We start from the raw sequence: 57005 nt of genomic DNA, 5'->3' as shown, positions 1-57005 counted from the left end.
AAGCGTCTAAACACGGCAGAGGGACAAGCACACACCCCACCCGGTGCATACAAACTGGCATCAGTACACTAGGAGAGCCACAGTACGCGCGGGTCATGGCCTACCGCGCACAAGAGAACCGGCTTGCACACGCTTTGCACGCACGCTGCGCCATTTATGAAAGGTACGAGGATAGACCCGAGATGAAATCTCCGATCCACTGGTTCCGGATCCGCCGCCTGGCATCCGCCTTCACCATCCTGACCACGCTTTCCGCCGGCATTCTGATCGGCTCCGTGGTAGCCCACGGCGTTCATGGCCAGGACAAGACCGTCGACACGCGCGACGCTACCCCGCTCCGCGTGCCCGATCCAAAGATTCTTTCGACCACCTTCACGCAGATCGCCAAGGAAGTGGGTCCCGCCGTGGTCAACATCAACACGGAAACCCTGCCCAAGGAAGCAGCAACCGCCCGTCGCGGAGGCCGCGGACACGCCATGCCCCAGCCCCAGGCACCTGAAGACGGTCAGGGCGGCGACGATGATGACAATGGTGGCGGCGACGACAGCCAGGGCGGCCCCAGCGGCGGCATGCAGGACTTCCTCAACCGCTTCTTCGGCGGCGTCCCCGGCCAGGGCGGCGCGCAGCAGGACCAGGAACGCCGGGCTCTCGGCTCGGGCTTCATCGTGGACGGGCGCGGCTACATCGTGACCAACAACCACGTCGTCGACAAGGCTGACCGTATCTACGTCAAGCTCACCACCGATCCTGAAAACGACCAGGGCCACCGCGCCACAGTCATTGGCGTCGACAAGGATACCGACCTCGCCGTGATCAAGATCGACGTCCCCGGCAAGACGCTGCCCACGGTCAAGCTCGGCAACTCCGACTCCGCCCAGGTAGGCGACTGGGTCGAGGCCATTGGCTCGCCCTTTGACCTGTCCCAGACCGTCACGGCCGGCATCATCTCCGCCAAGAACCGCACCATCGACCAGGGCGTCGCTGGCCAGTTCCAGCACTTCATCCAGACCGACGCCGCCATCAACCCCGGCAACTCCGGCGGCCCGCTGCTCAACATGGCCGGCGAGGTCGTCGGCGTCAACACCGCGATCTTCACCCAGTCCAACGGCTACATGGGCATCGGTTTCGCCATGCCGTCCAGCACCGTGGTGAGCGTCTACAACCAGCTCATCGGGCCTGATCACAAGGTGATCCGCGGTTCCATCGGCATCTCCTTCCAGCCCACCCTGCCCGCCGCCGTGGCCAAGATGTACGGCGCCAGCAATGGCGTCCTGATCAGCGCGGTGACCCCGGGCGGCCCGGCAGACAAGGCTGGCCTCAAGCCCAACGACGTCATCGTGTCGGTCGACGGAGCAGCCGTCAAGGGTGGCAATGACCTGGTCGAAAACATCTCGCCCCGTCACCCCGGCTCTACCGTCAGCGTCGGCTACATGCGCAACGGTCAGAAGATGACCGCCACCGTCGGCATCGCGGATCGCCTCACCACGGCGGCTGCCCTGCAGGGCACCCCTGAGACCGAGAACGGTCCCAACGCGCCCGCCCCGAGCGCTTCGCAGAGCAAGCTTGGCCTCACCGTGGCCGACCTGCCCTCCAACGCCCCGTCCGGGTTCCATGGCGTGGTGGTGCAGGCCGTCAAGGCCGGTTCCTTCGCGGATGAACTCAACCCGGCCATCGGGCCAGGCCTCATCATCGAGTCCATCAACCGCAAACCGATCCACAACAAGGCCGAGTTCGACGCCATCGCCGCCACCCTCAAGTCGGGCGACGACGTGGTCTTCGAGGTCGCCTACCCCCGCGGTGGACGCGGTACCAGCCTCACCGGCGGTACCCTGCCATAACCGCCAAGCACCAGTAGGGCGTCCTGGCAGTTTCATCCGGGCGCCCTGCCGGTGCATATACCACTTTGGTTCCGGTTACCGGAATGCCGAACGCAAAAGTTGATTCGGGTTGCGCTATGGCGGCCATCCACGTAGCCTTACCTAACAACAAGCACGCACCCTTCGTTCTGAGGTTCATGCATGGTTCTTCGCTCCACACAGTGTCTTGGTCTGGCTTTCCTGCTGGCTGTTACGCCGGCGCTTGCTTCGCGTTCGCACCGTCTCGTGAGCTTCGCTCACAAAAAGTCGGCGCATGGTCGCCATCAAGCCGCTGCAGCGCCGCACTGGACCCCCGGGCAACGCGAGATTGATCCCGACCGTACCCGTGCTATCCAGACCGCGCTGATCAGCAAGAGCTATCTGGCCGGCGAGCCTTCCGGCAGCTGGGACTCCGAGACCGAAGCCGCCATGCAGAAGTTTCAGGGCGACAACGGCTGGCAGACCAAGCTCATGCCTGACTCCCGCGCCCTGATCAAGCTGGGTCTTGGCCCCAACGGCGCCGGCGGTTCAGCCGTGGCGCTTGGCGGCAATAACAATGGCGCTTCCGTGCAACAGGCCACCGGCTCTGACACGCTGGCTGCCGCGCACTCAATCCTGAACTAACCCCTTTTTCGCAGAAACGGGCCGCCCCTGGGGCGGCCCGTTTCTGTTTCTGCGAGTACCTGTGCAGCGCTCCGCGCTGAACGCCGGACCCCGCCCGGCACGCCAATCCCTCGTGCAGCGCCCCGAAGGCCGGGCCAACCGATGCGGAAGAACCTGCCTCACTTCCCACCCTGCATGCCTTGAGGTTGCCGTCTACCGAGCCAGCCCGAGAGCGCCTTCTAAACCCGCTCCATCTTCAGCAGATCAGCTATGCTTTCCCGCTTGCGCACCAGCCTTGCTTTCTTCCCCTCGATCATGACCTCCGCAGGCCGCGGCCGGGTGTTGTAGTTCGAAGCCAGCGACATCCCGTACGCCCCGGCATCCAGGATCGCCAGCAAATCCCCTGCTTCCACCGCGGCAAGCTCCCGGTCCCGCGCGAAGAAGTCCCCGCTCTCGCACACCGGTCCGACCACGTCCACCACTGCCGTCTTCTGCTCCCGGCGCGGCGCGGCCACCGGTTCGATCGCATGGTGCGCACCGTACAGCGACGGGCGGATCAGGTCGTTCATCCCTGCATCCGTGATCACAAACCGCTTCGCACCGTTCTGCTTGGTGTACAGCACCTCCGTCAGCAGTGCCCCGGCCTGTGCCACCAGGAACCGACCCGGCTCAAGCAGCAGCTCCAGCCGCCCACCCAGGCTGCCCAGCGAACCGCGCAGCGTCGTCGCATACTCCAGCACGCGCGCCTCCGGGTCCCAGCTCGTGCCCTCGTCATACTCAATCCCCAGCCCGCCGCCGAGGTCCAGCGAGCGCAAATGGTCGCCGTCCTGCTCCAATTCGGCAGCCAGCGCCGCAACCCTCTCCGCGGCTGCGCCAAATGGTCCTGCCTCGCGAATCTGCGAGCCGATATGTACGCTCACGCCGCTGGCCTCGAGCCAGCGCATCCCGCGCGCCCTGGCATACAGTGCGCGCGCCTCGGAGATGGCGATGCCGAACTTGTGCGCGCTCAGCCCTGTCGAAATATAGGGGTGCGTCTCCGCAAACACGTCCGGGTTCACCCGCAATGCAAACCGGGCCTTGCGCCGCTGCTTCGCCGCACGTTCCGCCAGCAGCTCCAGCTCGCCCTCGCTCTCCACGTTGAAGATGCGAATGCCGCTGCGCAGCGCAAGGTCCAGCTCCGGCGCTGTTTTCCCGACACCCGAAAACACCACCCGCGCTGCCGCCGCCTTCTTGACCGCAAGCACCCGCTCTAGCTCGCCGCCCGAGACGATGTCGAATCCCGCTCCCTGATCCGCAAGCAGCTTCAGGATCGCCAGTGACGAGTTTGCCTTGACCGAGTAGCAGACCAGGTGTGGCTGGTCTGCAAAAGCGCGTGCGAACATGCGAAAGCGCGCCAGGATGGCGTCGGCCGAGTACACGTACAGCGGCGTGCCCCACTTGGCCGCCAACTCTGGCAGCTTCACGGGACCACAGTGCAGGGAATCTTTCGATCGGGGGCGCACAAAGGGACGAACAGGCGTAAGAGCAGCAGACCGGGAAACACTCACTCCCTGAGCCTAGCTGCCCTCCGCCCGATGCACAAGCTGCACGGCGCCTAGGAGCCGGCTGGTGGTGGAACCACCGTGGTCGTGCTGGCCGGCAGCGCCCATGGCTCCTCCGGCATCACCAGCCAGAACACCACGTACGCCACCACGCCTGCGCCGCTCGAGAACAGCGCGATCAGCACCGTCAGCACCCGCACCCAGGTCAGCTCCCAGTGGTAGTGCTGCGCCAGCCCGGCGCACACCCCGGCTACCATGCGCTGCGCACGCGGACGCTGCAAGCGCGTCAAGGGATCCCCGATGGGCGGCGCGTACTGCCCCGTGGCTGGCCCGTACTGGGCGCTCCAGTTTGCCCCCTGCGGCGGCGCATAACCGCTCGCATAGCCGCTCCCCGCGCCCTCTGCTACCGCCACCGGCGCCCCACACGCTGAGCAGAACCGCGCTCCATCTGCCAGTACTGATCCGCATCGTCCACAAAACATCGCAGCAGCTCCTTCCAAACCTCACGGCCCGTTCCTGCCAGGTCACGTACCAGCAGATACGCAGAATACCCCCGCGCGGTTCCCGCCGATGTCAGGAGTCGCTGTACGGTTTCCGCATCAGCTTGCGCGCCTCGGTTCCCTGCACGGTGTCGCCGCCCAGCTCGGCAGCTTCCTGGTAACTCTGCGTGGCGCGCGCATGGTCGTGCATTAGGTCGTACGATTTGCCTGCAGCCACCAGGCATCGCTGCCGCAGCTCCGTACTCGACGTGGGCGAAGCCGCCGCACTCCGGTACGCCTCCGCTGCCTGCCCGTACATGCGCTGCCCCCGCAGCGTGTCGCCCAGCCCGAAGTAGCAAAGCTCCAGGTGCACCCCGTGAAAGTGCTGCGGCTGCCGCGCCTCCGCCAGCACACGCTGGTAGTCGGCAACGGCCGCGGGCGCGTCGCCAGCATCCTTGTGCAGGTTGGCAAGCTCCAGCTGGAACAGGTAGTTCCGGGATACTGCGTAGCCAGTGCCTGCGCCACGGCTTCCGCCTCCACATACCGGGCTTCGCGGCGCAGAAACAGCATCATGCAGGTGCGCGCATCTACCGACGTCAGCACCCCGTCACTCGCTGCGATCTTGAGCATCTGCATGCCCTTGTCCTTCGATCCCGAGATCCCCGCGATGCCGATCAGCAGCCGAAACGTAAACGGCAGCGCCCCCACCACGTACTCGTAATTGCCCACCACCAGGTTGGCGTCCGCATATTGCGGGTCTAGTTTGAGCACCTGCTCCTCGTCACCCTTGGCACTGATCGCCAGCTTCAACGCCGACGGAAACGCCCGCTGTGCCAGCCCGGTGTAGGCAGCCAGCAGCGCATGCGCCCAACCGCGCGCGTACAGCGCGTCCACGTTCTTGGCGTCCTTCGCCAGCACAGCATCGGCCTCGTCGCTGGCCTGCTGCGCAAGCGTGCGGATCTGGTCCCGCACCGCCGGGTTCTCACTCACCACGTGCTTGCCTGTCAAAAAGCCGTCATTCGCATAAAACGTGGTGTCCAGCAGGTCAAGCCGGTTCAGCTCGCGAAACACCACCACGTACAGCACGTAGTCCGTGGCGAGCGGCACACCCGCGTGGGCCGCCCGCACCCGCTCAAACTCCACCAGCGCCTGGTCGTAATCCATCGCGTAAAACGTTGCGAGCCCTGCCTGCACCGGCGCGCTCCGGTTCAGGGCGGCCGTGCTGACCTGCTGTACCGGCAGCACCGTGGCCGCGTGCGCCAGCATCCCGGCGGAGCAGAGCGCCAACGCGCACAACCCGCCCCACTTCGCCTTGCTCCCCAAATCCAGCCCCCAGCTCGGCGCCTGTTCCTGGGCCGAAGCATCGCTCTGCTCTACTCTGACGAAACGTTCGCCGGGTAAGTCGCCAGCCCCGGGCCTCTTCCGAACAAATGATGCAGCGGTCCGCGCCCGCGCCCGATCGGATACGCCGCGAGCATCGCTTCCCGCACATACTGCTTCGCTTCGCTGCTTGCCGCCTCCAGCGTATCGCCCCGGACCAGCCCGCACAGCAACGCCGAAGACAAAGCACAGCCCGTCCCATGCGTCGCGCGCGTGTGCACCCTGTCTGCGCGAAGCCACCGGCCGGTCTGCTCCCCCTGGCACAGCAGGTAGTCTTCCGACACCGCGTTGTTCTCAAGGTCCCCGCCCGTCACCAGCACCCCACTCCACCTGCCTGGCCGTACCCGCCGCAGCACGGCGTCGGCTGCCTCCTCCACGCCCGTGCGCCCACGGAAAACCTGCCCGCATAGCTCCGCGGCCTCCTGCGCATTCGGCGTCGCCACCGTGCACAGCGGCAGCAGGCGTTCGCGCAACTGCTCCACGCCTGCCTCGTCCAGCAGCGCCGCACCCGAGCTCGACCGGAGAACAGGATCCAGCACCACCGGCAACTCCGGGCGGCTGCCGGAGTATCGCGCAAGCCACTCGGTCACGGCGGCAACCACCGCGGCGCTGCCCAGCATGCCGATCTTGACCCCGGCAATCTCCACGTCCGCGGCCAGGCATTCCAGCATATCGGCAAGCAGGCCCGGCCGAACCATCTCCGCCCCGCGCACCCCTTGTGTCGACTGCACCGTCAACGCGGTCGGCGCCGCCACCCCGAACAGCCCAAAGGCTGCGAAAACTTTCAGATCCGCGGTAACCCCCGCCCCGGACGAAGGATCGAAGCCCGCGATCGAAAGCACCACGGGCGGTGCCTCGTTGGAACCGCCGCCCGGACTGGGAAGAACTTGCATACCACTAACCCTACAAGGGCCCTCTGCCACTGCGCAGATTGCCGATAAGGAATAACTACACCGTCGGGAAGGAAGTGCCCAATTGACAAACAACTGCTGTTTCGGTCCAAATACACCCTTGAAAGCGTCTTCTAAGTAGCCGCTGTCCTTTGACTTACGCGAATTCATCTGGTTGAATTGAGTGCGGAGAGATATGACAACAAAGACAACACAGCAGAACCAGCGCCGGCGTCGCATTTCCACCTATGCAGCGATCAGCTTCGTTGGTCTACTCGGGCTTTCCAGCGCCAATGTTGCCAAGTCTGCCAAGGCACCCACCGCGCCGGGCACCGGGCAGTCAGAAACTCCCAAAAAGCATTGGTACCAGGTAGGACGAGCTTCGTGGTACGGGGGTGGCTTTCAGGGTCAACCTACCGCCAGCGGCGAAAACTACAACATGACCGACCTGACCTGCGCGCACCGCAGTCTTCCCCTGGGAACACTGATCCGTGTGACCAACCTGGTTAATCACAAATCGGTTGTAGTGCGCGTCAATGACCGCGGGCCATTCCTGGCCAGCCGGGTCGTCGACCTTTCCTATGCGGCAGCACACTTCCTCGGGTTCAGCGGCACCACCGCCGTCCGCCTGGACGTGTTGAATCACGGTGCCGAGGTCGCAGACGCCCGCAGCCCCCAGCCGCTTCCCGGCCACTGATTCTGCAGCAGCCTCCAAACCAGTTCCATCCCGAGCGCGAGCGACTGATCCTCGCGCTTGACTTCCCCTCCGCTACCGCCTGTTTTGGCTTCCTGGACCATCTCCAGCAGGATCTCCCCGTCGACGTCCGCCTGCGCTGGGTCAAGGTCGGCCTGGAGCTCTTTCTGGCCGAAGGCGCACCCCTGCTTTCCCGCCTGCGCGCCCAGGGTTACCAGGTCTTTCTTGACCTCAAACTCCACGACATCCCCAACACCGTCGCCGGTGCCATCCGTTCCGTGCTGCCCTCCGGGCCGGCATTGCTCACCGTGCATGCCTGCGGCGGTCCGGCTATGCTGGCCGCCGCGGCCCGCGCAGCCGCAGGCAGCGCCACCCGGCTGCTGGCCGTTACGGTGCTCACCAGCATGGACGCCGCGCAGCTCGCAGCCACCGGCGTCGCCGCCAGCCCGTCTGACCAGGTGAGCCTGCTGGCCGGCATGGCCGCCGCCCAGGGCATCTCCGGGTTCGTCTGCTCGCCGCGAGAGTCGGAACAGCTGCGACAGCTGCTCCCCACAGCACACCTGGTTACCCCCGGCATTCGCCCGACAGGCGCCGCCCTGGACGACCAGCAACGCCACAGCACCCCGGCACAGGCACTGCGCAGTGGAGCCACTCAGTTGGTCATCGGCCGGCCCATTACGGAAGCCGCCAACCCCGCAGCCGCGTACCTCGCCATCCTCGACGAGATGGCCGGCACCCAGCCCGCCCCGTAGGCTCTCCGATCGCGCGCAACAGCAAAGAGGCCCGGCTTTCGCCGGGCCTTTTGTTCTCTCAAGCCCACAGGGCCGATTGAAGTTGGCTGGATATCTCTGTAGCGAACTACAGCTTCTCGTGAAACTCACATGCGGAGCAGGAGATATACACTCCGCCCGGCGTCCCGCGCTCGCGATCCTTCACGCGCTTTACGATGCGGGTCGGCTTGCTGCACTTCGGGCAATCGGTGCTCTTCGTCGTATCCATGACCTTCTTACGGTCAGCAGTCTTTGCAATCTTCGCCATGCTGTGTTGCTCCTCGGAAATGTGAACGGTGGGCGCTGCCTGCCGCCAAGCGCTCAACCAATAGGGAGCCCTGCCGCCATTCGAAACAAGCGCTTCTCCAACAGTTTACACGAGCGCTACTGCGATGGAGTGGTGTTCGGCTTCTGTGTCGGGAACTGTACCGGCTGCATGCTCGGCTGCTGAGAACTCTTGTCCGCCGGCAGGCTTTCCCCGGGCTTCCGCAGCGTGGGCGGGGCCGGCGCGGCGTTCTGTGCCGCGCGGTCCTCTTCCGTCTGATCGCCCAGCTTGATCACCCGCTCATTCCGTGCCGAGGCAGTCTCCATGCCACCCTGCGTGTGCCAGAAATCCCCCACCTCGTTGCTCGCGCGAATCACCGGGCTCTCCCCACGCGTGCCTCTTCCACCTGCGTCACCCGGTTCTGCTGCAATCGCACAAACTGTGTCGGCTCCGGTGGCGTGCCAAAAATCCATTCCTCAAACGGCATGCCCGCTGCCCGCTCCCGCACCTTCTGCAGGGGCGCCCCCAGCGCGTGCAACACCATGTCCGGGTCCATGCCAACCAGCACGTGATGCTCCAGGATCGCCTGCTTCAAAAATGGAGGCAGTGTCTCCACGTACGCCTCCAGTGGCGACTTCTCGCCGAATCCGATCACCGGCGCAATCAGCTCCTTCACCTCGTCGCCCGTCACGTTGGGCACGCCACCCGGAAACACCAGGGTGAGCCGCGATCCCGTCGGCTGCTCCCCGTTGTCACGCGCCACCGGACCCATCGCGCCGCCCGCGCCCACCTCTACATGACGCAGAAACTTGTGCGGAAGGTCGGGTCCACCATTGGTTTCCAGAATCAACCGGTCGTTCTTGAACAGGACCTTGGTGATCGTCACCCGCTCGCCCGGCCGCGCCGAGATCCCCTTGCTGTTCAGCTCCGCGACGTAATCCGATCCATTAGGCGTCAGCGGGCCATTCGCCACCAGCATCAGGCCCTTGCTCGCCAGCGGCAGCGGACGCATGGCGAATCCCTGCTCCGAGGCAAGGGTGCGCATCAGCCGCTCCTGAGTAACCGGGCCGGCATGCATCTTCGGCAGCTCCACGTGGGTGGGTTCAAACTTGAGAAAACGGCCTTCCACGGTCTCGGTCTTGACCGTAAATACCTGCGCCTCCGCCAGGCGCGGGAGCAACGAGGCAAGGCTGGCAACAAGGACCATGGCGGCCAGACGGCAGTATGTGAGCTTTTGCATGGGGCGCTCCACATCGAACGCAACCAGCATGCACCCCTTCTTGCCCGCGCGCAAGGTACCCGCGAGCCAGTGCACACAGTCCCATCAAAGTGGCCGGCTCGCCATATCTACAGCGCAGGCCGCTTAGAAACTGGAGTGGTCGTGATCTTCCCGGTCCGGATCCACAACCGGCGTGCCCGGCAGCAGCGAACTGCCCACCGCGGGTCCGATCTGCACCAGGTGAGTCCCCGCCAGGGGCTGGGCTGCCGTCGGTCCCATCGCCGCCGTGTGCTGGCGCTCCGCGGCGGCATCCACGTCCATCGGGATCCCGGCGCCCACGATCTCTTTCAATCCCCAGCGATGGCGCAGCTCGCGCGTCGCAATCGCCGCAACCACCAGCATTCCCAGCAGCACCAGGATCGCGACCGCTGAACCCTCCGGTCCGAAGCCCCCGCCCGTCAGCCACGCCGGTCCGCTCGTGTACGTCGTCCACAATGGCGAAAACCCGGTCAGCCCGCTCACCGGCAGGCCAAACAGCAGGGCCATGCTGCCGATCCAGGCAAAATGGAAGCCCCACCCAACCCACAGCGCGCGCGTCCTCAGGTACACCATCGCCAGCAGGAAGCCCAGCAACAGGGCCACCAGCAGGCTGCCCGGGCTCGCACCTACATTGGTGGAGCGGCTCAGCGCGAACAGCAGCGAAAGCAGGATGGTCGCTGCCGTGGTGCCGGCGCCTTCCATCGCGCGCTCAAACGGGTACCCGCGAAACAGCAGCTCGTCAGAAAGCGCAGCCAGCAGCAGTGTTGCGAGGTCCACCAGCAGAGCACCCAGCGCGCCCGGGTTCACCCGTCCGCCTGTCACCAGCAACCCGCCATACAGCGCAATCGGCAGCACGCAGCACACGATCGCAGCCCAGCCCAGCACCGCGCCCAGGCTCCACTCGCGAAGCAGCCCCGGCCGGACCGGCAGGCCAAGCCCGGTGAGCGGCGCGACGCTCCGTTGGCTCAGCGCACTCATCCCAAGGAACCCCGCCACCAGCAGGCACACAAAGAAAAGCCGCTGCACCAGCGGCAGAAATGGGCCCACCGCGATTGCGAACGCGAACTGCGCAGCCAGGTGCCTGGCGAAGATCGCGTACAAACCCGCCAGCGCAAACCATGCCAGCGCTCGGAACCGGTGTCCATTCGCAGACACTCCACCCGCGATCCCCGGCCTCCCGTTATGACCACGCACATGCGGATCAACCATGGGCATCCATGTCGATTTCAGCAGTGCGCGACCGGTCAGCCCTCATAGAACTGCGCCATGTTGCGGAACTTGGTATACCGCGCGGCGAGCAGCGCATCCGTCCCGAGGGCTTCCAGCGCCTGGAGGTTCTCGGCGATTTTGTCGGCCAGCAGCGCCGCGGCTTCTTCCGGCTGCTCGTGCGCCCCGCCCTGCGGTTCGGCCACGATCTCGTCAATGCAGCCCAGCGCCAGCGCATCCGGCGCCGTGGCCCGCAACGCTTCCGCCGCCTGCGCCCGCTTGCTCGCGTCGCGCCACATGATCGAAGCGCACGCCTCAGGCGAAATCACCGAGTAGATCGACTTTTCCAGCATCAGCACGCGATCCGTCACCGCCAGGGCCAGCGCTCCGCCCGAGCCGCCTTCACCCGTGATCACGGCAATCGTCGGCACGCGCAGACGCGACATCTCGCGAAGGTTCCGCGCAATCGCCTCGGCCTGTCCGCGCTCTTCCGCGCCCAGTCCAGGGTTCGCCCCCATCAGGTCGATCAGCGTAATCACCGGGCGGTGAAACTTCTCCGCCAGCTTCATCGCGCGCAGCGCTTTGCGGTAGCCTTCCGGGTCCGGCATGCCAAAGCGATGCGCCACCTTTTCCTTGGTGGTGCGCCCCTTCACATTGGCAATCACCATCACCTCCGCGCCACGAAAGCGCGCAAAGCCGCAGCGGATCGCGGGGTCGTCGCCGAACGACCGGTCGCCGTGGATCTCGGCAAAGTCGGCAAACATCTGTTCCAGGAAGAACACCGGGTCCGGCCGCTGCGGGTGTCGCGCCAGCTCCGTCTTGGCCCAGCGCTCAAGCACCACACCGCCGGTCGCAGAAGCTCCCTCGGCTGCGGAGGCCGTGGAGTGGGCGCCAGCCAAAGCTGCCGACGGAGTGCTCTTGGGTGCGTTCTTTTTGGTTTCCACCATTGCTGCGGTCATTCTCTCCCGCACTGCCACGGTCCCCGCGCAGTGCCGCTCGGCATATCCGGTGATTGTAGGCTGCGTACCGGCGCCAGTCCACGCCTGCGGCAAGCGCATTCCAAGCAGCCACGGCAGCGACAGCGCCTGCTAGTCCATCACCTGCACCGCTCCACGCCCCAGCAGTGTCTCGGCGCGATCGATAAACGCGCGGTCCGCCGTGACCTGGAAGCCGGCAGGCTCCAGCACCACGCAGTACTCGCCCCTTTGTTCCAGCGAAAGCAGCACGCGGCCCGGCCCCGGCGCCGCGTCCATCATGGTATGCAGCGCACGCAGAAGCCCATCGCTCGCCATCTCCAGTTGCACCTTGATGCGCAGGTTCTTGGGCAGTCGCACCTTGAGCTCTTCAATCGGCTGGATCGACGAAAGACACAGCTTGTTGGCCGCGTCCTCTTCCGCGCGCAGCGACCCGCGCACCACCACCGGCACCTCGATCTTGAGGCTCTCGGCAAGTTGCGCATAATCCTTCGGGAAACAGATCAGGTCGATCTTGCCGACCGTGTCTTCCAGCTGGGCCTGCGCATACAACTCGCCCGACCGCTTGGACTTGGCCACCTTGAGCCCCACGATGACGCCCGCAATCTGCACCTCGCCCTCCGACCGCTCCCCACGACGCGTCGGCGGTGGCGAAGGCTTCATCTCGAGCGCGGTCGAGGTGTCCACGATCCCGGGCAGGTTGCTGAGCTTGTCCGCGTACTTATCCAGCGGGTGACCCGACACAAAAAAGCCCAGCACTTCCTTTTCCGACTGCAACCGCTCATTTTCATCCCAGTCCGGGATGTTCGGCAGCTGGTCGGCAGCAGCACTATGCACCGGATGGTCGTCAAAGATCCCGAACAGCCCATGCTGTCCGCTGGCAAGGTCGCGCTGCGCTTTCTGCGCGCGCTCAATCGCCTTGTCGGCGGCAGCCATCAACTGCGAGCGGCGGCCAAACGAATCCAGAGCGCCCGCCTTGATCAGCGACTCCAGCACCCGCTTGTTCATCAGGCGCAGATCGACCTTCTCGCAGAACTCCCAGTACGACTGGAAGGCCTTGCCCCCTGCCGTCAGTTCATCGCGCACCAACAGGATCGAGTCAATAGCATTGCGGCCAACGTTCTTGATCGCGGTCAGCCCGAAGCGGATCGCGGCGCCCGCCTCGGTCGTGTTCGGTGTAAAGTTGGCGCCACTCAAACGCACATCCGGCGGTTCCACCGCGATGCCCAGCTCACGGCACTCCTTGATGTACTTCACCACGTTCTCAGGCTTGGAGATTTCCGACGTCAGCAGCGCCGCCATGAACTCCACCGGGTGATGCGTCTTGAGATACGCCGTGTGGTACGCCAGCAACGCGTACGCCGCGGAGTGCGACTTGTTGAAGCCGTACCCGGCAAACTGCTCCATCAGGTCGAAGACCCTGGTGACCACATCCTTGGGAAACTTCTTTTCCGCCGCGCCCGACACAAAGCGCGCCCGCTGCTTGGTCATCTCCTCGAGATTCTTCTTACCCATCGCGCGGCGCAGCAAATCCGCCTCGCCCAGCGAGTAGCCCGCGACCGCATTCGCGATCTGCATCACCTGCTCCTGGTACACGATGACGCCCAGCGTCTCCTTCAGAATCGACTCCATCGGCGGCAGGTCATACTCCACCTTGCGACGGCCCCACTTGCGTTCAATAAAGTCGTCGATCATGCCGCCCTGGATCGGGCCCGGCCGGTACAGCGCGTTCAACGCTGTCAGATCCTCCACCGAGGTCGGCTTGTAGCGGCGCAGCACATCGCGCATGCCGCCTGATTCGAACTGAAACACACCCGACGTCAGCGCCCGGTGAAACACCTTCTCGTACGTCTCCTGATCGTCGAGCGGGATCGTCTCGAGATCCACAACCACGCCGCTCTTCTTCAACAGTTTCAGGCAGTCGTCGATCACCGTGAGCGTGGTCAGCCCCAGGAAGTCCATCTTGAGCAGCCCGAGCTTCTCAATGGCCTTCATGTCATACGCAGTCACGATTTCTTCGTTCTTCGATCGCGAAAGCGGCACCAGGTCCGTCAACGGTCGCGGCGCAATCACCACGCCCGCCGCATGCACACCCGCCCCGCGCACCAGCCCCTCGAGCCGCAGCGCGGTGTCGATCACCTCGCGCATCTGCGGATCTTTGTCGTACGCCTCCTGCAACTGCGCCGAGTCCTTCAACGCCTGCGAAAGCGTAATGCCGATCGTCGGCGGAATCATCTTGGCAATGCGATCCACGTCACCATACGGCAGGTCCAGCGCACGGCCCACGTCCTTGATCGCCGCCTTCGCCGCCATGGTGTTGAACGTGATGATCTGCGCGACCTGCTCGCGGCCATACTTGCGCGTCACGTAGTCAATGACTTCGCCGCGCCGGTTCATGTCGAAGTCAATATCGATATCGGGCATGGACACGCGTTCGGGATTCAGAAAACGCTCAAACAGCAACGCATTCTGCAGCGGATCAATATTGGTGATCTCCATCACGTACGCCACCAGCGAACCGGCAGCAGACCCACGGCCCGGGCCGACCGGAATATCCTGCTCACGCGCGTAGCGAATGAAATCCCACACGATCAGGAAGTAGCCGGGGAACTTCATCGCCTTGATGCACTCGATCTCGCGCTCAAGCCGGGCGTGATAATCCGAGATCGGCTGGCGCAGCAGCCCCTTGTCCTGCAAATGCCGTACCGCCGTATCCATGCGCTTGCGAAAGCCTTCGCGGCACACCTGCTCGAAGTACGAATCGATAGTGTGGCCAGCGGGAACAGCAAACTCCGGGAACGGGTTCTCGACCTTGTTCAGCTTGAGCGAGCAGCGCTCGGCGAACTGCATCGTGCGGCTCACCACCTGCGGCGCATGCGAGAACACCTGCTCCATCTCCGCTGCGGTCTTTACATAGAACTGGTCCGAGTCGAACTTGAAGCGTTTCGGGTCGTGGATCGAGCCCGCGGTCTGCACGCACAGCAGCACCTCGTGCGCATGGTGATCGTCCTCGCACAGATAGTGGCTGTCATTGGTCGCAACCAGCGGAATGTCCATTTCCTTCTCGAGCCGGAACAGGTCCGCATGAATCTTCTTCTCGAGCTCGAGCCCCTGGTCCTGGATCTCCAGGAAGAAGTTGCCGCGCCCGAAAATATCCTGGTACTGCGAGGCGGTACGCTTCGCACCCTCGTAGTTGTCCTTCATCAGGTGCTGCGACAACTCGCCCGCAAGGCAGCCTGAAAAACCCACCAGCCCTGAAGCATGCTCCGCCAGGTACTTCTTGGAAATACGCGGCTTGCGATAAAAGCCGTGCAGCGAAGCCTCGGACGTGATGCGCACGAGGTTGCGGTAGCCTTCCTCGTTCTCGGCCAGCACCAGCAGGTGGTTGTAGTCATCCCCCTGCGGATCCGCGCGATGATCTTCCTTCTGGCACACGTACAGCTCGCAGCCCAGGATCGGCTTGATCCCCTGCTTCTTCGCGGCCTCGAAAAAGTGCACCGCGCCGTAAATGTTGCCGTGATCCGTGATCGCGACCGAGGTCTGCCCGATGTCCTGCACGCGCTTGACGAGCTTGTCGACGTCGCACGCGCCATCAAGAAGGGAGAAGTCGGTATGGAGGTGCAGGTGAGTGAATTCAGCCATGGGACTTCCCTATTTTAGCTCTGCCGGCATGGGCAGCCCCGACCCGCAATCCCCACGCACCACCCGCCCCATAAAGGCGCGGAGGCCTGAGGAAAACCAGTCCCCAAGCAGGAAAACGTGGTACCGAATATAGCGCCTCGCACTCCTCAAACGAGTCACACAGCCGCAGGAGCTTGTCACAAAACGAGAACAAGTCACGAAGTGACCGCCTCCCGCGCAGGGGAACTTGCCCCGCTCATCGCCGCCGCAGACACTCCGCCAGGGCATCGGCAACCCCCTGCAGTTCCTCGCCCGTCGTCAAGCAGTCAGGGCACGCGCGCACATACCCCACGCGATGGTCCACCACGATGCCCCGCGCACCCAGCGCCGCGACCACTCCCGCCGGGTCCTCGCACCGAATGCACAGAAACGCACCATGCCCTGCATCGCCACCCACCGACGGGATACCCCGGTCCTCAAGCAGATCACGCAGCAGCGCGAGCTGTGCCAGCGAGTACGCACGCAGCCGCTCCACGCCTAGCCCCCGTGTCAGCGCGAGCCCGCTGCGGGCCTGGTAATACGTGAGCACCGGCGGTGTCGCTTCCAGCCACGCATTGCCGCCCGCGCGCAGCACGGGTCCGCCCGCGTCCCACACGCTGTCCTCAGCCCCCGGCTCCTGCGCAAACCACCCTGTATCGAGCGGGCGACGCCCCCGTTCCAGCACCTGTGGCGACAACGCCAGGAACGCAGCCCCCGGTCCGCCGCGCAGGTATTTGTAACAACCGCCGATCACATAATCGCAGCCCAGCGCATCCATCGAAAACGGCACCGCCCCAAGCGCGTGGTACGCATCCACCAGCAGCTCCGCGCCATGCGCGTGGCACGCCGCTGCCAGCTCAGGCACACCCGCAAGCACGCGTCCATCCACATAGAACACCTGCGACACCACCATGAGCCGCACCGGCTGCCGCAGCAGTTCCGCTGCGAGCGCGTCACCGGTTGCCTCCGCAAACACCACCTGGATCCGCCCCAGCGCACGGTACTGCGCCATCACCACCGCGACTGACGCAAACTCCTCGCGCGTCGTCAGCACAATCGCTCCATCCGGCAGCGTGTTCAGCACCGCACGCAGCGCATGCCCCGCCGAAACCCTTGGCACCACGCAGTCCGCACGCGCCAACCCCAGCAGCGCGGCGATCGCCTCGCGGTAGCTCGCTTCTTCCGCAAGCCACGGCGACCACGCATCCCGCAACTGCACGGCCCACAGCTGCGTCGCTTCCGCCACGTCCTGCTCTGCCTGGTCCAGCGGACGACCCAGCGTGTGGTTCGCCAGATAGCTCCCGCCTGGCGAGAGCGTGCGTGCAAACAGCGGCCGGATCGTCCTCGCGATCCGCTCCTCGGTGAGCGCCGCGTCGCCCAGCGCCCGCAGTGCCTCGGCGATCAGCATGCCAGGTCCTCCGCGGCTGGCGCGCCGCTGCCGCCGACTCGTTGCGCCAGCTTTCCGATCGTCAGCCCCTGCACCACGATGGCGAACACCACCACCACGTACGTGATGGTCAGCAGCAGCGCCCGCTCCGGCGAGGCCGGCAGCGACAGCGCCAGAGCCACGCTCAGCGCTCCCCGCATGCCGCCCCACGTCATCACCGCCAGCGACGACCCAAGCTTCCGGCAAAAGCCCAGCCACGGCACCATCACTACCGCGACACTGACCACCCGCGCCAGCAGCACCAGCGGAATCACCAGAGCACCCGCAAGCAGGAACGGCAGGTGCAGCTCCACCACCACCAGCTCCAGCCCCAGCAAAAGAAACAGCAGCGCGTTCAAAATGCCGTCCACTAAATCCCAGAATTTATCGACATAATCCTGTGCCTGCTTTGAAAACACCTGGTCATGCAGCGTGCCGCCCAGCACCAGGCCGCACACCACCGCCTCCAGCGGAGCCGAGGCATGCAGCGCATCCGCCAGCGCATAGCCGCCCATGCACAGCGCCAGCGTCAGCAGAATCTCCGTCCGGTACGCATCCGTCAGCTTGATCAGCAACGCCCCCACAAGCCCCACCAGCAAACCCAGCACGATACCCAGCCCCGCCTCGCGCAGCAGCAAACCAGCGAATACCCCGGGCGGCGGCAGCTGCCCCGTATGCGCGGTCTCGAGCAGCACAATGAACAACACCGCGCCCACCGCGTCGTTAAACAACGCCTCGCCCGAAAGCTGCGTCTCCAGCGCCTCCGCAACGCCGGCCTTGCGCAAAATCGCGAGCGCCGCCACCGGGTCCGTCGGCGACAACACCGCGCCCAGCAGCAGCGCGCTGCTCATCGGGATCGGCAGGCCAAGCAGCGGCAGCACCGCCCGGCACAGCAACGCCACCACCACCGTCGAGACCGCGGTGCTCACGATCGACAGCGCCAGCACCGGCCACTTCTGCCGGAGCAGCCGCGCCGCATCGATCTGCAGCGCACCGGCAAACAGCAGAAACGCAAGCATCCCGTGCAGCACCAGCCGGTTGAAGTCAATCCCCGCGACGACAGAAATCATCTGGTTTGAATGCACCGCCGCGGCAAACCCGGCGATCTTGCCCGCGGACAGCAGCAGCGTTGCCAGCAGCAGCGACAACATCGTCATGCCCGTGGGAAAGGGCACGCGCGCGATCCGGTGATTCGCGAACGAGAGCAGCGCGGCCACGGAGATGAAAATGCTCGCAAGCGCAAAGGCGGTCATACCGTCCCATTCCTACCAGAGATACGCGCCACCGCGCGGCCAACCGCGCACCTCCCGGGTAGCGTCGCTGCCCGGCGTGGTGGTAGCGTACGCGCATGCCAGCTCTGCGCGCTTTGTTGACACTCGCCCTCTCCGCCGGTTGTGCCGGTGTTCCCTGTGCCACCAGCCAGCAGGCGCCTCCGCAGCCGGTCGACCCCGCGCACATGTCCAGCGATGCCGTCGTAGCGCAGCAGCAGGAGCTCGACCGCTACCGTCGCCTCGCCAATGACTACGGCCAGCTCAGCCGCTATGCCGCCGCCAACGCCGCGCTCGCCCCGGCCCTGCCCGGCGAAAGACGCGTCGTCTTCTTCGGCGACTCCATCACCGACGGCTGGCACCTCGACCAGTACTTCCCCGGCAAAAACTACGTCAACCGCGGCATCGGCGGACAGACCACCCCGCAGATGCTGGTGCGTTTCCGCCAGGACGTCCTCGCCCTCCGCCCGGCGCTGGTCGTGATCCTCGCCGGCACCAACGACCTCGCCGGCAACACCGGCCCTGAGACCCTCACGCAGATCGAAAGTGACTACGCCTCGCTCGCGGAACTCGCACGCGCCAACGGCGTGCGCGTCGTGTTTTCTTCCGTCATGCCCGTCAGCAACTATGTGTTTCCAAATATGACCACCGGCCGCCCACCCGCACAGATCCTCACGCTCAACGCCTGGCTCGAACATTACTGTGCCGCCAACAGTCTCGTTTATCTCGACTACTTCAAGGCCATGGTGGACCCCGCGGGCATGCTGCGGCGCGAGCTCTCCGGCGACGGCCTGCACCCCAACCCCGCGGGCTTCGCCGCGATGACCCCGCTTGCCGCCGCCGCCATCGACAAGGCACTCGCCCAACCACCAGCGCCTGTGCCCGGCACACCCGCGCAGTAGCCGCGCCGCGCCCGCACTTGCCCGCACGGCGGCTTTTGCTATACTCAGTTTCGGAGCGACGCTCGCGGCGCAGGTTGCCGCATGTGCTCGGTTTTGCGGAAGTGGTGAAATGGCAGACACACCATCTTGAGGGGGTGGCGCCGAGAGGCGTGGGGGTTCAAGTCCCCCCTTCCGCACCAAGGCTTTTCTGTACCGGGCGCAGCATGCGCCTTCTGAATCGCGGGCTTCCTCATCCTGCGTCGACCTCGCTTTAAAGACTCGAAACAGTCTCAGCTCCAGCACTTCTCACCCCGAAAGATCCCATCACCCATGGTTATCCTGCTCACGATCATCCACGTTCTGCTCTGTCTCTTCCTGATCGGTGTGATCCTGCTGCAGCAGGGCAAGAGCGCTGATCTCGCCAGCGCCTTCGGCGGCCAGGGTTCGCAGACAGCGTTTGGTCCGCGCGGTGCCTCCAATGTTCTTTCCAAGTCCACCACCTGGTGCGCCATCGCCTTCATGTTTACCAGCATCGGCCTGTTCGCGCTGATGCAGCGCAACTCCGGTGTCGGGCACTCGGTCCTGTCGGGCACCAAGACGACCCAGACCACCCCCGCGACCCCCGCCAGGAAGTAGTCGCGTCACACCTGCCGCATAGCGCCCATCGAGCGCAAACCATCAGCAGAAAAGGAGACCGCGCGGTCTCCTTTTCTGCGTCTGCACCTCGCCTACAACATGCGAGGGCTGGCTCCATGCTGTTGCAGCAGCGCGTCGATATCCGTTGCTGTCTTGGAGCGCCAGGTCTCCTCCGACGTGATCGAAGCCTCCGGCGACGCACTGGTTGAGACTTCCTTGTACACAAAGGAAAGCACGCGATCGCCGGGTTCATCCGCCCACGTGTTGCCCTTGCCCTGCACCCGCGTCGAACCACGCTCCCAGCCGCCCGGCGTCAGGTGCCACTCTGTCCATTCATTCCGTATTGCCATCCCTCTATTATGCAAGCCGCAGCTTGCAGAGCCGGTTTGCGAACTCGGTTCCCGCCAGCGCGCATCCCGGCACCGGCCGGGTTTTCCTCTGTGCCTCCAGCTACCATTGCTTTGAAACCATGGCTGAATCCAAACCACTTGCCCCAGAATTGCTCGGCCACATCGCGAGCCTGCTCCAGGTACCACTTCGCTCGCTCATGGCAGTTGTTGCACTGCTCGATGAAGGCGGCACCGTCCCCTTCATCGCGCGCTATCGCAAAGAAGCTACCGGCGCACTCGACGAAGTCATGATCCGCGACATCCAGGAGAAGCTCGGCTACTTCCGCGACCTGGTCGCACGCCGCGAAACCATCCTCGCGTCCATCGCCGAGCAGGGCAAACTCACCGACGAGCTGCGCACCCGGCTCGAGGCGACCCGCGACAAGGGCGAACTCGAAGACCTCTACCTGCCCTTCCGCCCCAAGCGCCGCACCAAGGCCACCATCGCACGCGAGCGCGGCCTCGAGCCTCTCGCCGACTACCTGTGGGCCCAGCAGCCCGCACCGCAACCCCTGCTCGAGCTGGCCGCCCAGTTTGTCGACCCTTCTAGAGAAGTCGCCTCCATCAACGAAGCGCTCGAGGGCGCGCGTCACATCGTGGCCGAGCGCATCGCTGACACCGCCGAGATCCGCAAGGCCTTGCGCCTGCTGCTCCACGACGAAGGCGTAGTCGTCAGTCGCAAGTCCACCGAGGCCAGCGACCCGCAGGAAAAGTTCAAGATGTACTACGACTACCGCGAGCCCGCAAAAGCGATCCCATCGCACCGCATGCTGGCGATCCGTCGCGGTGAAGCAGAATCGGTGTTGTACTTCCTGATCGAGCTCGAGCCCACCCGAGCCACCGGCATCATTCGCAGCCTGCTGCTGCGTGCCGAGGGCGACTGGACCCCGCAACTGCAACTCGCCATCGACGACTGCTGGAGCCGCCTGCTCTCCTCCAGCGTCCAGGGCGAGCTGCGCCTCGAACTCAAAAAGCGTTCCGACCTCGACGCCATCCAGGTCTTTCGCGACAACCTCGGAAACCTGCTGCTCGCCGCTCCCGCCGGCCCCATCTCCGTGCTCGGTCTCGACCCTGGCCTGCGCACCGGCTGCAAGCTCGCCATCGTCGATGAAACAGGCAAGTTCCTGGCGCACGACGTGATCTACCCGCACACCGGGCAGACCGCAAAAGCGAACCAGACCATGAAGCAGCTGGTGCAGCAGCACAACGTACGCGCCATCGCCATCGGCAACGGCACCGCCTCGCGCGAGACCGACGCCTTCGTGCGCGACTTCCTCGCCGACAACAACCTCACGGACATTTTCAAAGTCATGGTCTCCGAGTCCGGCGCCAGCGTGTACTCCGCCTCCGACGTTGCCCGGCAGGAGTTTCCCGAGCTCGACCTCACCGTGCGCGGGGCCATCTCCATCGCGCGCCGCCTGCAGGACCCACTCTCCGAGCTCGTCAAGGTCGACCCCAAGGCCATCGGCGTCGGCCAGTACCAGCACGATGTGGACCAGCGCCAGCTGCAACAGTCGCTTGAAGCCACCATCGAAAGCTGCGTCAACAAGGTCGGCGTCGATCTCAACACTTCCTCGTGGACGCTGCTGCGCTACGTTGCCGGCATCACCGAGCGCGTGGCCCTCAACATCGTCGAGTACCGCAACCAGAACGGCCGCTTTCGCGCCCGCACGCAGCTCAAAGAGGTGTCCGGCATCGGTGCCAAGACCTTCGAGCAGGCGGCAGGCTTCCTGCGCATCCGTGGCGGCTCCGAACCGCTTGACGCTACCGCGGTCCATCCCGAAAGCTACGCAGTGGTGGGGCAGATTGCCGCGGCCACCGGCACCTCGATCCCCGAGATCATCAGCAAGCCGCACTTACTCGATGGCGTCGATCGTGCACGGTTCTCCTCCGCCGGCACCTTCACGCTCAACGACATCCTCGAAGAGTTGCGCAAGCCCGGCCGCGATCCGCGCGATAAGTTCATCGCGCCCACCTTTCACGAGGGCGTCCGCGAACTCGCCGACGTGCAGCCCGACATGGTGCTCGAAGGCGTCGTCACCAATGTCACCAAGTTCGGCGCATTCGTTGACATCGGCGTCCACCAGGACGGCCTCGTGCACATCTCGGAACTCGCCTCGCACTACATCAAGGACCCACACGACGCGGTCAAGGTCGGCCAGATTGTCAAGGTCAAGGTGCTCTCCGCCGACGCCAACTCCAAGCGCATCGCGCTGTCGATGAAAGCGCTTTCCACCGCCAAGGTCGTCCCGGCGAAGCCCGCGGACAAGCTCCCCGCAAAGCCCGGAGCCGGACGCCCCGCGCCACCCGCAAACTCCCGGCAGCCTCGCCCACCCGCACCACCCGCCACGCTGGACGACAAGCTCGCCGCACTTTCCACACGCTGGAAGGTGCGATAACCAGCGCAATCTCAGGTTTCAAGTAGCTGCAATCGCAGGTTCGATCGCAGCAGCCAAAGAGCCGCAACTACCACTACACTCACAAGCCGCCAGTTCGGGAGGGGCCAGCAGCCCGGCCACCTTCCCGGCCTGCGACCAGGGTCCGGCAAGTCCAACCGGCTCAGGCCCCTCTCGCTTCCGCAACCACGGCTTCCACCGCACCCACCAGGAAGCCGGCGCCCCGCGCAAACTCCGCGCACTCCGGCAGCAGGCTCACCACTACCCATCCGGCAGTAGCGAACCCGAACGCCTCCCCTGGGTACACCAGCACGCTACGCTGCTCCAGCAGGCCAAGCGCCAGCGCTTCGTTCAACACCACCGCCGGATACCGCAGCACCGCGTACCATCCACCTTCCGCTTCGAGCCGTGACACGTGCGTATCCTTGATCAGTCCATCCAGCAGGCGAATATTCTCGGCAACCCGCGCGCGGATCTGCGCCTGCATTGCGCCGCACTCCGCGAGCCACGCCGGCAACGCGTGCTGCACCGGCGCACTCACCGAAAGAAACGTGTCCGCAATGATCTCCAGCCGCTCCCGCGCCTCGTGCCGCAATCCCTCCGGCCCGCACACGGCAATCCATGAGAGCTTCATCTGTGGCAGCGCCGCGACCTTGCTCATGCCACTCAGCACAAACACGAGCGGCCTCTCGGCATCGCCCGGCAAAGCGGAAGCGAAGCTCTGCCGGGGCTGCGCATCCACCGCATAATCCAGGAACACCTCGTCGACCAGCAACGCCAGCCCATGTCGCACACACAGCGCCTCGATTGCGGCGCGCTCCTGCGCGCCGACAAAATGCCCGGTCGGGTTATTCGGGTGCACCAGCACGATCGCGCGGGTTCGCTCCGTGATCCGCGCGTCCAGCGCACCCGGCTCCAGCTGCCAGCCATGCTCGTACAGCAACGGGTACTCCACGAGCCGCACATCGTGGAGCGCCGCCAGGTATGGAAACAGCGGGTACGAGGGCGTGGCGATCAGCACTTCGTCCCCCGCATTGCACAGCAGCCGAAACAGGAAGCTGTACGCCTCGCTGGTGCTGGTGCACAGGCACAGGTCTTCCACCTCGACCGCCGCGCCCCGCTCCGCGTAATACCCGGCCACCGCTGCCCGCGCTTGCTCGCGCCCAAACGGCAGCGGTTCGTACTCCAGCGCACCCGGCGCCGCAAGCGGGGCAAGCAGCCTCTCCGCCTCGAAGCGAAAGCCGCACCGCGTCGGGTTGGACGCCGTAAGATCCAGCACCGCGCCCCCGTCCGCGCGCACAGCCGCCACGCGCTCCGACAGCAGAGCCTCTTCCCTGTCCCAGTTGGTCCTGTCAGCAAACAGCGTGCGTACCCTCCCCGGCCTGGCCGTTCCCATGCATCCACCCGCCCCGGCCGCTCGGCTACCTAAGCCGTTTCCCATTCTTGCACCGTACCCGCACCGTCTCCTGCCACGCACCACGCCGGGCCCACAGTTTCACCCTTGCCACCCTGCGCTGCTCCCGCATAATGGAGACGGGAACTCCAGGCGCGAGGGCGGCAATGGCTTTGAAGGCAGTGATCTTTGACTACGGCATGGTGCTCAGCACCGCCCAGGAACCACAAGCGTTGGCAGCGCTCAAGCAGATCACCCGGCTCAACGACCAGGCCTTCGACGATCATTACTGGCGGCATCGCCACCGCTACGACCTTGGCGACCTCAACGGCACGACCTTCTGGCAACAGATCGCGACCGACGCCGCCCTCGAACTCACCCCCGCCCAGATCGAGCAGCTCATTGAAAACGACGTGCTCATGTGGAGCACGCTCAACGAAGCCATGCTCCTCTGGGTGCAGGCCGTGCAGGACGCCGGCTTCAAGACCGCCATCCTGTCCAACATGGGCGAAGAGCTGCTCGGCTACATGCGCCAGGAGTTCGGCTGGCTCGGCCGCTTCGATCACCACACCTGGTCCTGCGAGCTGCGCATTGCCAAGCCCGACCCCGCCATCTATCGCTACACCTGCGAAAAGCTTGGCGTCATCCCCGAAGATGCACTCTTCCTCGACGACAAGCCGGAAAACATCGCCGCCGCTGAATCCATCGGCCTCCAGGCCATCCTGTTCACCAACGTGGAAGCCCTGCAGGCCGAACTGCTAAACCGCGGACTGCTGGGCACCCTGCCCTCGCCAATCATCCCCGTCCTCCGCTAACAACTCGCCTCACCGGCGCGCACGCCTGCCTGCACATCGTGCAGGCAGCACGATCCAGCCAGACTCACGCGTCACCGCGATGAGCCGCGCGCCCGACCACCCACGCCCACTACCGGCAAGTGGTTGACCATACGATCCCCGCCAGATACAGTCGTTTCGAACCGCCACCCTCTGCGCGTTCACGACGTACCTGCCGACTCCATCCTCGTACCACTCCCCCACCGCGCCGCGCGCGCCAAGCCTTGTCCCGTGGGAGCTGACCCGTGAAGCGTCTCGTCTCTGCACTCGTTCTCGCCGCCGCCTCCACCACCGCTGCTTCCGCCCAGATCGCCGCCGACCTCACCGGGCGCGTCCTCGACGGCTCCGGCGCGTCCATCGCCAATGCCCAGCTCACGCTCACCGAAGTCGCCACCGGCATCCGGCAGGACACCACCAGCTCCAGCACCGGCGACTACGCCTTCAGCCACCTCAAGCCCGGCGGCTACCGGCTCGACGTCACCGCGCCCGGCTTCGAGCACCTTGCCCGCACCGGCCTCACCGTCATCCTCGGGCAGACCGTCAACGCCGACCTCGCACTCCACCCCGGCGGCGAACAGCAGACCGTCACCGTCAACGCCGACGCCCCACCCCTGCAAAGCAGCACCAGCGACATCCAGACGAATATCCCCGGCGGCACCGTGATCGCCATGCCCCTCAATTCCCGCAACTTCATCCAGCTCACCACGCTCGCGCCCGGCGTCGAGCTGCCCCCGGCACCCTGCTGCCCCGCATCAACGGTGGCCGCCCCCGCACCAACGAGTACCTGTACGACGGCATCTCCGCCCTGCAGCCCGAGCCCGGCCAGGTCGCCTTCTTCCCCATCGTCGACGACATCCAGGAGTTCACTGTCCAGGCCAACAACGTCCCGGCCGAGTTCGGCCGCTTCAACGGCGGTGTCGTCAACGTCGCCACCCGTTCCGGCACCAACGCCTTCCACGGCAGCCTCTTCGAGTTCTTCCGCAACGAAGACCTCAATGCCCGCAACTACTTCGCCTCACCCACTGCGGCCAAACCTGAGTACCGCCGCAACCTCTACGGCGCCACTCTGGGCGGTCCCGTGCTGCGCGACCGCCTCTTCTTCTTCGGCGACTACCAGGGCGTCAAGCAGCTCATCGGCGTCACCCGCATCTCCACCATCCCCACGGTGGCCGAGCGCCAGGGCATCTTCACCGGCGTCTCCAAAATCTACGATCCCACCACGACCACCACGGTGAACGGCAAGTTCGTCCGCGCCGAGTTCCCCAACGACACCATCAACAAGCCGCTCGACCCCGTCGCCCTCGCGTTGCTCAGCCGTTTCCCCACGCCCACCAACCTGCGCGCGGCCGCAAACAACTACACCCGCACCGCCAACGACGCCGACCACCAGAACCAGTTCGACTTCCGCGTCGATGGCGCTTACCACGATCACGACCGAGCTTTCGGCCGCTACTCCTACTACTCGGAGGTCGAGAACCCCGTCGCACCACTCCCCGACGGCAGCGGCGCCATCACCGGAGCCGTCATCGGCACTGGCGGCGTCGTTGGTCTCTCCTCCATCCTCGGGCAGCAGGCGGTCTTCGACGAAACCCACACCTTCACCGACCGCCTGCTCAACGACGTGCACGTCGGCTACACCCGGCGCGGCAACTCCACCGGCGGCCCCACGCTCGCCTCCACTACCTCGAGCGCGCTCGGCATCCCGGGCATCCCTACCAACGCCGCGTTCAACAACGCCCTGCCGCTGTTCACCTTTACGGGCTTTCAGCAGCTTGGCCCCTCGGCCAGCACCTTCGCTCAATACCAGACCGCCGTCTGGCAGGTGGAGGAAACGCTCAACTACACCCGCGGCCGCCACGCCTTCAAGGCCGGGCTCGATTACCGCTGGTACCAGCTCAACACCGTGTCCCCGCCCAACCCGACCGGCTCCTTCGCCTTCACCACCACCGGCACAGACCAGCAGGGCGCCACGGGCTCCGGCAATGCACTCGCCAGTTTCCTGCTCGGCCAGGTCGACACCTTCTCCATCGACCTGCAGGAAAGCAAGCTCCGCCCCCGCGACCACATCCAGGAGTACTTTGCGCAGGACGACTGGCGAGCCACCGACCGGCTCACCCTCAACATTGGCGCGCGCTACACCCTGCACTTCCCGTCCACTGAAAAGAACAATCAGGGTGCCGTCTTCAACCTCGCCACCCAGCAGCTCGACTACCTCGGCGTCGACGGCTACTCCGAAAGCGCCCGCGAGCTCCACTATGACAACATCGCCCCACGCCTCGGCTTTACGTACCTGCTCACCCCGCGCACCGTGGTGCGCTCTGGCGTCGGCATCGTCTTCATTGACCAGTCCGGCATTACCACGCCCTTCACAGCGCCCCAGTTCCCCTTCATCCAGAACGTGCAGCAGAAGACGCAGGATAATGTTAACGCTGCGTTTACGCTCAACACAGGCCCCAGCGTTGCGCCCATTCCGTTCACCCCCGATGCGGGCCTAGGCCAGAGCGTCTACACGGTGAACCATCAGGCCGGCTCCGGCTATGTCGAGCAGTGGAACCTCGCCTTCCAGCGCCAACTCACCCGCGATCTCTCGTTTGACATCGCCTATGTTGGCTCCCACGTCGTGCACGTCGGCATCCCCGATGCCAACCTCAACCAGCTCACTGTCGCGCAGCTCGCCCAGGGCGCGTCCCTGCTCACCCAGGTCGCCAACCCCTTCTACGGGCAACTGCCGGCTTCCAGCCCCATCGGCGGCAAAACCATCAGCACGGCGCAGCTCCTCAAGCCCTACCCGCGCTTCCAGAACGTCGCCACCTATCGCAACAACTCCGGCACCAGCAACTACAACGCCATCGAGGCCAAGGTTGAGCAGCGTCTCACCCGCGGCATCTACCTGCTCTTCGCCTACACCCACTCCAAGCTCATTGACGACGCCTCGTCCGTCTTCTCCTCGACCGTGCTTTCGTCGCCAAATTCGTCGAGCCTCATCGCCGCCGACACCTTCCGCCCGTACCTCGAGCGCGACTCCTCCAGCGGCGACATGCCCAACGTGCTCTCCTTCAGCGGCATCTACGACCTGCCCGCCGGGCGCGGCCATCGCTTCGCGGCGTCCGGCATCGGCGACGCCCTCCTCGGCGGCTGGGCACTCAATACCATCCTGTCCCTGCAGTCCGGCATGCCCGTCACTGTCACCCAGGCCACCAACAACAACGCCTTCGCCGGCGTGGCCCTGCAGCGCCCCAACATCATCGGCAGGCCCTCGCTCTCACCCGCGCTGCGCACCCCCGCGCGCTACTTCAACACCGCTGCCTTTGCGACTGCTCCCCAGTTCACCTTTGGCTCGGCTTCGCGTAACCCGGTGCGTGGCCCCGCCTACCGGGACCTCGACATCGCCCTCGTCAAGAACACAAAGCTGCCGCTCGAGGGCAACCTCGAGTTCCGCGCCGAGCTCTTCAACCTCACCAACACGCCCGAGTTCGCCCAGCCCAATGGCAGCTTCGGCGCAGCCGCCTTCGGCAGTATCACCAGCACCACCACCGACCCGCGCGTCGTCCAACTGGCCCTGCGCCTCAGCCGCTAACGCAAACAAAAAAGAGGCGACGCTCGATGCGTCGCCTCTTCGCTTCCTCAGCGCCTTGTACCGCGAGTTTCCACCTGGCCAAACGTCCCGACTCTACCGTCGCGCCGCTGCAAACTCCGGGATCGGCACCTGCTCCACGATCTCGACCCCGAAACCCTGCAGCGCCGGCACATGCGTGCGGGTATTCGACAGCAGACGGATCCGCCGGATCCCCAGGTCCGACAGAATCTGCCCGCCCAGCCCCACCTGCCGCAGGATGCGTCCCTGCCGGTCTTCATGCTGATCCGGCTCCCGCACATCGCGATGCAGCAGGATCTCCGCCGGCTTGCCCGGCACCAGCGCCGGCGCGCGGTCAATATCGAACCCGCGACTCCCGTTGTGCAGGTAGATCAACGCCCCACGGCCAGCCTCGGCAATCGCGCGCAGCGAGCGCTGTACACTGCCGCTGCAATCGCACAGGCTCGAGCCAAACACCTCGCCAGCCAGGCAGTGTGAGTGCACCCGCACCAGCACCGGGGCACCCGCATCCGGCTGGTCGTCAGGCTGCGTCACATCGCCCCGCACCAGCGCCAGGTGACTCTCCCCACCGTTTACCTCGTTTTCGTAAGCAATCATGCGGAACTCGCCGTAAGGTGTGGGCAACAGCGTCTCCGCCACCCGGCGAATGTAGCGCTCGTGCTGCAACCGGTAGCGGATCAGCTCCGCTACCGTCAGCATCTTCAAGCCATGCTCCTGGCAAAACGCCACCAGGTCCGGCACGCGAGCCATCGAGCCATCGTCGTTCATGATCTCGCAGATCACACCCGCCGCCTTCAGCCCCGCCATACGCGCCAGGTCCACCGAGGCCTCGGTTTGCCCTGCCCGCACCAGCACGCCGCCCTTACGCGCTCGCAGCGGAAACACGTGCCCCGGCCGCGCCAGGTCCGCCGCCGTGGCTTCCGGGTCGATCGCCACCAGGATCGTGTGCGCCCTGTCCGCGGCAGAGATGCCCGTGGTCACGCCTTCCCGCGCCTCGATGCTCTCGGTAAACGCCGTCCCAAATCGCGAAGAGTTGGAAGCGACCATAGGACTTAACCGGAGATGATCGGCGCGCTCCTCGGTCAGTGTCAGGCAGATCAGCCCCCGCCCCCACTTCGCCATGAAGTTGATCGCCTCGGGCGTCGCGAACTCTGCGGCCAGGGTCAGATCCCCCTCGTTCTCGCGATCCTCGTCGTCCACAACGACGATCATGCGGCCTGCGCGAAACTCCGCGAGCGCCTCTTCCACGGTGGTAAACGGGTTCCCTGCTGCTGCCATATGCCCTATTGTCAGCTACTTCCCTACGGATGGAAACAGCACTGGAGAATCTACCGTCTCGCGGGCATGAAAAAAGCCGCCCGTAGGCGGCCATCTTCCTGGAGCCGGGACGATTTACAACGTCGACTCGATCTCGAATCCCCACGCTTCCAGCAGCGCTTCCGGGATGTACTTGGAGTTGCGGTTGCGCCGCGCCCATTCACGCAGGCGCGTGGAACGCTCATACTGGTCGGGTGTCAGCTTGAATTCCTTGACCACAAGCTCGAACGAAGTCACCGTGGGAACCACCGGACCGATCGGCTCGGGCTTACCCCAGTTTGGATTACCGCGACGCTTTGCCATGCTTTGTCTACCCCTCGCAAGCGTTAAGCCGGCGCCTGCAGTGCAGGCAAAACCGGCTAAACACGAATTCCTTCTATTTTATGCAGTTATTCTTCCAATTTCAATAGCTTACCGGTAAGCCGCCGTGCCGAGCTTCCGCAGGCTACGCAGACGCAGCCGTGCCTGCGGGACAGCTCCGCTCCGCTACTTCTCCGCCTGCTGATAAAACGGCCGCAGATCATCCCTGAGCTGCCGCAGCGCGTCCACATTCAGATACACCATGTGCCCCGCCGGGTAGTACGTAAAGTGGACGTTCTTCGCCAGCTCCGGCGCGAGCATCATGTGGTTCAGCTCGTACTCGGTCGCGAAGAACGGCGTCGCCAGGTCAAACCAGCCATTCGCCGAGAGCACCTGCAACTTGGGATTCTTCCGAATCGTATCTCCCAGGTCCCCGGCCACGTACGGCAACTGCTGCGCTCCCCTGCCCCCGGCTCCAACCGCCCGGTGATGCCAGTCCCACTCGCCGATCGTATTCGCGCTCAGCTTGTACTCGTCGGTCGACTCGTACTTCAGTTCCCGTTGCAGGTAGTCATGGACCGCCGCCACGTACACCCCGCTGATCCCCGTGTCCGACGGGTCGTAGCTGGGGTTTTCGCCCGCATCATCCACCTCTGTGCCTTCAAACCGCGCGTCATACCGCCCGAGAATGTCCCCATCCCCTCTCAGCAGCTCCTTGCGAAACCGTGTCGGGTTGATCCTGAGCTTGGCTTCCTTGATGTAGCTCACCGGCAGCCCCGTGAAGTGGTTCAGCTTCGCCGCGATCTCGTCCACGCGTGCGGGCGGCAAGGCTTCACCCTCCGCCAGCGCCTCGGCATACTCCCCACGGGCAAACACCCGCGCTTCCTCCACAAACGCCGCCATCGCCGCCGGCGAGCCGCCCGGCATCTGCGGCAGCTTCTTGTGGTAATAAGCAATCGCGGCGTACGAAGGCAGGTAGTTCACGTACGACACTTCAAGCCCCGCCCCGATTGACGCGTTGTAGTTCAGCACCGACGACAGCAGCGTGATCCCGTTCAACGCCACCCCGTCCTCCTGCAACACCGCCGATAACCCCGCCGACCGCGTCGTGCCATACGACTCCCCAAACAGGAACTTGGGCGAGTTCCACCGCTGGTTCACCGACAGGTACCGCTCAATCACCTTGGCAAACGCGCGGAGGTCCGGGTCGACCCCGGCAAAATCCTTCACCGTCGCCTTGCCCACCGCGCGCGAATACCCCGTCAGCGGCGCATCGATAAACACCAGGTCCGACTGGTCCAGCAGCGAGTACTCGTTCGGCACCACTTGGTACGGGCCTGAGCCTGTCGCGGCCGGCGAGTTCGTAATCACCCGCATCGGCCCCACCGAGCCCATGTGCAGCCACAACGAGGCCGAGCCCGGCCCACCGTTATACAGAAACGTCACCGGCCGCGTCTTCGACTCGGCCCCGTCCGCCGTGTACGCCACGTAGAAAATCGACCCGTACGGCTTGTCCTCTTCGTTGCGGATCAGCAGGGTGCCGGCGGTCGCGGTGTACCGGATCTGCCGGCCTCCCAGCATCATCGAGTGCTGCGTCACCGAAGATCGCTCCACCGGCGCCGCCTCCTCTTCAGGCTTCTGCGCGGGAGGGTGCGCATGCTCATCAGCATGCGCAGCGGGCTCGGCCGGTGGATGCTCCTGCGCAAACACTCGGGCTGCGGGAACAACAAAACTGCCGGCCAGCAGGAAAACTGCCAGGGAACGGCTCAGAGGACTCGACTGGTTCGAACGGATCAATGCGGTGGCTCCTGTTGCAGTCAGACCGGAATGCAGAAGCGCGGCCTCATGGCCGCGCTTCCTGGTTCCTAGCATTGCATACAGGGTGGTTCTCTCGAAGCTAAATTCGCCCTGAAGCAGACTACGTGCCGGTCCCCTTGATCACCACCTGCGCCGTGCGCAGCAGGATCTTCAAATCCAGCCAGAAGCTCCAATTTTCCACGTACGCCGTGTCCAGCGCGATGTAGCGGGCAAACGAAGAATCGTGCCGCGCCTGCACCTGCCAGAGCCCGGTAAGTCCCGGCAGCACTTCCAGCCGGCGGAAGTGTTCCAGCGCGTACTTCGCTACCTCACTCGCAATAGGCGGGCGCGGCCCCACGATGCTCATCTCGCCACGCAGCACGTTGAAGAACTGCGGCAGCTCGTCCAGCGAATACTTCCGCAGAAACCGCCCGGTCTTGGTCACGCGCGGGTCCTTGGTCATCTTGAACAGGATGCCGTCGCGCTCGTTATGCTTCGCCAGCTCGCGCTTCTTGGCCTCGGCATCCTTGACCATGGTGCGGAACTTGAAGCACGGAAACACGCGGCCACGCTTGCCAATCCGCTCCGAAACATAAAAGATCGGTCCCCGCGAATCCGTGATCACGGCAATCGCAATACACAGCATGATCGGGAACACCACAATCAGGGCTGCTAGCGACAGCACGATATCCACCACGCGCTTCATCAGGAAGGCCACCGTGCGCGGATCGCGGCGGTGCAGCGCCACCATCGGGAAAGCTCCCAGGTACTCCACCGGGGCGTTCTGTCCAAGCTCGCCGTAGAAACCCGACATCGCGCGGATGTCAATCTCCACGTCGTGCGCTTCTTCCAGCAGGTCGATCACGGTCTCGATCGCGCAGGGCTGCGCAATCACCAGTTCATCGATAAAGTGCAGCCGCGTCAGCTCGCGCAGCCGTCCCATATCCCCCAGGATGCGCTCCTGCGGGACCTCAATGGCGTCCGTCGTTCCGGGCGCATGCAGAAACCCGCACAGGCGGTAGCCGAGGTGGTAGTCGTCGTCGATCTGCTGCCCGATGGCAAACGACAGCTGGTTCGTGCCCAGGATCACCACGTTGCGCGTTTCCACGCCCTTGGCATAGCGGGCAAAACGAACCGTCCGCCACAGCGTACGCCGCACGCCCAGTGCAAGGGCCGTGGTAATGACCAGCATCACCACCAGCACTCTCGAAACCTCGACGTTGTGCATCAGGTAGAGCCAGCCGCACAGCAGCACCCCGGCCGTCAGGCAGGCCTGCGCAATCAAGCGCAGTTCGTGCGCGCCGCTCCGGTTCGGCACCCCGTTGTATAGCCCGTACCGCCGCAGCACAAACAGCAGCACCACCAGGAAGCCCAGCAGGTACCACAGGTCGGTCGACTGGGGGACGATGTGTGCCGGCAGCCCGCGCATGTGAAAACCCGGCATCCGGCTGATGGAAAGGAAGTGCACGATCACCGCGAACAGGAACGCCCCGATTGTCACCAGAACGTCGTTCACCATCATCAAAGCCGCGGCGGTAAACGCCGGGCTGGCATGCCTCCGGGAACCATTCACCGGGCGCGCCTGCTGCGTTGGCAGTCTTGTGTCGTTGTCTCCACCTTGTCGGACAAACTCTGAAGTGCTCATTGCCTTTGCAACCCCTGGCTTACTTTCTTGGTTAAATCAGAGCAGAGCCCGCAACTGAACCGAGGGTGGACGATCTGGAAGAAAGAGAGAAGGGTTTGAGCAAGCCACTGTCAAAGAAGCCCTGTTTTCCGGCGGCCATGCCGCTCTCTACCTGCACCGACTGTAACCGATGTGGCGGAAAAGCCTGCCACAATTCCCTGCGAAAACCATGCACCAAAGACACCTACCCAATCTGTTGCCACAGAATGTGGCGACAATCCGGATAGCTACCTAATCACTGCACCTTTACCAAACTCTCTGCTACTGATGCATTCTCCCACTCTTTGGTATACCTTCAGCCCCGGCACGTTACCGAAATGCAGGAACCATCGGTTCCCGGTACCCTGCGTGCGTTCAGCTCCGGATTTCGCCCGCATCGTACTCTGGAAATCGAACCGCGCTCCCCGGCTCGCCGGGGTCCGCCCGGCCACGCAGAGCACTGTATCTTCACGGGAGACCCATGTCCATTACGGCCAGCTCCACGCCCTTTCGCACCACGCTTGACACCCTGCTCCGCAAGGAAGCCAAACCCGCCGACAAGTACGGCCACCAGCCCCGCCTCTACGCCCTCACCCGACTCGTCGGCAAAGGCACCGAATACGACGATGACGTGGTCTTCGCCGCCGCCTACCTCCACGACATCGGTGTGTTCATCGGCCACCGGCCCGAGGCCCCCGACCAGCTGCGCCAGTGGAACCACGTGCAGTACGCGCTCGAGACGGTGCCGGACATGCTGATGGGCGCCAACTTTCCCGAGGACAAGATTCCCGCAGTCCTGGCCGCCATCGCCACGCACCAGCCCCACGACAAACCCGAAAGCATCGAGGCCATCGTACTCCGCGATGCTGACATCCTGGAGCAGCTGGGAGCGATCGGCATCCTGCGCGCCGTCGCCAAAACCGGTCGCGATACCCGCTACGAAACCTTCACCCCGATCATCGCGTTTCTGTCCCGCAGCCTGGAAGAGCTGCCCGCGCACATCCGCCTGGACACCACCCGTGCACTCGCCGCACCCAGGCTCGCGCTGCTTCGCGCCTTTCTGGCCGGGGTCGAAGCCGAGGCTCAGGGCTGCCTCTTCTAGGCGCCTGGGCCAGGTCCCGCCACGCCGGCGTCTGATTGCTCCACGGTCTGCTCCCCCGGCACCGAGGCAGCCAGGCGCTCAGCCACCTGCACGTACAACTCCACCGCATCCCACATTTCCTGTTTGCGGATGCGCTCGCCGGTGGTATGTGCCACGTGGATCGATCCCGGACCAAGCAGCATCGGCTCGCCCCAGTTCGTGAGCGCAGGCACATCCGTCGTAAACGCTGCAATCATCGTCGGCAGCCCTTCCATGGCCTTGAGCCGCACAAACGGAATCTCCAGCGTGAAGTCGACCTCGGCAAACGGCGCGGCCGCCGCCTTGAGCTCGGCCCGGGTCTGCTCCGACGGCCCAACCAGCCGAACCAGCACCTGCGCCGAAGCCTCGTCCGCGATCACGTTCGGCGCGCGCCCACCTTCCAGCAGCCCGATGTTGAGCGTGCTCGGCCCCACATCCTCGCTCACCGGCAACGCGACCTGCAGCACCGCATCAAGCGCCTGCACCAGCTTATGGATCGCGCTTTCCCCCAGCTCGGGGTATGCCGAGTGCGCCATCTTGCCCGTCGCCGTCACCGACGCACGCAGCGCGCCTTTTGAGGCCAGCGCCAGCCGGTTGTCGGTCGGCTCGCCATTGATCAGGAAGCGGCTTCCCCGCGGCTGCTCGTTCGCAATCTTGGCCCCCGCCGAGTCGCGCTCCTCGCCCACCACGAACAGCAGCGCCACCGGCAGCGACTTCGCCCGTAGCTGCTCCGCCGCCAGGATCATCGCCACGATGATCCCCTTGGCATCGCACGCGCCCCGCCCGTACACAAACTCCTCATCCTCGCTGCTCGCGATCCACGGGGGCACCGTGTCCATGTGCGTGGAAAAGGTCACCAGCGGCGCGCCCGGCTGCGCCGCGGCGTACACGTTGAATCGCTCGGCCGTGCTGCTCGAGCCCTCGGGCTGGGGCACTGGCATCAACTCCACCGCGAAGTTGCGCGCGCGCAAGGCGTCGGCGAGATACGTACCCACCGCCCCTTCGGCGTAGGTCGTCGAGTCAATATCCATCAGGCGGCGCAGAAGCGCCACGGCTTCCTGTTGCTGGGTCGGGTTCACTGGGCCAGCATATCCCACCCACCCCGTCCGTACGAGCACCCGAAAAGAAGCCCTACAATGAACCTGTGAGCATACCGAACGAAAACGCCATTGCCCCGCTACGTGAGGGCGGCGTGCATACGATAGAAGACCTGCGAGGACCGGCTGGCCGGCTCGAGGCATTGCTCAACCCCGGTCGCCTGCTTGCGGAGGCCCCGGTTTCTGTGCTGATGTGCCACCCGCACCCACTTCTCGGTGGCACCCTGCACAACAAGGTCGTCTACCACGCCATGAAGGTCTTCACCGACCTCGGGCTCCCCGTGCTGCGCTTCAACTTCCGCGGCGCCGGGCGCAGCGAAGGCGTCCACGACCACGGCCAGGGCGAGCAGGACGACGCCCGCGCCGCCATCAACTGGTTGGCCGCCCGCTACCAGCGGCCGGTCCTCGCCGCCGGTTTTTCCTTCGGCGCGCACATGGTTCTGCGGGCCGGCTGGGATGACCCACGGGTACCCGCGCTGGTCTCGCTCGGCACCCCGATCGCCGCTGCCGGCCGCATGTACAACTACGACTTCCTGCAGCGCTGCCGCAAGCCCTTTCTGAGCATGAGCGGCGCGGAGGACCCTATCAGTCCGCGGGCAGAAGTGGAAGCAGCACTCGGGCCCATTCCCGTTGCGAAGCGCTTCGAGTGGATTGAAGGCGGGGACCACTTCTTCCTGGGGCACCTGCCGGCCATGCAGTCCGCCCTGCGCCTCTGGGTCGAGCAGACCATTCTTTCCCCTGAAGCTCAGTCGATGCTGGCTGAAGCGGCTGCCGCTGGCAACACGCTGGTCGGCTCATGAACACGCTGACGCACCTTCAGGATGACCGCCTGGCCGCGTTGCGCTCCGACGCTCTCGCTATCTTCCATTCGTCCCTGGCCGCCTGCAATGTGGACCAGGCCTTCGCCCGGCACCTGGAGTTCGACGCGAAGTCCATGCTTCGTCGCCGCTCCGCCGTGCTGCCGCCCGTGGAGCACTCCCTTGCCGGGGTGAAACGGGTCCAGGTCATCGCCTTCGGCAAGGCCGCCGTGCCCATGCTCGATGCGCTGCTCAGCCGCCTGCCCTCCAGGCTGCGCGTCGACGGCATCTGCGCCGCCCCGGTCCTCCCCGAGAAGCGCCAGAAACACATCCAGTACTTCGCCGGCTCGCACCCCCTGCCCAACGAAGAATCCTTCGATGCCGCCCGGGAAGCCCTCGCCCTGGTGCGCCGCGCCGACCGCCACACCTTGATCTTCTTCCTGCTCTCCGGCGGCGGCTCCTCCATCTGCGAGCTGCCGCGCGACCGCTCCATCCCCCTCGAAGACGTCCGCGCCTTCTACGAGACGCTCGTGCTCTCCGGCGCACCCATCGCCGAGATCAACACCGTGCGCAAGTTCTTTTCCTCGATCAAGGGCGGCCAGCTCGCCCAGGCCGCCCCCGACGCCATGCGGTTCACCCTGCTGCTCGCCGACGTGCCGCTCAAGGACCTCGGCGTCGTCGCCTCCTCGCCCACGCTCCCCGACACCTCCACCTGGGCGCAGTGCTCTGCCGTGCTCGACCAGTGGGATCTGCTCCCGCGCTTCCCCGCCTCGGTGCGCGCCTACTTTCAGGCGCTGGCCGCCCAGCCACCGCCCGCCCCCACTGCGCAGGGTCTCCAGAACATGGAGATGGATGTGCTGCTTTCCAACCACGACTTCGTCAACGCCGCCCGCGACCAGGCACGCGCCCTGGGTTACAAGGTGGTCATCGACAACACCTGCGACGAGTGGCCCTTTGACCGAGCCGCCGCCTACCTGGTCGAACGCATGCGCACCCTGCGCGCCGAGTGGGGCCGCGTCTGCCTGCTCTCCAGCGGCGAAGTCACCGTGCAGATGGACCGCGTGCGGCACGGCTGCGGCGGACGCAACCAGCACTTCGCTCTCAAGACCGCCCTGCTGCTCGACGGCTTTCCCGGCGACGTCATGGTGCTCAGCGCAGGCTCCGACGGCCTGGATGGCAACAGCCCCGCCGCCGGCGCAACCGTGGACCCAACCACCGCCACCCGCGCCCGCGCCTTCCACTTCGACCCGGAGCAGTCCTTGGCCCGCTTCAACAGCTGCCCGCTGTTTACCGCCCTGGGCGACGCCATCATGACCGGCCCCACCGGGAACAACCTGCGCGACCTCCGGATCTTTCTGTCGGACTCCTAGCCGTCCCCCGGCCAGGCCAGCCGCCCTCATCGGCACGCCCAACAGCACAAAGCCACCGCAACAATCGCGGTGGCTTTGTACTGCAAACACTCACAACAAGCTCAGCTGGAGCGACTACTCTTTCGCCGTTCCCTTGGCCGCAGCCTTTTTGGCCGGTGCCTTCTTCGCCGCTGCCGTTTTCACAGCCGCCGGCGCCTTCGCAGGCTCGGCCGCCGCACCCTTCACCGGCGCAGCCTTCTTTGCGGCATCCGGGCTCTCACCCTTCGCTGCGACCGACTTGGTCACAGCTTTTTTCGCCGGGGCCTTCTTGGGCGTCGGCTCCGCTGCAGTTTCGCCAGCATCGTCGTCGTCCTCAGCCGCCACACTCTTCTTGGCGGAGGCGCCCTTGACCGGCTTGCTCTTCACCGGGGCTGACTTCGCGGACCGCGACGCCGGCTTTTCATCCGCATCGTCTTCGTCCTTGTCGTCATCCTCGGAGTCTTCATCATCCTCGGTCGAATGGATCCGCCCCAGCACCGCGCCCAGATCGATCTTGTCCAGGTTCAGCTTGCGCCCGGCAGCAATCTCGTCGATCGCAGGCACGGCCGCATCCTCATCCTCGTCATCGTCATCATCGTCGGTGCCGAGATCGTCTTCGATATCGACATCCTCGTCATCGTCGTCGCTGCCGCGCTTCGCGGGCCGATCGTCTTCCAGGTCCTCGTCATCGTCTTCGTCGCGCGCCGCTTCCTTGCGCTTGCTCTTGCCATCGGCTTTCTTGGTCCGCGAGCGGCGAAGCGTCACCGGTGGCGGTGGCGCGGGCGGCGAATACTTCTCCAGGAACGCGCGCATCTGCTCATCGGTCCCGACTGTCTCATCGATCTGCGCCAGGAACAGCTCATGCAGCAGCTCGGCATAGATCGGCAGCTCCGGCGTGATGCGCATCTCCATCATCAGCGCAACCGGCACCTTCTTTGCGGCTTCCGGCCATACCGTGAAGAAGTTCTTGAACTTCACATCCACTGGGCCAGCCTTGCGCGTATGCGCCAGCCACAGGATCGCTTCCGCCGAATGGTTGTGGAACAGCTTCCACGTTGCCGAAGGCACTGCCGAATCCTTGCTCGTCAGAAGCTTGGCAAACTCCTTTGCCGCGGCATCCAGGCCTTCCCACTGCGCCAGCAGACCGGGCCGCACCATGCGCTTCTTCAGCTCGGCACGTTCGTCCGCCGCCATCTTCGCGGTCAGGATTTCAAGGTGCGCCGCAGAAAGGTCCGGGGCCACGCCCTGCATCAGCAGCTGGATCCGGTTGCGGTGCAGGTCTTCCAGCGCCGCGGTGTCCACACTGGCACTGGTCCAGCCCGGCATCAGCTTCGCCATCCAGCCCTCGGCCTCGAGGACCTTCAGGGTCGGCAGCGCTTCTTCCTCGGCGGCAATCTTTTCAAGTTCATAGCCGCGCAGATACGGCGAGATCGCGTCGAAGTTATCCGCTTCCTTGGCATTCTCATACCGGGTCGCCGTGCGCTCTTCCAGCTGCCAGCCAAGCCGGTGGCGCAGGCGCACCGCGCGCACCAGGCGCGAGGGGTCTTCAATAAAGCCGTAGTTGCTGGCCAGGCGCAGTTGCCGCGCCTCGATGTCCGCGACCCCGTTCAATGGGTCAAGCAGCAGCCCGTACGAACCCTCGTTGAGGGAAAGCGCCATCGCATTCGCCGTAAAGTCACGCCGGTGCAGGTCATCGACGATGCCGCTCCAGGTGTAGACCGGCTCGCCTGGCTTCGGAAACTTCTCCTGCCGCGTGCTCACTACCTCCACACGCACAGAACCGGGGAACCAGAAAAACAGGGCGCGGGAGGGCTCGTGGCGACCCCACAGAACACCTCCACGCGCTTCCAGCGCTGCCTGCAGATTCAGGGCATTGCCCTGGATCGAAAAATCAAGGTCGCGGACCGATGAGCCGGTAGTCAGGTCGCGTACAGCGCCTCCGGCAAGGAAAACCGTCATGCCGGCTTCGCGGGCAGCATCGCGAACGTTCGCTAAGGCGTTCTTCTGGGCTTCACTCAGGCGGTTCTCGAGCAGGTAGATATATTCGGGCATGCGTCCAGACAGTTTGCGGGGATGGGCCTCAGAGCCAACCGGCTGCTCCTCAAACCATTCGCCATGAGCAGCGCAGATCGACGTTCCGGGGCAAAATGCGATGCTAGCAGATCTGGGGGGCTGAGACCAGCGGCGAACTCTCTATCCCGGATCCGCCACCCTTGCCCGTCTACAATCGCAGCATATGAAGCTCGAGGAACTGGCCACAGCCCTTGGCGCGGCACTGCACCCCGGCGAGGCCCATCTGGAGGGCCTCCCGGCACATTTATCGTCCCTGGAAATCACGGGCATGGCCGGCCTTGAGACCGCCTCCCCGTCTGAGGTCAGCTTTGTCGCCAACCCCCGCTACACCGCCGCTGCCCACGCCACGCGTGCCGCCGCCGTGCTGGTCGAGCCAGGGTTCGCTCCGCTCGGCGTGCCCACCCTGCGCATCAAAAATCCCTACCTGGCCTTCGCCAAGGCCGTCGAGTTGTTCCACCAGGGGCCCATCTACGCGCCCGGCATCCATCCCACCGCCGTGGTCGACCCCTCCGCCCGGCTCGCCGACACCGTCCACGTCGGACCCTACGTGGTCGTCGGCCCCGGCGTGCAGGTGGGCGCTCACGGCGTGCTACTTGCGCACGTCGTCCTGTACGCCGGCGTTAAGGCCGGCTCTCACCTGCTCGCCCATGCCCATGCCATCGTGCGCGAAGGTTCGATCCTGGGCGATCACGTCACGCTCGGCAACGGGGCCATCATCGGTTCCGACGGCTTCGGCTTCGCCCGCGACGAGGCTGGCGCCTGGTACAAGATTCCCCAGAGCGGCCACGTCATCATCGGCGACAACGTGGAGATCCAGGCCAACAGCTGCATCGACCGCGCCAGCATCGGCACCACCACCATCGCCGCAGGCGCCAAGATCGACAACCTCGTCCAGGTCGGGCACGGCTCGGCCATCGGCGAGCGCACGCTGCTGTGCTCGCAGGTCGGCCTCGCAGGCTCCTCGCACATCGGCAAAAACGTCATCCTTGCCGGGCAGGTCGGCGTCGCAGGCCACCTCTCTGTGGGCGACAACGCCGTTGCCACGGCGCAAACCGGCATCCCCAACGACGTCGCCGCCGGCGAAACTGTCAGCGGCTACCCCGCCATGGCCAACCGGCAGTGGCTCCGGGCCTCCGCTGGCTTCGCCCGCCTCCCCGAAATCCTGCGCCGCCTCGCCCGCCTCGAGAAGGCTGCCGCCGTGGACACGACATTACCCCGAATGAGTGACCCGGCGCATCTGTAACCCGCTGCCCCTGCATCTACTGTGGGCATGGCTGAACCGACAGACCCCGAACTCCCGGAGCAGGCAGTGGACACGCTGCTTACCTTGCTTGGCTCGGCCGAGGAGACGCCGATCCGCGTGCTTCTCCTCGATGATCAGGTCGAAAACCTCATGCTGCGCTCCACCATCCTGCACAAGCATGGCTACCAGACCGAAACTGCCTCCACCATCGAAGAGGCACTCGCCCTGATCCACTCTATCGACGTCGCTGTGCTGGACTACCACCTGGGCGCAGGCCAGTTCGGCACGGAAGTCGCCGCCAAGCTTCGCTTGCAGCGGCCCGAGGTGCCCATCATCATCCTCTCGGCTACGCTGGAGCGGCGCTTCGGCGGCCCCGAAGACATGCACCTGCTCAAGGGCTATAGCTCGGTGGACGACCTGGTCGTGGCCCTGCGCTCGTTCCGCGCCAAGCGCCAGGGCCGTCCCGTCATGGTCGACGCGCGCGACTTCTTCTACTCGCGCATCAACATGGCCATGGGCGATGACGTGGTCATGGAAGTGCTCGACGCGCGCGGCAACTGGCACTATGTCAACGACACCTGTGCCCGCCTGCTCGAGCGCCCGCGCGAATGGTTCAGCGGCAAAAACATGTTCTATGAAATGCCGGAACTTGCCCCGGACTGGCGCGAGGTCATCGCCACCGTGGCCACCACGCGCGAAACCTATATCGATCGCACCTTTCGCGGCGTCATGAACCTCCCGCGCAAGGGCGAGGAGTGGGTGTGGAACGTGCTCGCCTTCCCCATGACCCTGCACAACAACGAGAGCGGCGTCGTGCTCACCGCCCGGATCCTGGAACGCAAAACCAGCCTCTAGGCCTTGCCCGCACGAATGCGCTCACGAACGCGCTTACGGACGCACGCCTACGAGCGCGATCTCACCATCAACCAAAGCCGCGCGAAACACACGCGGACAGCCGCGCACAGCGGGGCCGTCCGCGCACGCGCCATCTTAGCCGCAAACGACAAATCCTGTGACACGCATAATTATGCAGTCACAAAAATTGCATTATGCGAATGGCGCGTTATTTGGTGCATACTTATGCACCAACCGCGAAATCAGTGCATATTTATAAAATCGTGTTTTGCACTGCGCACCCAAATGCGCACCGAAAACACCCTGTTTTCGCTCAAAAACAGCCTTCTGAATACGCCCTAGTGCACCACGCTTTGGAACAGTGAAGAGTGCAGCAGCGTGCCGAACTCACTGTCCGAAGCGTTGAAGTTCACGTTCAGCGTGCCCGCGTTGGACGAGATGTCGGTACCGTCAATCGCCTGCTTCTCGGTCGACGTGCCGCTCATCTTCTCGTACATCGCGCCCGCATTCATCATGCTCGACATCGTGGCTGCGGTGAACGTGTCCGGTGTGACCACGGCCAGGTTGAACTTCACGCCATTGTTGAAGTTCATGCTGTACCGCGAGCTGATCAGCCGCTTGCGCACCGACTCGAAATCGGCCAGCTGCGCTGCCTGTCCCATCACGCTGCGCATCATCAGCTGCGTGCCCTTGCCGTCCAGCACGCTCCACAACGGCTCCGTGTCCACCAGGCTCACCTGCTGCATCAGCGGCTGGTTGGCCAGCATGCTCGGCGCAAAACCATCCCGCGCGTTCAGCGCGTACTTGATCGCGTCCGATGAGCCAAACACCATCGTTGTTGGGTTTACGAAGCACACCAGCATGCCACTGCCGGCCATGGGATACATCTTGTTGGCGCGCAGCATCTGTACCTTGACCTTGCGCTTGCGGAAGCCTGCCAGAATGTCCGGGACTGAGAACTGGCCCTGGGCCACGCCCACGATCTTGGATGAATCACTGTTCGGGTCCGTGTGGAAGGACGCAAACGCCAGCTCCTCGACGTCGTGGTTGTCATCGATGCCGGAGGCCACCAGCGCCTTTTCCAACTCCTTCAGCTCCGGCGGCATCACGCGCGCCTTCAGGTCCATGGCCGCCTGCGAGTTCTGCATGGCGCGGTAATCCACCACGATCAGCTGCTGCACATCCTTGGGAATGGCGCCCTGCGCATCCGTGCTCAACTGCGCTGCATGGGCGGGTGGAATCGCGGCAACCGCGGCAGCAAGGCATGCCAGCGCCAGCGAAGTGCGCAACCGGGTGGAACGAACAAAACAGAACATAAGCAGCTTCCTCGACAAACGGAGACGTCGCGCTCCGAATTTCTAAATCCTTATCTTAGACGTTCCAACCCACACTTCATGGGTGCCGCGTTTCCGGGGGTAACGGGGCGTCCCGTTCTAGCAACGTCGCAGGCCACGCCAGAGGATTCTTCAAACGCCGCTCCAGGATGTGTTCCTCCGCCCGAAAACCACGAAGCCCGGCCACCCACGCGCTCGACTCCTCATAGGCTGCCTCGGGCAGAAGTCCGATGATCTCGCCGAACAGGATGGAGGTCCGGTGCTTGCGGGCAGCTTCTTCAACCGCTGCATGCACCACGCCGACGCTGCTTTGCCGGTGGTCGGGGATGCCAAGGGTGACCTGCGCCCGGCCTTCAGAGAGCAGGGCAAGCGCCCTGACGCCGAGGCCGCTGCTCTGTCCGCGTACCGCTTTCGCGATGGCGCGCGCGGGGGCAAGATCGGCCGTGTCGAGCGCGATGTTGTACTCGATCAGGGCGCGCCTGGCACCCACCGCGGTGGCCCCGGCAGACGGATGCAGCCCAGGCCCACCCACATCCGGACGACGCCCCGGGTCGCGCAGAACAGCCTCGCGCAGCCCTTCAAACTGCCCCCGGCGCACGTCCTCGAGCAACACGCGGTCGGGACGGCTGGCCGCGGCCTCGTACAGGTACGCCGGCACATGGTAGCGCTGCCACAGCGCAGCCGCGGCTTCCCTGGCCAACAGGACGCACGGCAGCAGGGCGACTGCGCCAACGGGAACAAACGGGATCACGTCGGTTGCACCGATGCGCGGATGGGACCCCACCTGCCGTGTCAGGTCGATGCGGTCGGTCGCCACGCCCGCGGCCCGCACCACTGCTTCCCACACGGCCGTGGACGGCCCGGCGATCGTGATCACGGAACGGTTGCGACCCGCATCCAGCAGGTAGTCCAGCAGGAGCACCCCGGGCAGTTGCATCGCGGCCAGGATCGCGTGCACCACCAGGCGATCCCGGCCTTCCGCGAAGTTGGGGACGGAGGCCACCCAGTTTGCGTCGCTTGCACCGGGTGCATGCGGCTGTGCTGCCGACGGTTCAATCATGTGGCCTCCCTGTCTTGCCGCACGAGCCTCTTGCCACAGCTTCCAAGGAGTGCCCTGCTCTACCCCGCGCCGCCCTGCCGGCAGCCGCGGCTGGGGAGCCGGGCAACAGCTACCGACGCTGCCCCGCAGCACACGCTGTTACCAGCCCGCTACTTCCACCAGGAGTAGCCGATCTGAAACTGCACACTCGCATTCACGCCCGGGTTGCGGTCGCCCAGGCTCGCACTGGAAATATGCACCGCCGAAGCCTGCAGATCAATTGCCTGCCTGTCCCGAACAAAGTAGTGCAGCCCCACGCCGAACTGCGGCGTGAAGTTCCACACGCTTGTGCCGCCCGAGGTACCTTCCGGCACCAGCACGTCTGGCGGATACTTGTGGTTCGTCCAGATCAGTCCGCCCGCACCCTGCAAATATGGAGCGATGCGCTTCGTGGGTTTCAAGTCCCAGCGCAGGATGATCGGCGTGATGCTGAGCCCGGTGAAGGTGCCGCCCCCGTATGGCAACGGCACGGAGCCGGTCTGCCCGTCGAACGTGTAGGTGGTTGCGCGCACACTGGGTGCGGGCGTAAACGACTGCCAGTACGGCATAAAGTCGGCAGCATATTCGAACTGCCCCCGCAGAAAACCAGGCAGATACTGATTGGTCAACACCTTGCCCACGCGCACACCGGCATTGGTAAAGGAGAAGTCCGAGCGGTCGCCCACACCGAAGCCGCCTCCGAAGAAGACGCCATATTCCCATGGATCGGTCGCTAGGGCAGCCGAAGCAGGAGCATGGTTGGCCGGAGCGGGTGTGCCGGATCCCTGGGCGGCTGCGATGCCAGGAACCAGCAAGCAGAAAAGTGCAGCAGATAGTTGTTTCATGATCTCCAGAAAGAACAAACACGAGCTTGGAGGTTTAGGTTATCCAGCTTTGCAGCGATACCTAACAGGCAGCCACCCTAGCCGCAGGGCACCGGGCAGCCTTGGCATTGACCGGCGTTTTCACGAGCAGGGTGAGCGAGCCTCTAGGCCGGACGATCGGCCTGAGAGTAGCCACCCGGGGCAGAATCACACCCGAACGGCTACCACTCAGGCGATGTCATTGCCCACCCTTAACACAAGCGGGCTAGCGCGCTGCTTCCTCGAGTTCCTCGTCCATGTCGAAGTTCGAGTACACGTTCTGCACGTCGTCGTGGTCTTCCAGTGCTTCTAGCAGGCGCATCATCTGTGCTGCCGGCGCACCTTCCAGCTTGGTGTAGGTGGAAGCCACCATGGTGATCTCCGAGGCAAGCGTTTCGATCTTGGCGTCGCGCACCGCCTGTGCCACCGTCTCGTACACAGACGGGTCGGTCGTGATCTCCCAGCTATCTCCCTCGTCCGACATGTCGTCGGCCCCGGCATCAAGCGCCAGCGCCATCAGCTTTTCTTCGTCAGCCGCAGCCTTGTCGACAACAATCAGCCCCTTCTTCGAGAACATGAAGCGGACAGAGTTTGGTTCGCCCAGGTTGCCACCGTTCTTTGAAAGGGTGTGGCGGATTTCGCTGACCGCGCGGTTGCGGTTGTCCGTGGTGCAATCGACGATCAAGGCCACGCCACCCGGGCCATAGCCTTCGAACGAGATCTCTTCATACGTCAGGCCGGGGATTTCGCCGGTGCCGCGCTGGATGGCGCGCTTGATGTTGTCGGCCGGCATGTTCTCGGCCTTGGCCGCGAGAATTGCGGTGCGCAGTCGTGGATTACCGTCCGGGTCCCCGCCGCCCTGGCGCGCCGCCATGGTGACTTCCTTGATCAAACGGGTGAATGCTTTCCCGCGCTTGGCGTCGAGTGCGCCCTTCTTGTGCTTGATAGTCGCCCATTTGGAATGGCCGGACATGGAAAACCCTCATCTTTTCTGGAGATACAGTCGGGCGGTGCAGGCTGCGCGGTCGCGCCACGCAACCTTCCGCAACGGCTCAGTATACCAGCCGCCAAGCGCTTGGCGATGCTGCCGGCGTGCGCCGCGCGGCCGGAGAAACGAGACGTTCTCTTGGCCGACACGGCAAGCAGCGAACCTACTTTGAACCGAGTTTCGGGCGCGAAGCCAGCGCTGGAAATTGCGCCTGGTGCCAGTAGGGGTAAGGCACCGGAAGCTCACTGGCGGCGTCCAACCGCGCGATCTGCTCCGGGGTCAGCGACCAGCCCAGCGCGCCGAAGTTCGAGCGAAGCTGCTCCTCATTGCGGGCGCCGAAGATGATGCTCGACACGGTAGGCCGCGAAATCAACCAGTTCAGCGAGATCTGTGCGACGGACTTGCCGGTCTCGGCCGCCACCTCGTCCAGCACCTCCACCACCTTGTACAGGTACTCGTTATCGACCATGGGGCCGCCCACCTCGCCGCCCTTGCCCAGGCGCGAATCCGGAGGAATCGGTTGATCGCGACGGATCCTGCCAGTCAGGCGTCCCCATCCCAGCGGGCTCCACACCAGTGCGCCGACTTTCTGGTCCAGCCCCAGCGGTAGCAGTTCCCATTCGTAGTCGCGCGTCACAAGCGAGTACGAAACCTGATGCGCGACGTAGCGCTGCCAGGAGTGCTTTTCACTCGCGGCAAGCGACTTCATCAGGTGCCATCCGGAGAAGTTGGACGCGGCGATGTAGCGAATCTTCCCCTGCTTCACCAGCGTGTCCAAGGTCTCCAGCGTCTCTTCGACGGGCGTGGCCGCGTCGAAACCATGCATGTGGTAAATGTCGATGTAATCCGTACCCAGGCGCCGGAGGCTGGCGTGGCACTGCTCAATCAGGTGGTGCCTGGATGAGCCAAGATCGTTCGGGCCGTCACCCATCGGGAACGTGGCCTTAGTCGAAAGCAACACCTCGTGGCGTCGCCCTTCCATGGCTTTCCCGAGAATCTCTTCGGCGGCACCCCTGGAGTACACATTAGCCGTATCGAAAAGGTTGGCACCCTCTTCCAGGCAGATGTCCACAAGCCTGCGTGCTTCCTCAACCTGTGTGGAGCCCCATGTCTTGAAAAATTCTGTCGCGCCGCCAAACGTAGCAACGCCAAGGGCGAGGACCGGTACCTTGAGGCCGGAGTAGCCGAGCTGTCTATATTCCATGCGTTACAAGATGCGCCTCACCGCGCGGGCGCTGCAAAGGGCCGCCCGTCATATCCCGGCTGTTCAGGCAGCGGGCTTGCGAAATGCATAAAAAACAGCCAGCAGCGGCGGCGCGAGCAGCACACCCCAGAACGGGATCACGATGCCCAGCGCGATAGGCACCAGCAGCGACGCCCACACCGGCACGCGCGTGGTGCGGTGCAGCAGGTATGGCTGGAGCACCAGTTGGTCCAGGATCACGATGACCCCGTAGAGCCCGAGCAACAAGCCCAGGCGGTACATGTCATGCCCTGAGAAGCAGATAGCCAGCACCGGCCCAATCAGGCTGATCACTCCGCCGAAGTGAGGAATAAAGGAAACAAAGGCAGCCAGCAGCGCCCACATCGGTGCCAGTGGCACGTGCAGCAGCAGCAGTCCGATCCCCCAGAGGATGCCGACACACAGCGCTTCCAGCGTGGCAGCCCGCCACCACTGAGCCAGCGCATGCCCGGCTTTACGCACCGGGTTGCCGGGTGGTGCAACGCTCGGCCCGGGCTGCAGCGACGAACGCGATCGATCAGGTGGGTTGCCAAGATCTGCCATAGGAGCGGTTCCAGGGTGAGGCGTCGGCTACTAGGAAGGCAAATTCCGCCGGAAGGATGGCACCGGTTGCCGCCCCGCGAGCTTGGCAGCCGGGAAAAGCTGCTAGGCTATGGCCATGAAGTTCGGCGTTCTTGTCTTTCCCGGCTCCAACTGCGACCAGGACACAGCGCATGTGCTCTCCGCCATTGCCGCACAACCGGTGGAGATGCTCTGGCACGACTCCCCTTCCCTCGCAGGCGCGGACGCCATTCTGGTCCCGGGTGGCTTTGCCTATGGAGATTACCTGCGCACCGGCGCCATCGCGCGCTTTTCTCCCGTGATGCAGTCCGTCAAGCGCTTTGCCGAGGCGGGCGGCCCCGTGCTGGGCATCTGCAACGGTTTTCAGATCCTGTGCGAGAGTGGGCTCCTGCCTGGCGCCCTGCTGCGCAATGCGGGCCTGAAGTATGTCTGCCGGCAGGTGCACCTGCGGGTCGAAACCACCGACACCCTGTTCACCAACCAGCTCACGAAGGGCGAGGTTCTGCAGATCCCGGTCGGCCACATGGAAGGCAACTACTTCTGTGACGAGGCGACGCTGCAGGAGCTGCACACCGAGAACCGCGTAGCCTTCCGCTACTGCAATGCAGCCGGCGAGTTCGATTCTTCAAGCAATCCCAACGGATCCCTTGATAACATCGCTGGAGTTTTAAACGCAGGTCGCAATGTGCTCGGAATGATGCCGCATCCGGACCGCTCCAGCGAAGCCCTGCTGGGTTCCGCGGATGGCTTCGGTATCTTCCGCTCCCTGGTAAACGCCCTGGAAGGATCGCACTCTGTCGCGAGGTAGCGAGGACGCATGATCGATATCCATCACCACTTATTGCCAGGCTTGGACGACGGCTCCCCCAACATGGAAACCTCGGTGAAGATGGCCGAGATGGCGGCAAGCGACGGCATCACTCACATCGTTTGCACCCCGCATGCCAATGACCGCTTCACCTATAGCCGCGAGCGCAACGAAGCCCTGCTGAACGAGCTTCGCGCGCGCATCAACGGCAAGGTAACGCTGGGGCTCGGCTGCGACTTTCACATGTCCTACGACAACATCCAAGACGCGCTCGACAACGTCGGCCGGTACAGCATCAACGGCGGCAAGTATGTGCTGGTCGAGTTTGCCGACTCCCACATCTCGGAGACGGCAACCGACAGCCTGTATGAGCTGACCATGGTGAAGCAGCGCCCCATCATCACCCACCCCGAGCGCAACCCCGTTCTGCAGCGCCACCCCGAGAAACTGGCAGCCTGGATCCGCGACGGCGCCCTGGTCCAGGTCACCGCCTCCAGCCTTTCGGGCCGGTTCGGACGCACCGCGCAGGCAACGGCTGAGAAGATGCTCAAGCGCAACTGGGTTCACTTTCTCGCCACCGATGCGCACAACGTCGAGTCGCGCGCGCCGATCATGAGCCAGGGATTCGAGTTTCTGCGCAAGCACTACGGGCAGTCCACTGCCGAGCGGCTCTGCATCCACAACCCCATGGCGGTGTTCCGCAGCGAGGACTGGCCCGAGCAGCCCGAAGCGCTTGACCTCGATCCCGACGCCAGCCAGGGCCAGCTTGTCACGTTCCGCAAAAACAGCTTCCTGAAGCGGCTGTTCGGCTGAGCCAGCCCAAGGGCGGCTGCGGTCACCCCGCAGCCGCCCGCTCCCTAAAGCCCCAGCCCACCATCCACGGCAATAATCTGCCCGGTCAGGAACATGGTTGCCGAGGCCAGGTAGAGCACGACCTCCGCCACATCCCCGACCCGCCCATTACGCTGCATCGGCGTCTTCTGCAGGAAGTGTGCATAGCCTTCCTCCGCCTCCGCACCCGTCACGATCATGCCCGGCGCCACGCAGTTCACTGCGACCTCCGGGGCCCAGGCCTTGGCCATGGTTTGCGTCAACATGTGCAGCGCAGCCTTGGACGCGCAGTAGTGCCCGTGTGTCGCCCACGGATGGAGCCCGCCCAGCGAGCCGATGTTGAGGATGCGGCCGCCCTCCACGCGCAGGAAAGGAAGCGCCGCCTGTGCCACCAGCAGCGGTGCCCGGGTGTTGGTCTGGAACATGGCATCCCACTGCGCCACGGATACGTGCTCAAGGTCCGCGGTTTCGAAGGCTCCGGCATTGTTGACCAGCAGGTCAAGCCGCTCCTGCCCGGAGCCGGCAAGCGCCCGCGCTGCACCAGCGACCGCCGCGGTGATCTGTGCAGGCTCGTGCAGATCGCACGCAATCGCGGCCGTCCGCACGCCCAGGCTTTCGAGCTGCTCGGCCAGCTGCTCGGCGTCGGCGCGGGAGTGATGGTAGGTGATGGCAATGTCCGCGCCGGCTTCGGCCAGGCACCGGGCGATGCCCGCACCGATCCGCTTGGCAGCCCCGGTTACCAGGACCCGCCTCCCCTGCAGTGGGCGGCTCTTGAGTATCAAAGGCTCAGTGCTTGCTAACGACATCTCTGAATCTTACAGCGCCGTTGCGGAGAGTCCGATGGGCGCCCTCGGCATACCCCGGCTTGAACCGGCTCGCTCAAAGTTGCTTAAGTAAGTCCCTCGAGCAACTAAGTTGTCACTTAGTGCTTCTTACCTGCTATCCCCGGGAACTTACGCCCTGACCACGACGGGAGGAGAATGCATGCAGTTTGATCTTTTCGCACCGTCCGCTATGTCTCGCCTGGCGTCCTTCCCTTCCCGGCCAGGGTGGTTTACAGCGCCACTGCACGCACCGGCCCGGCGTCGGTCGAGCCTCCGCAGGGCGAGATGAGCGCTCCCGGCGGCCCATCTATGTCCCGGCGAGAAGCCCTGCGACCACGACTCCTGGCCATCACCGGCTTCGCCATGCTCCTGCTGGCAGGCTGCAATGACGCGCAACTTTCGCCCACGGCATATCGCATCGCCCCGTCGCAACAGGGAGAAGCAGACTCGCACCAACGGCGCAACGTGGCGAATCCAAATGCACCGTTCACGATGCCGGCGTCGGCCCCGAAGCTGGTAGCCCGGCAGCCACTGCTCGATGTAGATGACGTGCCGCCATGCGCGGCCACGCAGCTTAACCTCTTCGAAACGCGAGCCGAGGCAAATGGCAGCAGGCACCGGCTCCAGTTGACCCTGCAAAACGCCGGAGATGCGTGTCGCCTGCGTGGATTTCCGGCCATTGCGCTGCTCGCCGCCGATAGCTCGGTCCTTGGTTCCATCGAGATCCGGAGAGTGTCCGAGGGCGTGCTGGCTGCGTCACTCAGCACGGCTCCCCAGGGCGCGGCAACATCGGCCAGCCTGGTCTCCGGCGAGGTGGAAGCCGCGCCTTCTCCCTACGTGTTGCTCGTGCCCAATGGAGCAGCCAGCTTTCAGCTTGGATGGACCAGCGGTCCATCCTGCACGATGGCCAGCCGGATCGCCATCAGCGCACCCGGCATCCCGAGCAGCCCTGTGATCATCCCGCGGCCACTGACGGTCTGCGAACACCAGGTGCTGATCACCGAGGTCGCCGCAGACCGCGACTAGATCCACCCGTTTGTTCCGTTCCCACTAGTTCGGTGTTTTGGTCGTCTTGGCGCTGCTTTGCGTAGGCTGCGGCGTCACCGACTGCTGCGCGTTGCCTTCGAGCGGCCCCTTCTGGTAGATGGAGTACTGCCCTGTGGGCGGCTTCACCTTGATCTCGAGATCGCGCGCTGCCAGGTCGTTGGTGAAGCTCTCGCCGTAGGTCTGGTAGCCGGCCTTGAACACCTGCACCTGCACCTCGTCGCCGATCGGGATGACGTCCAGAACGGCCTTGCCATCCTCGTTCGTCTTGACTTCCATGTTGCCCTGGTCCTTGCCTTCGTGGAAGGTATGGAAGATCACGGCTGCATTCTCAACGGGCTTGCCATTGGAGGCGCGCACCACGCTGATAGCGATGTGTGCGACCGGGGGCGGCTCCTTGTATTTGCGCCCGCGCTTCTGGTCCTGCGCGTGCAGGGCAGACGATACAAAGAAACAGCCGCACGCAAGGCCAGCTAGCAGGAGCAGTGACGTCCGGTGCGATGCGCGGCTCGGTTCGCGGTTGTACAGGTGCCAGTTCATGGGTCGATTGTACCCGTCTGCGGCAGACCACTGGCAAGCTGCCGAGACCGCTCAAGAAAGGCTGTGGAGTGCGGGGTAACCCCGCGCAGCATTGCGCATCCTACTGCTTGTTGCGCAATGACGAGATGGCCCCCGCGGAACAACCGGGATGGATCTCGCAAAGCGTTCGGTATTCAGGATCAACCGTTGTACATGAGGAGAGACACATGGCGTCGAACAGCATAAAGGAAATGCCGGCAAAGAAGCAGGGTGCAGGCGTACCCGGCCCGGCCACCAAGATCAACAGCAAGATGTACCACAATCGCGTTGCGCTCACGGATGAGCAGAAGACCAAGACGGTTGCCGTCATGCAGGAGCGCCTCGCGGCATCCCTTGACATGTACTCGCAGGCCAAGTTCGCCCACTGGAACGTCAAGGGTGTGAACTTCTACCAGCTTCACCTGGTATTCGACAGCGTTGCGGACGCCATCTTCCCGCAAATCGATCAGATCGCCGAGCGCCTCACCCAGCTGGGTGGCGTGGCAAATGGCACGGTCCGTCAGTCGGCGAACTCTTCGCCAATCCCGGAGTACGACACTACCCTGACCAGCGGCATGGATCACGTCAACGCACTTGCCAATGCCCTGGGTTGCTACTGCCAGGAGCTTCGTGAAGCTTCCGACAAGATCGACGAGATCGGCGATGAGCCCAGCTCCGACTTCTTCAAGCAGCTCGTGGTCGAGGCCGAAGAGCAGCTTTACTTCCTCGAGTCGCACCTCGAGGCTGGCGACGTGCAGTAAGGTTTATCGGTGCAAAGAAAGGGCGACCCTATGGGCCGCCCTTTCTTTTTCTTGACGCGCGAATCACGTTAGCGCTGGAATGGGTTCGACCTCAATAGGGCTTGGGAAGAATGATGAGCGAGACAATCAAGGCAGGCGTTGTTGGTTTTGGACTGGCCGGGCAGGTGTTCCACGCTGCCGTGATCAATGAGACACCCGGAATGGAAGTCGCAGCCATCGTGGAACGGTCCGGCAAGACCGCCGCCGCCAGGTATCCCGGCGCGCGCATCGTGTCCTCTGTCGAAGAAATGCTGCAAGATCCATCCATCCGGCTCTGCGTTGTGGCGACTCCCAATGACACGCACTGCCGCATCGCGGAGCAGTGCATGCGCGCTGGCAGGCACGTTGTTGTGGACAAGCCGCTGGCCCTGAGCAGCGCCGACACTGCCGCTCTGGGACAGGTTGCGCGCGACGCGAAAGTCGTGCTGTCGGCCTACCAGAACCGCCGCTGGGACGGCGACTTCCAGACGTTGCGTGAGCTTCTCGACAGCGGGCGTATCGGCGACCCGGTGCTCTTCGAGTCTCATTTCGACCGGTTCCGGCTGGAGCCAAAACCCGGAGCCTGGCGCGAAACAGAAGCCGCCGGTGGAGGCATCCTGTTTGATCTTGGCCCCCACCTGATCGATCAGGCGTTATGCCTGTTCGGGGCGCCTACCAGCCTGTGGGCGGACGTCCGCATCAGCCGCCCTAATGTCGAGGTCGACGACTCTCACGACATCCAGCTTACTTACGAAGACTCGCCCCGTAAGGAGCTGCGGGCGCTGCGCGTCTGGCTGCGCTCCACTATGGTGGCCGCCAGCCCGGGCGCACGATTCACACTGCACGGAACCCGGGCGACCTACGAGAAATGGGGACTCGACCCGCAGGAAGACGCGTTGCGTGAAGGCGCCCGGTTCGCAGACCATGCCTTCGGAACCGAGGCCGCCAGCGCATGGGGCACACTCACGCTGCCTGACAGCAGTCCGGAAGTGATCCGCACTCTGCCCGGCGACTACCGCAAGTACTACGAGAATGTGCGCAACGCTATCTGCGGAACGGCTCCGCTTGAAGTTGGCGTCGGCGCCGCCTGGTCTGTGGCGCGCATCATCGAGCTCGCGCGCGAAAGCAGCCGCACCGGTTGCAGGGTGCCGGTCGATCTCAGCGCAGCAGCCACGCTCTAGGCTGTCGATTCGCGGCAGGCGATCTGAACGCCCGCTCCGAGGAATAGATGAACGACCGCAAGGCAAGGACGACGCTGGTGATGGCAAGCATGCTCGGCAGCATGCTGACTCCGGCGTTCGCCCTTCAGCGGGCACATGATCCCCTTTCCAGCGGACAAGTGGACCAGGTCCGTGAGCTGGGCGACCGCCCGGTAGATCGCATAAAGCTTTACTTGAAGTTTGTGAATGAACGGGCTTCGGCAATCAAGGAGTTAACTCCGAGCAGTACTGAGAACAGCAGGCCTGCCGAGTTGCGGGCCCGCTTTGAAGAGTTCACCCGGCTCACTGACGAACTCTCCGAAAATGTAGAGACTTACCATGGCGACAGGGCAGATATTCGCAAGGCGCTGCGCCCGCTGGTCGACAGCAGCGGCAAGTGGGAGGCGGTGCTGAAGGCACCGCCTCCTGACCACACCTACGACTTTGCCCGCACGACTGCCCTGCTGGCGGCGCAGTCCATGGCAGAGCAGGCGCAAAAGACCCTGGCCGAGGAAGAAACCTACTTCGCAGCGCACAAGGATGAGGCGGGCAAGAACGGCAAGGCTCCCACACCCGAGCAGTAGTTCCGCAGGCTGACTCCTGCCTGCGCGCACGTCGTTTCACACTCCCGCCACCCCTGTCTCCTGTAAAATCCGGGTGAGGTCCTATGCCTGAGATCTACCGCAGAAAAACAGTGACCGCGACCATCGGCAACGTGCGCATGGGTTCCGACGTTCCGGTCGTGGTGCAGTCCATGACCAATACGGACACTGCCGATGTGCAGGGCAGCATCGACCAGATCGCCTCCCTGGCGGCTGCCGGCTCCGAGATTGTGCGCGTCACCGTCAACAATGACGAAGCAGCGCAGGCCGTTCCCTACATCGTGGAAGGGCTCGACAAGCTCGGGTTGCAGACCCCGATCGTAGGCGACTTTCACTACAACGGGCACCTGCTGCTGAACAAATACCCGGCATGCGCCCAGGCGCTCGCGAAATACCGCATCAATCCCGGCAATGTCTCGATCGGTCGCAAGAACGACGACAACTTCCGCACCATGATCGAGTGCGCGGTGCGCAACCAGAAGCCGGTGCGTATCGGTGTCAACTGGGGTTCGCTCGACCAGGCCCTGCTGACCACGATGATGGATCAGAACAGCCGCCTCCCGCAGCCGCTGCCCGCCCGCGACGTCATGATCGAGGCCATGCTTGTCTCGGCCCTTTCCTCCGCCGAGGCCGCCGAGCGTTACGGCCTGCGCCATGACCAGATCATCCTGAGCGCCAAGGTCTCCGGCGTACGCGACCTGATCGACGTCTACACGATGCTTGCCGCGCGCTGCGACTACCCGCTGCACCTGGGGCTCACCGAGGCTGGCATGGGTGTCAAGGGTATCGTTGCTTCGGCTGCCGGCCTCGCACCCTTGCTGCTTGCCGGCATCGGCGACACCATTCGGGTCTCGCTCACGCCCAAGCCGGGTGGCGACCGCAGTGAAGAAGTGCTGTGCGCGCAGCAGATCCTGCAATCGCTTTCGATCCGTTCGTTTACCCCGCAGGTCACGGCATGCCCGGGGTGTGGCCGCACCACCAGCACCTTCTTCCAGCAGCTTGCCGAGCAGATCCAGGACTACCTGCGCGTCTCCATGCCGGCCTGGCGCGAGCAGTACCCGGGCGTCGAAGAGATGAAGCTAGCGGTCATGGGCTGCATCGTCAACGGTCCCGGCGAGTCCAAACACGCCAACATCGGCATCTCGCTGCCCGGCACATTTGAGGAGCCGAAGGCCCCCGTGTATGTCGACGGCAAGCTCGTGACCACGCTGCGCGGCGACACCATCGTGACCGACTTCCAGCGCATCCTCGACGAGTATGTGCGGACGCACTATGGCGCAGCAGCAGCCGAAAGTTCGCAGCTGGTGGAAGTGCACTAACCGGGCGGTACGGGGCTTCCCTGCTTTGCGGCAGCGCTGAAGCCCCGCGGGTCTGGGCCGCGCCTCTACCTGTTCGGACGATGGCAGCCTCAAGACTGCCGATGTTGCGGCAGTTATCCCAGTCTTGGGGCCGACGCGATCACTCCTATGCGGTCGCTCGGTCACACCGGGCCGCCACACGCATCCCCTAGCACCACGCAGCAGATCCCCCCAAAGCACCATGACGCCCGTACTCTGGCGTGCCGCTGACCCGCAGGCTAGGCTGTTGGCACCTCATCCTGACTTTGTGGTGTCTCTATGTCCCCTTTGCGGCTCTTTGCCTTGTTTGCGATCGGTCCAGCGCTGGCGGCCACGGCCTGCCTCGCAGGAACGCGGCGCTGTTATGCGCCGGAGGATGCCGCTGCGATGGCAGGCAAGGAGATCTGCCTTGCAGCGCACGTGTATGACGTGGTCACAGCCGAGGACGGCACGCGCTACCTCGACGTGTGCCGCCCTGGAACATCCATGGAAGGCTGCCGCTTCACGGTAGTCAGCATGGCAGCAGACCGCAACGACGTTGGCCCCATCGACGGACTCAAGGAGCAGGATGTACACGTACGCGGCACGGTGCACGCGCTGAGAGGCGAGTCCATTATGCTGTTGAGTCACGCCCGGCAATTGCATGATGGTCCGGAAAAGTTCCGCCCCAACCCCGAGCTGATCAGCGGCTTCGCGGCGGGCAGCGGCGCCACCGCGTTTCGAGACCCTGCCCTGAGCGCGCGCAAGCACAAGAACACCAGCGTCTTCGCGGGTTATCCCGAGCATTAGCGCGTTCGCGCCAGTCGGGTGGCGCTGCGCGCGGGGTCGTTCTTCATCCCGCTACGCTCTGTTCCCGTCCGCTTCGAGCCGACCAGCTCCTTTGTCGCCCCGGCCCCAGGCAAGCAGCACAAGC

52 protein-coding genes and 1 tRNA gene (1 of these 53 cut by a window edge) are annotated in these 57005 nt (G+C 64.5%); 23 read left to right on the top strand and 30 right to left on the bottom strand.

The genetic code is table 11. The annotated features are described in order from the left end of the window. The first annotated feature begins 182 nt into the window (after positions 1 to 182). Together D1Y84_RS15585 and D1Y84_RS15580 are read left to right on the top strand one after the other, a co-directional pair. Positions 183 to 1838: a trypsin-like peptidase domain-containing protein gene (locus D1Y84_RS15585; RefSeq protein ID WP_124849508.1), complete on the top strand. Its 1656-nt coding sequence runs from the start codon at positions 183 to 185 to the stop codon at positions 1836 to 1838. A gap of 180 nt (positions 1839 to 2018) precedes the next feature. Then, positions 2019 to 2480, top strand: a complete 462-nt coding sequence (locus D1Y84_RS15580; RefSeq protein WP_124849507.1) for a peptidoglycan-binding domain-containing protein — start codon at positions 2019 to 2021, stop codon at positions 2478 to 2480. Between the two features lie 218 nt (positions 2481 to 2698). Here the strand turns inward: D1Y84_RS15580 and lysA are convergent, their stop codons facing one another. The 5 genes from lysA to thiD all read right to left on the bottom strand — a co-directional run bounded on the left by lysA (position 2699) and on the right by thiD (position 6752). Then, positions 2699 to 3961 (bottom strand): diaminopimelate decarboxylase, encoded by a 1263-nt coding sequence (gene lysA / locus D1Y84_RS15575; protein WP_255424386.1) that lies wholly within the window; start codon positions 3959 to 3961, stop codon positions 2699 to 2701. 92 nt (positions 3962 to 4053) lie between these two features. Next, positions 4054 to 4482 (bottom strand): PspC domain-containing protein, encoded by a 429-nt coding sequence (locus tag D1Y84_RS15570; protein ID WP_124849505.1) that lies wholly within the window; start codon positions 4480 to 4482, stop codon positions 4054 to 4056. A 91-nt stretch (positions 4483 to 4573) separates the two neighbouring features. Continuing rightward, positions 4574 to 4717 carry a hypothetical protein gene (locus D1Y84_RS18000; RefSeq protein ID WP_158615514.1) on the bottom strand — a complete coding sequence of 48 codons (144 nt, stop codon included), beginning with the start codon at positions 4715 to 4717 and terminating at the stop codon, positions 4574 to 4576. Beyond that, positions 4690 to 5766, bottom strand: a complete 1077-nt coding sequence (locus D1Y84_RS15565; protein WP_124849504.1) for a hypothetical protein — start codon at positions 5764 to 5766, stop codon at positions 4690 to 4692. The genes D1Y84_RS18000 and D1Y84_RS15565 overlap by 28 nt, the downstream gene beginning before the upstream one ends. An 86-nt stretch (positions 5767 to 5852) precedes the next feature. Continuing rightward, entirely contained in the window at positions 5853 to 6752 is a 900-nt protein-coding gene (thiD, locus tag D1Y84_RS15560; RefSeq protein ID WP_124849503.1) for a bifunctional hydroxymethylpyrimidine kinase/phosphomethylpyrimidine kinase, read from the bottom strand. A 193-nt stretch (positions 6753 to 6945) separates the two neighbouring features. Between thiD and D1Y84_RS15555 the strand changes: the two genes are divergently transcribed. Further along, positions 6946 to 7446, top strand: coding sequence for a septal ring lytic transglycosylase RlpA family protein (locus tag D1Y84_RS15555; protein WP_124849502.1), 501 nt, complete (start codon positions 6946 to 6948; stop codon positions 7444 to 7446). Then, complete coding sequence (gene pyrF / locus D1Y84_RS15550; protein WP_124849501.1) at positions 7443 to 8195, top strand: orotidine-5'-phosphate decarboxylase; 753 nt, start codon at positions 7443 to 7445, stop codon at positions 8193 to 8195. Before D1Y84_RS15555 ends, pyrF begins: the two co-directional genes overlap by 4 nt. Before the next feature lie 106 nt (positions 8196 to 8301). Here pyrF and D1Y84_RS15545 read toward each other — a convergent pair whose 3' ends face one another. From D1Y84_RS15545 to D1Y84_RS15510, 8 genes are all read right to left on the bottom strand, one after another. Next, positions 8302 to 8481, bottom strand: coding sequence for a hypothetical protein (locus D1Y84_RS15545; RefSeq protein WP_124849500.1), 180 nt, complete (start codon positions 8479 to 8481; stop codon positions 8302 to 8304). 116 nt (positions 8482 to 8597) lie between these two features. Continuing rightward, positions 8598 to 8855, bottom strand: a complete 258-nt coding sequence (locus D1Y84_RS15540) for a hypothetical protein (RefSeq protein WP_124849499.1) — start codon at positions 8853 to 8855, stop codon at positions 8598 to 8600. Beyond that, positions 8852 to 9718 carry a hypothetical protein gene (locus D1Y84_RS15535; protein WP_124849498.1) on the bottom strand — a complete coding sequence of 289 codons (867 nt, stop codon included), beginning with the start codon at positions 9716 to 9718 and terminating at the stop codon, positions 8852 to 8854. Before D1Y84_RS15535 ends, D1Y84_RS15540 begins: the two co-directional genes overlap by 4 nt. Before the next feature lie 123 nt (positions 9719 to 9841). Next, positions 9842 to 10945, bottom strand: a complete 1104-nt coding sequence (locus D1Y84_RS15530) for a CPBP family intramembrane glutamic endopeptidase (RefSeq protein WP_158615513.1) — start codon at positions 10943 to 10945, stop codon at positions 9842 to 9844. A 35-nt stretch (positions 10946 to 10980) separates the two neighbouring features. After that, positions 10981 to 11901 carry an acetyl-CoA carboxylase carboxyltransferase subunit alpha gene (locus tag D1Y84_RS15525; protein WP_124849496.1) on the bottom strand — a complete coding sequence of 307 codons (921 nt, stop codon included), beginning with the start codon at positions 11899 to 11901 and terminating at the stop codon, positions 10981 to 10983. A 129-nt stretch (positions 11902 to 12030) separates the two neighbouring features. After that, complete coding sequence (dnaE, locus tag D1Y84_RS15520; protein WP_124849495.1) at positions 12031 to 15558, bottom strand: DNA polymerase III subunit alpha; 3528 nt, start codon at positions 15556 to 15558, stop codon at positions 12031 to 12033. A 235-nt stretch (positions 15559 to 15793) separates the two neighbouring features. Beyond that, positions 15794 to 16984, bottom strand: a complete 1191-nt coding sequence (locus D1Y84_RS15515) for an aminotransferase class V-fold PLP-dependent enzyme (protein WP_124849494.1) — start codon at positions 16982 to 16984, stop codon at positions 15794 to 15796. Further along, a complete protein-coding gene (locus D1Y84_RS15510; protein ID WP_124849493.1) occupies positions 16978 to 18255 on the bottom strand; it encodes a sodium:proton antiporter in 1278 nt (425 codons plus the stop codon). The genes D1Y84_RS15515 and D1Y84_RS15510 overlap by 7 nt, the downstream gene beginning before the upstream one ends. Before the next feature lie 95 nt (positions 18256 to 18350). On the opposite strand from D1Y84_RS15510, the gene D1Y84_RS15505 reads away from it, so the two are divergent. The 3 genes from D1Y84_RS15505 to secG all read left to right on the top strand — a co-directional run bounded on the left by D1Y84_RS15505 (position 18351) and on the right by secG (position 19787). Beyond that, positions 18351 to 19172: a GDSL-type esterase/lipase family protein gene (locus D1Y84_RS15505; protein ID WP_124849492.1), complete on the top strand. Its 822-nt coding sequence runs from the start codon at positions 18351 to 18353 to the stop codon at positions 19170 to 19172. Between the two features lie 95 nt (positions 19173 to 19267). After that, positions 19268 to 19351, top strand: a tRNA-Leu gene (locus D1Y84_RS15500). A gap of 130 nt (positions 19352 to 19481) precedes the next feature. Next, positions 19482 to 19787 (top strand): preprotein translocase subunit SecG, encoded by a 306-nt coding sequence (gene secG, locus D1Y84_RS15495; RefSeq protein ID WP_124849491.1) that lies wholly within the window; start codon positions 19482 to 19484, stop codon positions 19785 to 19787. Positions 19788 to 19879: 92 nt separating this feature from the next. On the opposite strand, the gene D1Y84_RS15490 is transcribed toward secG, so the two are convergent. After that, positions 19880 to 20137 carry a hypothetical protein gene (locus tag D1Y84_RS15490; protein WP_124849490.1) on the bottom strand — a complete coding sequence of 86 codons (258 nt, stop codon included), beginning with the start codon at positions 20135 to 20137 and terminating at the stop codon, positions 19880 to 19882. Between the two features lie 119 nt (positions 20138 to 20256). Here D1Y84_RS15490 and D1Y84_RS15485 point away from each other — a divergent pair, with 119 nt between their 5' ends. Next, a complete protein-coding gene (locus D1Y84_RS15485) occupies positions 20257 to 22575 on the top strand; it encodes a Tex family protein (RefSeq protein WP_124849489.1) in 2319 nt (772 codons plus the stop codon). Between the two features lie 160 nt (positions 22576 to 22735). Here D1Y84_RS15485 and D1Y84_RS15480 read toward each other — a convergent pair whose 3' ends face one another. Next, the gene (locus D1Y84_RS15480; RefSeq protein WP_124849488.1) at positions 22736 to 23968 is read right to left on the bottom strand and encodes a pyridoxal phosphate-dependent aminotransferase; all 1233 of its coding nucleotides are present in this window, start codon (positions 23966 to 23968) and stop codon (positions 22736 to 22738) included. A gap of 164 nt (positions 23969 to 24132) precedes the next feature. On the opposite strand from D1Y84_RS15480, the gene D1Y84_RS15475 reads away from it, so the two are divergent. Then, positions 24133 to 24780: an HAD family phosphatase gene (locus tag D1Y84_RS15475; RefSeq protein ID WP_124849487.1), complete on the top strand. Its 648-nt coding sequence runs from the start codon at positions 24133 to 24135 to the stop codon at positions 24778 to 24780. Positions 24781 to 25043: 263 nt separating this feature from the next. Further along, a complete protein-coding gene (locus tag D1Y84_RS18545; RefSeq protein WP_233581464.1) occupies positions 25044 to 26033 on the top strand; it encodes a carboxypeptidase-like regulatory domain-containing protein in 990 nt (329 codons plus the stop codon). A 2435-nt stretch (positions 26034 to 28468) separates the two neighbouring features. Here the strand turns inward: D1Y84_RS18545 and ribB are convergent. The 4 genes from ribB to D1Y84_RS15450 all read right to left on the bottom strand — a co-directional run bounded on the left by ribB (position 28469) and on the right by D1Y84_RS15450 (position 33452). Further along, positions 28469 to 29671 carry a 3,4-dihydroxy-2-butanone-4-phosphate synthase gene (ribB, locus tag D1Y84_RS15465; protein WP_124849486.1) on the bottom strand — a complete coding sequence of 401 codons (1203 nt, stop codon included), beginning with the start codon at positions 29669 to 29671 and terminating at the stop codon, positions 28469 to 28471. A gap of 114 nt (positions 29672 to 29785) precedes the next feature. Continuing rightward, complete coding sequence (locus D1Y84_RS15460) at positions 29786 to 30013, bottom strand: hypothetical protein (protein ID WP_124849485.1); 228 nt, start codon at positions 30011 to 30013, stop codon at positions 29786 to 29788. A 183-nt stretch (positions 30014 to 30196) separates the two neighbouring features. Beyond that, positions 30197 to 31807, bottom strand: coding sequence for a S10 family peptidase (locus D1Y84_RS15455; protein ID WP_233581463.1), 1611 nt, complete (start codon positions 31805 to 31807; stop codon positions 30197 to 30199). Between the two features lie 121 nt (positions 31808 to 31928). Continuing rightward, positions 31929 to 33452, bottom strand: coding sequence for a sugar transferase (locus D1Y84_RS15450; protein WP_124849483.1), 1524 nt, complete (start codon positions 33450 to 33452; stop codon positions 31929 to 31931). Positions 33453 to 33951: 499 nt separating this feature from the next. On the opposite strand from D1Y84_RS15450, the gene D1Y84_RS15445 reads away from it, so the two are divergent. Further along, complete coding sequence (locus D1Y84_RS15445; protein WP_124849482.1) at positions 33952 to 34572, top strand: HD domain-containing protein; 621 nt, start codon at positions 33952 to 33954, stop codon at positions 34570 to 34572. Here D1Y84_RS15445 and D1Y84_RS15440 read toward each other — a convergent pair. Next, positions 34569 to 35642 carry a M20/M25/M40 family metallo-hydrolase gene (locus tag D1Y84_RS15440; protein WP_370245782.1) on the bottom strand — a complete coding sequence of 358 codons (1074 nt, stop codon included), beginning with the start codon at positions 35640 to 35642 and terminating at the stop codon, positions 34569 to 34571. The two genes, D1Y84_RS15445 and D1Y84_RS15440, sit on opposite strands and share 4 nt — an antisense overlap. A gap of 92 nt (positions 35643 to 35734) precedes the next feature. Between D1Y84_RS15440 and D1Y84_RS15435 the strand changes: the two genes are divergently transcribed. Then, on the top strand, positions 35735 to 36487 hold the full coding sequence (locus D1Y84_RS15435; protein ID WP_233581462.1) for an alpha/beta hydrolase: 753 nt from the start codon (positions 35735 to 35737) through the stop codon (positions 36485 to 36487). Beyond that, positions 36484 to 37854: a glycerate kinase gene (locus D1Y84_RS15430; protein WP_124849481.1), complete on the top strand. Its 1371-nt coding sequence runs from the start codon at positions 36484 to 36486 to the stop codon at positions 37852 to 37854. The genes D1Y84_RS15435 and D1Y84_RS15430 overlap by 4 nt, the downstream gene beginning before the upstream one ends. Positions 37855 to 37968: 114 nt before the next feature. On the opposite strand, the gene D1Y84_RS15425 is transcribed toward D1Y84_RS15430, so the two are convergent. Further along, complete coding sequence (locus D1Y84_RS15425) at positions 37969 to 39924, bottom strand: CCA tRNA nucleotidyltransferase (RefSeq protein ID WP_124849480.1); 1956 nt, start codon at positions 39922 to 39924, stop codon at positions 37969 to 37971. A gap of 184 nt (positions 39925 to 40108) precedes the next feature. Between D1Y84_RS15425 and lpxD the strand changes: the two genes are divergently transcribed. Further along, positions 40109 to 41188, top strand: coding sequence for a UDP-3-O-(3-hydroxymyristoyl)glucosamine N-acyltransferase (gene lpxD, locus D1Y84_RS15420; protein WP_124849479.1), 1080 nt, complete (start codon positions 40109 to 40111; stop codon positions 41186 to 41188). Between the two features lie 27 nt (positions 41189 to 41215). Next, on the top strand, positions 41216 to 42043 hold the full coding sequence (locus tag D1Y84_RS15415; protein WP_124849478.1) for a response regulator: 828 nt from the start codon (positions 41216 to 41218) through the stop codon (positions 42041 to 42043). Positions 42044 to 42381: 338 nt separating this feature from the next. On the opposite strand, the gene D1Y84_RS15410 is transcribed toward D1Y84_RS15415, so the two are convergent. The 6 genes from D1Y84_RS15410 to D1Y84_RS15385 all read right to left on the bottom strand — a co-directional run bounded on the left by D1Y84_RS15410 (position 42382) and on the right by D1Y84_RS15385 (position 48092). Further along, positions 42382 to 43359: a hypothetical protein gene (locus tag D1Y84_RS15410; RefSeq protein ID WP_124849477.1), complete on the bottom strand. Its 978-nt coding sequence runs from the start codon at positions 43357 to 43359 to the stop codon at positions 42382 to 42384. 76 nt (positions 43360 to 43435) lie between these two features. Continuing rightward, positions 43436 to 44437 carry a glutamate formimidoyltransferase gene (gene ftcD, locus D1Y84_RS15405; protein WP_124849476.1) on the bottom strand — a complete coding sequence of 334 codons (1002 nt, stop codon included), beginning with the start codon at positions 44435 to 44437 and terminating at the stop codon, positions 43436 to 43438. Positions 44438 to 44586: 149 nt separating this feature from the next. Continuing rightward, the gene (locus D1Y84_RS15400; RefSeq protein WP_124849475.1) at positions 44587 to 45300 is read right to left on the bottom strand and encodes an acyloxyacyl hydrolase; all 714 of its coding nucleotides are present in this window, start codon (positions 45298 to 45300) and stop codon (positions 44587 to 44589) included. A gap of 244 nt (positions 45301 to 45544) precedes the next feature. Further along, positions 45545 to 46291, bottom strand: coding sequence for a YebC/PmpR family DNA-binding transcriptional regulator (locus D1Y84_RS15395; protein WP_124849474.1), 747 nt, complete (start codon positions 46289 to 46291; stop codon positions 45545 to 45547). A gap of 178 nt (positions 46292 to 46469) precedes the next feature. Further along, positions 46470 to 47510, bottom strand: a complete 1041-nt coding sequence (locus D1Y84_RS15390; protein WP_124849473.1) for an aldo/keto reductase — start codon at positions 47508 to 47510, stop codon at positions 46470 to 46472. 63 nt (positions 47511 to 47573) lie between these two features. Then, positions 47574 to 48092 carry an AI-2E family transporter gene (locus tag D1Y84_RS15385; RefSeq protein WP_124849472.1) on the bottom strand — a complete coding sequence of 173 codons (519 nt, stop codon included), beginning with the start codon at positions 48090 to 48092 and terminating at the stop codon, positions 47574 to 47576. Between the two features lie 115 nt (positions 48093 to 48207). On the opposite strand from D1Y84_RS15385, the gene purQ reads away from it, so the two are divergent. Beyond that, positions 48208 to 48918, top strand: a complete 711-nt coding sequence (purQ, locus tag D1Y84_RS15380) for a phosphoribosylformylglycinamidine synthase subunit PurQ (RefSeq protein ID WP_199726426.1) — start codon at positions 48208 to 48210, stop codon at positions 48916 to 48918. Between the two features lie 9 nt (positions 48919 to 48927). Beyond that, entirely contained in the window at positions 48928 to 49731 is an 804-nt protein-coding gene (locus D1Y84_RS15375) for a tyrosine-protein phosphatase (protein ID WP_199726425.1), read from the top strand. 44 nt (positions 49732 to 49775) lie between these two features. Here D1Y84_RS15375 and D1Y84_RS15370 read toward each other — a convergent pair whose 3' ends face one another. After that, entirely contained in the window at positions 49776 to 50555 is a 780-nt protein-coding gene (locus D1Y84_RS15370) for an SDR family NAD(P)-dependent oxidoreductase (protein ID WP_124849470.1), read from the bottom strand. A gap of 327 nt (positions 50556 to 50882) precedes the next feature. Here D1Y84_RS15370 and D1Y84_RS15365 point away from each other — a divergent pair, with 327 nt between their 5' ends. Beyond that, complete coding sequence (locus tag D1Y84_RS15365) at positions 50883 to 51599, top strand: DUF4232 domain-containing protein (protein WP_158615512.1); 717 nt, start codon at positions 50883 to 50885, stop codon at positions 51597 to 51599. Between the two features lie 24 nt (positions 51600 to 51623). Here the strand turns inward: D1Y84_RS15365 and D1Y84_RS15360 are convergent, their stop codons facing one another. Next, the gene (locus D1Y84_RS15360) at positions 51624 to 52157 is read right to left on the bottom strand and encodes a carboxypeptidase-like regulatory domain-containing protein (protein ID WP_124849468.1); all 534 of its coding nucleotides are present in this window, start codon (positions 52155 to 52157) and stop codon (positions 51624 to 51626) included. A 206-nt stretch (positions 52158 to 52363) separates the two neighbouring features. Here D1Y84_RS15360 and dps point away from each other — a divergent pair, with 206 nt between their 5' ends. From dps to D1Y84_RS15335, 5 genes are all read left to right on the top strand, one after another. Then, positions 52364 to 52936 carry a DNA starvation/stationary phase protection protein Dps gene (gene dps, locus D1Y84_RS15355; RefSeq protein ID WP_158615511.1) on the top strand — a complete coding sequence of 191 codons (573 nt, stop codon included), beginning with the start codon at positions 52364 to 52366 and terminating at the stop codon, positions 52934 to 52936. Between the two features lie 113 nt (positions 52937 to 53049). After that, the gene (locus D1Y84_RS15350; RefSeq protein ID WP_158615510.1) at positions 53050 to 54135 is read left to right on the top strand and encodes a Gfo/Idh/MocA family oxidoreductase; all 1086 of its coding nucleotides are present in this window, start codon (positions 53050 to 53052) and stop codon (positions 54133 to 54135) included. Positions 54136 to 54182: 47 nt separating this feature from the next. Next, on the top strand, positions 54183 to 54737 hold the full coding sequence (locus D1Y84_RS15345) for a hypothetical protein (RefSeq protein ID WP_124849465.1): 555 nt from the start codon (positions 54183 to 54185) through the stop codon (positions 54735 to 54737). Positions 54738 to 54820: 83 nt separating this feature from the next. Beyond that, complete coding sequence (ispG, locus tag D1Y84_RS15340; RefSeq protein WP_124849464.1) at positions 54821 to 56074, top strand: flavodoxin-dependent (E)-4-hydroxy-3-methylbut-2-enyl-diphosphate synthase; 1254 nt, start codon at positions 54821 to 54823, stop codon at positions 56072 to 56074. A 297-nt stretch (positions 56075 to 56371) separates the two neighbouring features. Next, positions 56372 to 56881, top strand: a complete 510-nt coding sequence (locus D1Y84_RS15335; RefSeq protein WP_124849463.1) for a hypothetical protein — start codon at positions 56372 to 56374, stop codon at positions 56879 to 56881. Positions 56882 to 56932: 51 nt separating this feature from the next. On the opposite strand, the gene D1Y84_RS15330 is transcribed toward D1Y84_RS15335, so the two are convergent. After that, on the bottom strand, positions 56933 to 57005 hold the 3' portion of the coding sequence (locus D1Y84_RS15330; RefSeq protein WP_158615509.1) for a hypothetical protein. The gene runs 674 nt beyond the window's last position; 73 of the gene's 747 nt are visible here — the last part of the coding sequence; the start codon falls outside the window, past its right edge; the stop codon is at positions 56933 to 56935.

The sequence above is a fragment of the Acidipila sp. EB88 genome (genome assembly GCF_003858395.1).
GTDB lineage: Bacteria > Acidobacteriota > Terriglobia > Terriglobales > Acidobacteriaceae > EB88.
This window is presented reverse-complemented; position numbering and strand designations above follow the sequence as displayed.

Excerpts from the sequence above, each read along its gene's own strand:
- D1Y84_RS15585 (WP_124849508.1), top strand. The coding sequence starts at position 183 with ATGAAATCTCCGATCCACTGGTTCCGGATCCGCCGCCTGGCATCCGCC.
- D1Y84_RS15580 (WP_124849507.1), top strand. The coding sequence starts at position 2,019 with ATGGTTCTTCGCTCCACACAGTGTCTTGGTCTGGCTTTCCTGCTGGCT.
- D1Y84_RS15570 (WP_124849505.1), bottom strand. The coding sequence starts at position 4,482 with ATGTTTTGTGGACGATGCGGATCAGTACTGGCAGATGGAGCGCGGTTC.
- thiD (WP_124849503.1), bottom strand. The coding sequence starts at position 6,752 with ATGCAAGTTCTTCCCAGTCCGGGCGGCGGTTCCAACGAGGCACCGCCC.
- D1Y84_RS15555 (WP_124849502.1), top strand. The coding sequence starts at position 6,946 with ATGACAACAAAGACAACACAGCAGAACCAGCGCCGGCGTCGCATTTCC.
- D1Y84_RS15545 (WP_124849500.1), bottom strand. The coding sequence starts at position 8,481 with ATGGCGAAGATTGCAAAGACTGCTGACCGTAAGAAGGTCATGGATACG.
- D1Y84_RS15535 (WP_124849498.1), bottom strand. The coding sequence starts at position 9,718 with ATGCAAAAGCTCACATACTGCCGTCTGGCCGCCATGGTCCTTGTTGCC.
- D1Y84_RS15530 (WP_158615513.1), bottom strand. The coding sequence starts at position 10,945 with ATGGTTGATCCGCATGTGCGTGGTCATAACGGGAGGCCGGGGATCGCG.
- D1Y84_RS15525 (WP_124849496.1), bottom strand. The coding sequence starts at position 11,901 with ATGACCGCAGCAATGGTGGAAACCAAAAAGAACGCACCCAAGAGCACT.
- dnaE (WP_124849495.1), bottom strand. The coding sequence starts at position 15,558 with ATGGCTGAATTCACTCACCTGCACCTCCATACCGACTTCTCCCTTCTT.
- D1Y84_RS15515 (WP_124849494.1), bottom strand. The coding sequence starts at position 16,984 with ATGCTGATCGCCGAGGCACTGCGGGCGCTGGGCGACGCGGCGCTCACC.
- D1Y84_RS15510 (WP_124849493.1), bottom strand. The coding sequence starts at position 18,255 with ATGACCGCCTTTGCGCTTGCGAGCATTTTCATCTCCGTGGCCGCGCTG.
- D1Y84_RS15505 (WP_124849492.1), top strand. The coding sequence starts at position 18,351 with ATGCCAGCTCTGCGCGCTTTGTTGACACTCGCCCTCTCCGCCGGTTGT.
- secG (WP_124849491.1), top strand. The coding sequence starts at position 19,482 with ATGGTTATCCTGCTCACGATCATCCACGTTCTGCTCTGTCTCTTCCTG.
- D1Y84_RS15490 (WP_124849490.1), bottom strand. The coding sequence starts at position 20,137 with ATGGCAATACGGAATGAATGGACAGAGTGGCACCTGACGCCGGGCGGC.
- D1Y84_RS15485 (WP_124849489.1), top strand. The coding sequence starts at position 20,257 with ATGGCTGAATCCAAACCACTTGCCCCAGAATTGCTCGGCCACATCGCG.
- D1Y84_RS15480 (WP_124849488.1), bottom strand. The coding sequence starts at position 23,968 with ATGGGAACGGCCAGGCCGGGGAGGGTACGCACGCTGTTTGCTGACAGG.
- D1Y84_RS15475 (WP_124849487.1), top strand. The coding sequence starts at position 24,133 with ATGGCTTTGAAGGCAGTGATCTTTGACTACGGCATGGTGCTCAGCACC.
- ribB (WP_124849486.1), bottom strand. The coding sequence starts at position 29,671 with ATGGCAGCAGCAGGGAACCCGTTTACCACCGTGGAAGAGGCGCTCGCG.
- D1Y84_RS15460 (WP_124849485.1), bottom strand. The coding sequence starts at position 30,013 with ATGGCAAAGCGTCGCGGTAATCCAAACTGGGGTAAGCCCGAGCCGATC.
- D1Y84_RS15450 (WP_124849483.1), bottom strand. The coding sequence starts at position 33,452 with ATGAGCACTTCAGAGTTTGTCCGACAAGGTGGAGACAACGACACAAGA.
- D1Y84_RS15445 (WP_124849482.1), top strand. The coding sequence starts at position 33,952 with ATGTCCATTACGGCCAGCTCCACGCCCTTTCGCACCACGCTTGACACC.
- D1Y84_RS15430 (WP_124849481.1), top strand. The coding sequence starts at position 36,484 with ATGAACACGCTGACGCACCTTCAGGATGACCGCCTGGCCGCGTTGCGC.
- D1Y84_RS15425 (WP_124849480.1), bottom strand. The coding sequence starts at position 39,924 with ATGCCCGAATATATCTACCTGCTCGAGAACCGCCTGAGTGAAGCCCAG.
- lpxD (WP_124849479.1), top strand. The coding sequence starts at position 40,109 with ATGAAGCTCGAGGAACTGGCCACAGCCCTTGGCGCGGCACTGCACCCC.
- D1Y84_RS15415 (WP_124849478.1), top strand. The coding sequence starts at position 41,216 with ATGGCTGAACCGACAGACCCCGAACTCCCGGAGCAGGCAGTGGACACG.
- D1Y84_RS15410 (WP_124849477.1), bottom strand. The coding sequence starts at position 43,359 with ATGTTCTGTTTTGTTCGTTCCACCCGGTTGCGCACTTCGCTGGCGCTG.
- ftcD (WP_124849476.1), bottom strand. The coding sequence starts at position 44,437 with ATGATTGAACCGTCGGCAGCACAGCCGCATGCACCCGGTGCAAGCGAC.
- D1Y84_RS15400 (WP_124849475.1), bottom strand. The coding sequence starts at position 45,300 with ATGAAACAACTATCTGCTGCACTTTTCTGCTTGCTGGTTCCTGGCATC.
- D1Y84_RS15395 (WP_124849474.1), bottom strand. The coding sequence starts at position 46,291 with ATGTCCGGCCATTCCAAATGGGCGACTATCAAGCACAAGAAGGGCGCA.
- D1Y84_RS15390 (WP_124849473.1), bottom strand. The coding sequence starts at position 47,510 with ATGGAATATAGACAGCTCGGCTACTCCGGCCTCAAGGTACCGGTCCTC.
- D1Y84_RS15385 (WP_124849472.1), bottom strand. The coding sequence starts at position 48,092 with ATGGCAGATCTTGGCAACCCACCTGATCGATCGCGTTCGTCGCTGCAG.
- purQ (WP_199726426.1), top strand. The coding sequence starts at position 48,208 with ATGAAGTTCGGCGTTCTTGTCTTTCCCGGCTCCAACTGCGACCAGGAC.
- D1Y84_RS15375 (WP_199726425.1), top strand. The coding sequence starts at position 48,928 with ATGATCGATATCCATCACCACTTATTGCCAGGCTTGGACGACGGCTCC.
- D1Y84_RS15370 (WP_124849470.1), bottom strand. The coding sequence starts at position 50,555 with ATGTCGTTAGCAAGCACTGAGCCTTTGATACTCAAGAGCCGCCCACTG.
- D1Y84_RS15365 (WP_158615512.1), top strand. The coding sequence starts at position 50,883 with ATGTCCCGGCGAGAAGCCCTGCGACCACGACTCCTGGCCATCACCGGC.
- D1Y84_RS15360 (WP_124849468.1), bottom strand. The coding sequence starts at position 52,157 with ATGAACTGGCACCTGTACAACCGCGAACCGAGCCGCGCATCGCACCGG.
- dps (WP_158615511.1), top strand. The coding sequence starts at position 52,364 with ATGGCGTCGAACAGCATAAAGGAAATGCCGGCAAAGAAGCAGGGTGCA.
- D1Y84_RS15350 (WP_158615510.1), top strand. The coding sequence starts at position 53,050 with ATGAGCGAGACAATCAAGGCAGGCGTTGTTGGTTTTGGACTGGCCGGG.
- D1Y84_RS15345 (WP_124849465.1), top strand. The coding sequence starts at position 54,183 with ATGAACGACCGCAAGGCAAGGACGACGCTGGTGATGGCAAGCATGCTC.
- ispG (WP_124849464.1), top strand. The coding sequence starts at position 54,821 with ATGCCTGAGATCTACCGCAGAAAAACAGTGACCGCGACCATCGGCAAC.
- D1Y84_RS15335 (WP_124849463.1), top strand. The coding sequence starts at position 56,372 with ATGTCCCCTTTGCGGCTCTTTGCCTTGTTTGCGATCGGTCCAGCGCTG.